The following is a 57,002-nucleotide window of genomic DNA, read 5'->3' as shown; positions in this document are numbered from 1 at the left end:
AAAACAAATTAGACGCATTATAAAGCTTATTAAGCCAAGCTCAAGCATGGTGGCAAAATTATCTATTTGCTTTATAAAAAATTATCAAAAAAAAACACTCTAACGTTTTCACCTTAGAGTGTGATTTTTTTATTGTTTTTGGTGATACACCAAAGCAAAATATTTTAGCGAAAATTCTTTACACCGATGGACGATCTTCAGAATGAATATCTAAAACAGTTTTTTCATGTCGCGTATGGGCAGCAGCATCTGCAGCTGCAGCTTGAGCCACTTGAATTTGTTCTTTGCGTAGATGTTCAATGTCTTTACGTAATCGTTTAATTTCCCAATTATTTTGGAATACACGAAATACTTGTACACCGATAAGCAAGCCTAAAGTGATGCCCAATCCTAAGGTGATTAGGAGCAACAAACCTAAGCGCATTGCTGGAACTTGAGTAAAGAGTAAATCTACTGATAGCTCTGTACTATTTTGCAATACCAATGCTAAGGAATAACCAAAAACAACCAGCAATAAAACGACTAAAACGTAACGCATAGACACCCCTACGGAATTTTATTGATTGGCAGATTCATTCACAGCATCACGTAATGCCTTACCAGGTTTGAAATGTGGCACTGCTTTAGCTGCCACCTCTACCGATTTACCTGTTTTCGGGTTACGACCTACACGCGGCTCACGGTGGTGCAAAGCAAAACTACCAAAACCACGAATTTCGATACGATTGTCCGATGATAAAGCTGCAATCATTTGGTCAATCATAATTTTCACCGCTTCTTCCACAAGGGGTTCAGCTAAGTGTGGGTTTTTGAGAGAGATTCGCTCTATTAAGTCAGACTTATTAAGTGCTTCTGTAGTCATCATCGACCTCTTTAATTATCAAGCTACTTTTAACTTAAAAAGATAATAACCTGTTTAAATACAAAACGGTAGCGCAATAAGTGAATACTACGCTACCGTTTATAGTATTTGTGTAAAAAGTATTGCTTAAATTACATTAACAATACAATTTACCCATACACATTAGTGGTTCATTTGAGCTTTGATCAAATCACCGATCGTCTTAGGACCGTTGTCTTGAGCAGTTGTTGCAGTTTTTAAGTTGGCAACAGCTTCTTTCTCTTCAGCTTCGTCTTTCGCTTTGATAGACAAGTTGATAGAGCGAGATTTACGATCTACGTTGATGATTTTCGCTTCAACTTCTTGACCAACTTCAAGGAACTTAGTTGCATCTTCAACGCGGTCGCGGTTGATTTCAGATGCTTTTAAAGTTGCTTCAACTTCGTCAGCTAACTTAACAGTTGCGCCACGAGCGTCAACAGCAGTTACAGTACCTTTAACAAGCGCACCGCGTTCGTTAGCAGCTAAGAAGTCGTTGAACGGATCGCTGTTCATTTGCTTGATGCCAAGGCTGATACGGTTGCCTTCAGCGTCTACAGACAAGATAACCGCTTCAACTGTGTCACCTTTCTTGTAACGACGAATTGCTTCTTCGCCTTGTTCGTTCCAAGAAATATCAGACAAGTGAACTAGACCATCGATACCGCCTGGTAAACCGATGAAGATACCGAAGTCAGTGATAGACTTGATTGTACCTGATACTTTCTCGCCTTTGTCATGATTTTTAGCAAACTCTTCCCATGGGTTAGCACGAGTTTGTTTGATACCAAGAGAAATACGACGACGTTCTTCGTCTACTTCAAGAACCATAACATCAACTTCGTCACCAATCTGAACTACTTTAGATGGGTGGATGTTTTTGTTTGTGTGGTCCATTTCAGAAACGTGTACTAGACCTTCAACGCCTTCAGCGATTTCTGCGAAACAGCCGTAGTCAGTTAAGTTAGTAACACGTGCTTTAACGATAGAACCTTTAGGGTAACGGCTCATGATCGCTAACCATGGATCTTCGCCTAATTGCTTAAGGCCTAAAGATACGCGGTTACGTTCGCGGTCGAATTTAAGTACTTTAACAGTAACTTCTTGACCCACTTCCACAACTTCTGAAGGGTGCTTGATGCGTTTCCAAGCCATATCAGTAATGTGAAGAAGACCGTCGATACCGCCAAGGTCAACGAACGCGCCGTAGTCAGTAAGGTTTTTGATTGTACCAGTAACTGTTTGGCCTTCTTCAAGCTGAGCAAGAAGCGCTTCACGGTCAGCTGAAGATTCAGCTTCCATAACAGCACGACGTGAAACAACAACGTTGTTACGTTTAGCGTCAAGTTTGATTACTTTAAATTCTAACTCTTTGCCTTCTAAGTGAGTCGTATCACGAATAGGACGAGTATCAACTAAAGAACCTGGAAGGAACGCACGTACTGGACCGATGTCAACAGTGAAACCGCCTTTAACTTTACCAGAGATAACACCAGTAACGATTTCGCCGTCTTCAAAGATTTTTTCAAGTTTAGTCCAAGTCTCAGCGCGTTTAGCTTTTTCGCGAGAAAGAACAGTTTGACCCATACCGTTGTCAAGTGCTTCAACAACAACATCAACTGTGTCGCCAACAGCAACTTCAAGCTCACGTTGGTCGTTTAAGAATTCAGCGCGGTCAACGATGCCTTCAGATTTAAGGCCAGTGTCAACTGTTACCCAGTCAGAGTCGATGCTTACTACAACGCCTTGGATGACTGCACCCTTTTCAACGTTGAGGTTTAATTCGCTTTCTTCAAAGAGGGCTGCAAAAGATTCGGTCATGATATTTCCGATAAAGTCAGCGGTCTTGGATCAGACAAGGCCGGTTTAATAAAACGTCTACATAGTCCATATAAACTGATCAAGCTATGCTTCTGCTGTAACAAATAGGTTAATTGGCTAAGCGCTGATCCACATAAGTGGTCATCAGTGCAAATACCTCATCAATGCTTAAATCAGAGCTATCGATGATGTATGCATCATCCGCGGGTCTAAGTGGAGCCACGAGGCGCTCCATATCTCTTTTATCGCGGGCGACGATATTAGCTAAAATGTCGTTTATTTTAACATCCAGCCCCATTGCCTGCAACTGTTTTACACGGCGTGATGCACGAGATTCAGCCGATGCAGTCAAATAAATTTTGGCTTGGGCCTGTGGGAAAATGGCTGTTGCCATATCACGTCCGTCTGCCACTAAGCCTGGGGCTTGGGCAAAAGCATGTTGACGTGTCAAAAGGGCTGTTCTAAGTTCAGGAATCGCTGCAACTTTTGAAGCAAATTCCCCCACACGTTCTGTGCGAATAGTGTGTGACACATCTTCAGCGTTTAGGAGTACCTGAATTCCTTGAGCACTCGTCTTAAATTCAATATCTAAAGCTGTTGCAATTTCAATACATTGTTGCAAGTGTGTATCTAAAGATTCTAAAAGCTGCTTTTGCTGTAGAGCTAAACCTAACAGACGGTACAAAGCACCTGAGTCCAATAAATGGAATTGATAATGGGCAGCGAGTTTGGCAGCCAGTGTGCCTTTACCAGAGCCACTTGGACCATCAATAGTAATAATTTTAACGCTCATGGTGTTTCCATTTTGCTGGTTAACTAGAATGACATTGCCAAGTTTAATGGGACAAAAATCAAAATGATGCGACACGATCAGTATACGGCTAAATTAAATCTGAGGCTTGTTGTTGCTGACGTTTTTGTTCACGTTTTTGTTCACGGCGCATTTTAAAAAAGGCACTTAATTGTGTTGAACACTGTTCAGCTAGACAGCCTGCATCGACTTGAAAGACATGATTGTAATAGCCTGTGGCAAATAAATCCCGCGCACTGCCTAAAGCGCCAGCTTTAGGTTCTGTTGCTCCAAAGACCACGCGTTGAACACGGGCATGAATTAATGCCCCTACACACATAGTGCATGGCTCTAAGGTCACATATAAAACCGCATCTTCGGGTAACCGATAGTTCTGTATATTTTGACAGGCCATGCGAATGGCTTGAATTTCGGCATGTGCGGTTGGGTCATTGGCTGCAATTGGGGTGTTAAAGCCTGTGCCAATAATTTGATTTTGACTGACCAACACCGCACCTACGGGAATTTCACCCAAACTTGCAGCATATGCAGCCTGCTCGTAAGCAAGCTGCATCCATTGTTCATCTGTTTTGATTACATCGCTCATGGCTTAGGCAATCACACCATAATGTTGAAGCAAATCATTCCAGCTTTGAATATCAGTAACAGGTGGATGAGCACTTAAAATGCCTTTTAAGGATAAATCCGTGCCTTTTTGCCATTCAGGTGCTAAGTCTTTATCAACTAAACGCGCACGCACGCCTTCAACAAAGTCAGGATGGCGGATCTTCCAAGCTGAAATTTGACGTTCTAACTCAAAGACTTCAGTCCAAGAATGATCTTGTTTACCCCATTGCCATAGCAACCAAGTTAAAGCCGCTGTTGCTGGTGAGCCTTTTTGTAGATTTTCACTGGCCTGACGTAACCAATCGCTACGCGCATCGCTTAAACCAATAATCGATTCATAATCGTGCTCAAAATTCAGCCCGCGACAGACACTTTGAATCACATCTAAAGAATTTTGTAATGGCCCAGGGCCTACTGGACGATGCATACTATTTAAAGTGTCATCAATGGCGCGGAAATCACCTGCTGGATAATGATCCCAGTCGATATTCACCATTTTATCTAAGACTTTGTCACGATGTGCATCACAAATATGGGTGGCCCAGCCAATCCCATAAGCACCCGCTGAGGTCATGATTGAACCCGTTAAACCGGTAAATAGACCAATAGCGCCACGATCCGCTAAGAAACGCGTTGCACCTACATCAGGATACAAACCAATATTAATCTCTGGCATAGCTAGACGTGAATATGGCGTTACTAAACGAAACGGTGCCGCCATAAATAGGCCTAAACCGCCGCCCATCACATAACCTTCGCCCCAAACCAATACAGGCTTGGCGTAATTATGTAATAAAGCATCCAGTGCGTACTCTTGCTCAAAGAATTTATTGGCTACATCCACTTCGTCATTAATGACCAATTGACGTAATTTACGTACGTCACCACCGGCGCAAAAGGCTTTAGGGGTGGTGGAATCTAACCAAATGGCTTTGACGTTATCGTCATGGTGAAAATCTTGGAATACAGCCAGTAAAGCTGAAACAATGCTTTCATCCAAAGCATGTAAAGATTTAGGACGATTTAAACGTACAATACGCCAGCCATTGGCAGCTTGTTCTACAATTAAATCGGGATGATAATCTTTTGTTAAGGGAGAATATGTCATGCGTCCAGCTGCCAATTGATCGGCTCAATGCCATGTTGTGTTAAATAATTATTTGTTTTTGAAAACGCTTTGCATCCAAAAAAACCACCACGATTGGCTGCCAATGGCGACGGATGTGCCGCTTTTAACACCAAATGCTTATCTGAATGAATACGTTGTCCCTTACGCTGTGCATATGCGCCCCAAAGAATAAACACAATATGCTCGCGCTGCTGATTCAAGACATCAATCACGTGGTCAGTAAAATCTTCCCAACCACGTTTTTGATGTGATGTCGGCTGTCCTGCCTCGACGGTAAGTACTGCATTTAACAACAATACCCCTTGCTCAGCCCATTGGGTTAAATTGCCATGTTTAGGAATATCTACGCCTAAATCAGCGTGTAACTCATGGAAAATATTACGCAAAGATGGCGGTATTGCAACCCCTCTTTGTACAGAAAAACTTAAACCATGGGCTTGATTGGGCCCATGGTACGGATCTTGACCTAAAATCACCACTTTCACTTGATCTAGTGGTGTAGTGTTAAGCGCATTAAAAATCAGTGAGCTGGGTGGATAAATGATTTTATCCGCCTGCTTTTCCTGCACTAAAAATTGTTTGAGTTCATCCATTTTAGGACTGAGTAAAAATTCACTCAGCGCCACCTTCCAGCTGTGATCTAACTGAACTTTGTCCAATTTTGCTTGTTGTTGCTCAGTCAAAGACATGATGATATCCATAAAGATGCAGGAAAATTAAAGTTTAACTTGAAGTTCAACCGGTGGGTTTTGGAAAGCTTGACCCGCTTTAAGTTTTTCATACATCTCAGGATCAGTCCATTCGCTTTGAATTTGTGCAGAAAACACAACATCTTCTAAACGTAATTCACCCATTTGTGCATTATTAATGTCTTCTAAAAAGCTTTGTGCATAGCCAGTGTCGGTTTCGTGCACAATCACTGAATAGACCTCTACATCGCCTTCGCCATTTTGAGTAATGGTTGAAGCCAAGACCTGTTGCGCAAGATAAAAGAAAATACGGGAGAATTGTTCAGCTGAGGGTGATACAGGTAAAGCCACCCAACGCGCACTAAAGGTTTTGCAGGCTTGAATATACTCAGCATCATCATGCTGCCAAAAACAAATGGCATGATCAAATGCATCATATAAATCTTTAATCACGCCTTTGAGTAAACCAAAGTCATAGACCATTTGCCCATGATCAAGTTTTGAGGCTTTGAGCAGTAATTCCACTTTATAGCTATGTCCATGAATTGAACGTTTGCAACGATCCGAGGTGCAATTACGGACAATATGGGCATTTTCGAACTTAAATAATTTACGAATTAACATATGTCGTAATAGGATCCAAAATTTGTGAATTTATTTAGATTATAAAGCAAAACACTCAGACTGGGCATTTATTTTCCTGTTTGCCTGCATCGGGAAAGGCTATTAAAACGGTGCTAGACTACGAGATAACACCCGAATATTCTGCCCATCGCGTTGCAATTGACTTTGCATATAACGTTTATAGCCTGAAAACTCAATCTCAACCAAGCCTAAGAAACTATTGGATTGTACAGCAAGCAAGCTATTCATCTGACTTTGTATTGCAGGATCAACTTGATCAAAAGGCGGCGTTTGCCAAAATTCATTTAAGTTTTGCCAATGTTTGAGTTGACCACGGCGCTGGGTTAATAGGTTTTCTACCTCACTCAGTTTAAGTTTAGGGTCAATAGTGCTAAGTAACCAAGCAGATGCGGTGTTGACATTGACCTTTTGCTCACGCGGATAGGCCGCCACATAGGGTTTTAATACCTGATAATGCTGCTGATCAAAACCACGGATTTGTTTTAGCTCAGCCACATCTGTTAAAGCCTGATTGGGTGCGAGATAGCCTTGGCCTAAACTTTGATAATAACCACTTTCAGCACCCATGGTTCCAGTTAGCTCATCATTTTGATCTTGCCAATCAATGAGCGCTTCAACCAACTCTGGTGCCAAATTAGCATGCTGCAAAACACGTATACACCAGGCTTGCGCAGCAGGGTTAATTTTTTCACCATCTGCTTGCACCAAACTATTGAGATTAAACTTGGCATTTTGATCTTCTAAGCGCCCCGTCACCAATCCACCATCGACTGGAAATGGCGGCATGGGCTGTGCCCAAGTTTCTTGTAAATGATCCAGCTCCGCAGCATTTTTTGCATCATCAATTAATAATTCAGAAAAAAAAGCTTCCGCACTTTTGGCATAGAGTAATGCCTGATTTTGCTGCATCAGGCTTTGGGTACCCTGTGCAGTAGCCCCTTGCTGTTTGGCAATACCTGCCGCCAAAATAGTGGCCAAAGCCACCATCATTAAGATGGTAATTAAAGCAATTCCACGCTGCCTTTGCATTAGCTGCTTCCTTGATGTGGCATTAAGCTAAAACGCCATAAATATTCAGTGCCTTGCACTTTCAGTTGAACCTCTAAGCCGCGCGGTAAAGCTGTGGTTTGCTGCGGATTTTGTGGCCATGTGTTAATCATCTCTGGATTCAGCAACAGCACTTTAAAATCCTCAACTTGAGTGAGCAGTTCACTCGAAATCGGCTGTAATTGTCCATCTTTATGCACATGCTGATACTTTAAACGATATAATTTTTGCGCTGTGGCATCATAACGATATTCAATACGTTCCTGCGCAAGCAGACCTTGCTGCAAGGGATCAGTGACTCCTGTTTTGGTGAAGCTCAAACGGCCATCTTGCAACTGCAGTGCGGGCTGAATTTCACCTTGGATCTGGGGAGCAATCGGTATCATTTGAGTAGTATCTTTTAATAGCTGTTGATAGCTGGCTTGCAATTGTTCTAAAGCAGCTTCATGTACTACATTACGTGTTTTGACTTTATTTAAATAATCAAAAACCTGCCAACCCAAAGCTGAGAGAACCGCAAAAATTGCAATGGCTACTAACAGCTCAACCAAAGTAAAACCGTTACGAGCTGCCATTTTGCGCTTGCCTATAATTAAAAAAACTCAATTGGGTGATTTGCCCTGTCACTTTGCTGGCCTCTTGATCATATAAGCTGACCTTGACTTCAATACGTTGTACATTGGGGCTGAGGGTGGTTTGACTGGTTTTATCAATCTGCCATGTTTCGCCTTGTTCCTCAATTTGATTGGATGCCGTACCTGTGAGCCATTCTTGTTGAATTTCCATACGGGCCACTTCGTTCATGGCCACAAATTGGGCTTTGCTACGTAACACCGCATGACTGGTGGCTTGGGTATATTGCATAGCCACTTTGGTCAGTGCCATCGCAGCAAGCGCAAAGATCGCCAATGCTACCATCACCTCAAGTAGGGTAAAGCCCTTAACGTTCATGCACTTTCCCTAAGTAATCAATTTCAATTTCTTGACCTAAAGCTTGCTCTTCAAAATACAATTGAATACGGGCAGGTTTCGCTTCACCATTGCCTAACCACATTAATTTAGGAGCTTGGTCAGCCAATAAGTCTAGATTACGAGCATTTGGATAAGACTGCTCAATCGGTGTAATTTCAACCCGTATTCCTGGCGTTAAAGTTTTTGCTTTAAACACATTAAGCTGTTGCCATTTCGCTTCATTTGAGTTTTGTTCAGCTCGATAATGTAACACTTGGTAGTTGGTGGCATCCTGCTGCGGCTGAAACTCTAGGGTCAACACTTGAGCTTGCTGATTCGCCAGATGATTAATATGCTTTAAGTCAAACAGTAGTAGCTCTCGTGCCTGCATAGCTTTACGCCGCTCTACACCTGACAAATTCATGATCACTAAAGATGCCACAATCCCCATCACCACAATGACAACCATGACTTCGACTAAGGTAAAACCACGCTCTGACATTAATGCAGTACACCTGTGTTTTGCTGTGGTAAATGCAACGCCTGCTCAATCGTGGCAATCCTTAAACTATCTCGCGAGCCTAAATAACGCTGATAAAAACTGGAGTTTAAAATCGCTGCTGTACCATGGGTAATTGCCCAAATCGCGGCTAGATAATCACGCCCAGACATACGACTGCCGATCTCTAATAAATATTGTTCGGTCATGGGAATAATGATGCGTAAGCGTTGGCGACGGATTTTATACAGTTCACTAAATAAGTGTTGAATACCTTGTCCTGTCATCGACAAACGCTCTTCAATTTGATGAAACAACACGGTGCGTTCAGGGTGGTGAAGATGGTGCAGCATAAAATAACCTAGATGCTCAGGAAATTGCCGATTGGGGCTACGAATCATGTCAAATAACATACGTTCATTGCGGATAATCAGCAGCATATATAGCTCATCTTTACTTTGAAAATGCTTATATAAGGTACCTTTAGCCAGATCGAGTTCGGCTGCCAATGCGTCTAAGGTCATCCCTGCTTCGCCATTTTCGAGCAGTAATTGCTCTGCAATCTGAAAAATAAGCGCTTCACGTGCTCGAAATTGTGCCTGACGATCCATCTTCACCGCGGTTCTCTCTTCCGTTAATTTTTATTTACTTTTGCGCGAGGAGATTATTGAAGTTCTGCATGGTAATTTCTGCCATCTCCTCTAGCGACTTATCATATACATCGCTTAGCGCTTTGGCTACAAAAGGCACATATTTTGGCTCATTTGTTTTACCGCGATAAGGTACAGGGGCTAAATAGGGACTATCGGTTTCAATTAAAACACGATCGAGTGGCACCTGCTTGGCAACATCGCGTAAATCTTGCGCATTTTTAAACGATACAATACCCGAGAAGGACACATAGTAGCCACAATCTAGCACTGCTTTGGCAGTTTCCCAATCTTCGGTAAAGCAATGTAAAATCCCATGCGTTGATTTTTCAGCACGAATAATATCCACCGTATCATGTTTCGCTGAACGGGTATGAACCACAACTGGTTTTTTTAGTGCTTGAGACGCATGGATATGACGCGCAAAACATTGTTTTTGCTCAGTAATAAAATCGGTACTATGGAAATAATCTAGACCTGTTTCCCCCAAAGCCCACACCTTGTCTTTAGAGGCCAGTTCAATTAAGTGTTCTGTGGTGGCACGCGCCATAACAGCGGGATCTTCACATGGATGTACCCCAACGGTATAACCAACATCAACATGGCGCGCAGCGATATCCGCTAAAGCAATATGATCATCAAGATCTACTGAGATACTCATAAATTTAGACACGCCCGCAGCACGTGCTTGGGCCAATGCTGCATCTAAATCACCTTGGTAGGGGGTTAAATCTAAGAGCGTTAAATGACAGTGAGTATCGACAAACACAATCTCATCCTATGTAATGATCAACAATTACATAGTGTAACTAGTCCTGCCTTCAGACTTAATACCCGCAAGCAATTTTTCTGCCTCTGATTTGTAATAAAGTCCCTTTTCACCACTGAGTTGAATACCAAAGCCCGGTACGCTAATGCCGTTTTGACGCTGCGAAATCCAAACTACTTTACCGGTCAGTGGTACTTTTTGTGGGTTATCCGGCAAGGTAGCAATCACAAAAACTTCTTCACCTAATTTTACAGGTAACTTAGAGGGAATAAATAAACCGCCACCTGCCACAAAAGGCATGTAGCTGGCGTAGAGTGTTTCTTTATCTAAAATATTGGCTTGAATAATCCCGCCCATACGTGATTGCATGATTGTCCCCTTTAAACATGCATGAGTTTGATACACAGCTGATCGACAAGCAAATTGCTTTGTACATTTTGTTTGAGCAATTGTTTGGCTTGTTGTAGATCGCTATATAAATGAAATAGATACTCTAAATCATAATGTGCAGCAAGTGCTGTAAAGTCCAAATCAATATTTTTAACTGCTTGACCCAATTTAGAAGCAGTTAGATCTGCCAGTAAATATTCAAACATCATTAAAAAGTCTGTAAATGCCAAGGCCTTGTTCCATTTATTGGCCATGTGCATCGGCATGTTTTTTTGGCTGACCAGCTTTAACCAGTCTTGTAAAAACTCAGCACGGCGCCCCAACCATTCACTGCCCGCCAATTCTAAAGCGTGTAGCGGCATTTGATTGGCCAGATTCATGAGTAAATCATATTGGCTTTGCCCAGCATTGGGTAAATGTTGCCTTAAATAATCTTGGGCTTGTTCAGGGCTGATCCGATCTAAGGCAAAATGCTGTAAACGGCTACGAATCGTGGCCGGTAATTTAAGATAATGTTGTGCCAATAAAATAATTAATACCTGCTCACCCGGTTCTTCTAAGGTTTTTAACAGGGCATTACTTGCGGCCGTATTTAACGCTTCAGCCGGCTGAATAACAATAACCCGCCAACCTTCGCCGGTTTGTTGTACAAATGGTAATAGGTCGCGGATCTTTTCAATCTTAATTTGCGCGTTTTGTTTCTTATTTTCTTCATCAGTACTCACATAAACATAGTTGGGGTGGGTATGGGCAGACAGCCATTGACAGCTACTACACTGCCCGCAGGCTGCGTGCGGCTGTCGCGCTTGGCAAAGTACCCAAGCCACAAATTGTTTGGCAAACGCATCTTTACCTGAACCTGTTTTACCATAAAACAGTAAGCCATGCCCCAAATTGGGAAAACGGCTGGTGAGGCTTTGCCAAAGGTTTTGTTGCCAAGGATAGACCTGCGGCGCAACGTCTTGCATAAATTCCTCTTTACTCAAATGCTGTGACAGGCATCGCGTTTAAACGGTCTAAGTCAGCTTGGGTATCAACACCGGGCGGTAAATTGGCTTCAGCAACACTAATCGCAATACGGTGCCCATTTTCGAGTACCCGTAATTGCTCCAGTGATTCAAGTTTTTCCAATACACCCATCTCCCAAGTCACATATTCTTGTAGTAATTGGACACGGTATGCATATAAACCTAAATGACGATATGCTGCATCATGCAGTTTTGGCGCAGCTTCTTTTACACCATCACGGTCATAAGGAATCGTCGCGCGGCTAAAATATAAAGCCTGATTGAATTTTGACATCACCACTTTCACAATGCTATCACGCTGAAATTCATCTAAGGCTTGAATCGGTTCGCATAAGGTTGACATCGAACAATCTGGCTTGGCTTCTAACAAATCAGCCACTTGTTGTACCAATTGAGCTGGCAACAGCGGTTCATCACCTTGCACATTAACAATGATATCTTGGCTGTCCCAACCCTTAATACGCGCCACTTCACTTAAACGGTCGGTACCTGATGGATGATTGGGTGAGGTCATCACCACATCAATGCCTTCCGCCTGACACACTTCGGCAATGCGGGCATCATCGGTCGCCACGCAGACATCGTCAAAACCTTGTACTTTTTTGGCTTGATCGACCACACGTAAAATCATGGCACGACCATGAATGTCAAGCAGTGGTTTACCCGGTAAACGTGAACTGGCAAAACGCGCGGGAATCACAATATGTTTCATGTCTTAACCTTTTGAACAAACACCCAGCAACTTGAGTTGTTGCATGAGGGTGGAATAACACAGCTCCGATAAAACTGCTTCCACAGGCACCACCCAAATATTATTTTTAAAATCAGGATATTGCTTGAGTAATGGCAACAGTTTTACCGCATCTTTTTCAGTGGTAATAATAGGTTGATGATCATCAAAGACTAAGTCTGAGAGTTCATAGTCATAATGATCTGGAAATTCATGGCATTGAAAATGCACAATACCCATCGCCTCTAAAGTTTGATAAAAGCGCTGTGGAAAACCAATTCCCACTACAGCATAAAAATTTTGCTTGGCATCAAACAATTCAGGCGTTGCTGCATGCAATAAATACGGTGCTGCAGGTTGCAAATGCATATGCATGCCACGCCTAGGCTGGCGGCTATGTTCAATCACAGTGGCGCTCTCTAAGCGACTTTTAGGCTCGCGCAAATAGCCTTCAGGTAAAATTTTCTCATTACCTAAACCACGATTTTGATCAAGCACAATCCATTCAATATCACGTGCTAAGGCCAAATGCTGTAAACCATCATCACTAATAATTAAATCGAGTTCATAACGGCTTAATAAGAGCTCAATACTTTCACGGCGATTAGGTCCCACAGCCATCGGTGCTTCAGTGGATTGCACAATTAAACATGGCTCATCACCAACTTGCTCTGGGGTGGCATCTAAATCCACCCAAGCTGGAAATGGGCCACGTCCGCCATAACCACGACTAATTACTCCAACGCGGATGCCTTGGCTGTGTAAATAATTGACCAATTGAATTAAAAGTGGGGTTTTGCCGCTACCGCCCACGGTAATATTGCCAATCACCATCACAGGTACAGGTGCACGATAAGCGCGTTTTAAGCCTTTTTGATACAAGGTTTGATTGAGTAAAAATCCTGCACGATACAGCCATGACAAAGGTCGCAGCAGCACCAGCCATTTTGCTTGTCTATGCCAAGCCTGTTGGATCAACTGTGCCAATGCCATGAATCAATGCTCCTCAAAATTGCGTTGATGCAATTGATAATAAGCGCCTTGCTTGGCCAGAAGTTCGGCATGTGTGCCTTGCTCAACGATCTGCCCTTGATCCATCACCACAATAATATCAGCATTTTCAATAGTCGATAAACGATGCGCAATGACAATCGTGGTACGATCTTGCATTGCAGCATCAAAGGCCTGCTGAATAAAATATTCTGATTCGTTATCTAAGGCACTGGTGGCTTCATCTAAAATTAAAATTGGCGCATTTTTTAAGATGGCACGCGCAATGGCAATACGCTGACGTTGACCACCTGATAAATTTAAACCTTGCGCACCAAGCACAGTGTCATAACCCTCCGGCAGTTGCATAATAAAATCATGCGCATAAGCGGCTTTCGCGGCTGCGATAATCTCATCATCCGTTGCGCCTTCCAATTGACCATAAGCAATATTTTCACGCACTGTGCGGTTAAAGAGCACCACTTGTTGATTAACCATTGCAATTTGCGTACGCAAACTATTCATTTCAATGTCTTGGATTGGATATTGATCGAATAAAATTTGCCCACTGCTGAGTTCTTGGTAGCGCACCAATAAATTCACTAACGAGGTTTTACCCGCACCACTGCGCCCGACTAAGGCCACGGTTTGTCCTGCTTTGACTTCTAGATTAAAGTCACGAATCGCATGATGACCATCGCTATAGACTAGGTTGACATTTTGCAGGCTTAAATGACCTTTTAAGGTTGGTGTTTGTGTACCCGTATTTTGCTCTTCGGGTAAATCTAACAATTCAAATACCGAATGCGCTGCTGCCATACCACGTTGTAATTTTTCGTTGACATCGGTTAAGGCTTTGATTGGCTTGGCCAACATACCTGCGGCGGTAATATACGCCACGAACTCACCTGCTGTAGTTTCACGCAAAATTTCGGGACGTAGTGCAATCCAAATAATGATACTCATGGCCAGTGACATAATAAACTGTACCACAGGGCTATTGAGCTGCTGCACCGCCACCATTTTTAAACCACGGCGCAAGTTCTCAAGTGAACTTTCACGAAAACGTGTTTGTTCATAAGCATGTCCGCCAAAACCTTTGACCACCATATGGCCATTGACGGTTTCTTGTACCACATGGTTGACATCACCCATGGTATTTTGCACTTGCTTAGACAGCTTACGCATCCGTTTAGAGGCTTGACGGATAATGACACCAATTAAAGGGCCAAAAATTAAAATACAGATGGTTAAACGCCAGTTGCTGTAAATTAAATAGCCCATCAAACCCAAAGCAATTAAACCTTGTTGCAAAATGGTTTTTAAAGATTCCGTCGAAGCGGCAGTGAGCTGCTCCACGTTATACATAATTTTGGCCGTAATATGCCCACTGGTATTGTCTAAATAATATTGCGACGGTAGACGCAGCAATTTAGCAAACACTTCTTGTCGCACATTAAAAATCAGGTTGCGTGAAATCACCGCGGTGAAATAGCCTCCCATAAAGCTTCCTAAACCACGAAAGAACATCAGCAAGACCACCAACATTGGAAATAAAGTGGTAAAGCCTTGGTCTTTGCCTTGGATAGCCGTAATAATGTATTCAAGCAGTTTTGCAACAGACACTTCGGTTGCGGCATTGATGGTAAAACCCAACACCACTAAGATCGCTATGCCCCAATACTGTTTTAAATAACTCAGCAGACGCATATAGATCTTTAAATCTTGATTCACTCATCACCTCGAGCAGGCACTTTGGTACTGATATTGATATTAACAAAACCCAGCTGACCGGCGACATCCATGACACGGATCACATCTTGATGGGAAGCTTTGGCATCTGCCGCAATAATCAGCGTTAAGTCACGGCGTTGCTTGGCAATCTGTTGCATTGCATGACTTAAATCTTGGCTATGCTGACTATTTAAGCTTTGGCCATTTAAAGTGTACTGCCCTTTGGCATCCACCACCACTTCAATTTTATGCTCATATGCTTTACTTGCGACACCTTGTGCATCAGGTAGGGTCAAGTTCATACGACTATATTGATTAAAGCTGGTCGAGAGCAGTAGAAAAATTAAGATAAATAATAAACAATCAATCATCGGTGTGAGATTGATCTGAATATCATCTGCAATCTGGCGACGCTTAAACTTCATCGCTGACCTTGTTGATAGAAGTAAGCGGCATGAAATAAGGTGGCTTGCTGTTCTAGCACTGCGACATAATCTTGCACCAAATGCTGAAAATAACGATAAGCAAATAAAGCAGGAATCGCAATCAGCATGCCCACTGCTGTGGTAATTAATGCTTTCGAAATGCCAGGAATCATTAAAGTTGGCTGACTGTTATGGGTTAAATCTAAAATTAAAAATGATTCAATAATACCCAGTACTGTGCCCAATAAACCTAACAAAGGCGCAACTGCACTTAAGGTGCCTAAAAAATTAATATTTTTTTCTAAATAGCCAATTTCTTCTGAAGCCACCGCTTCCATTTGTGCCCGTGCATAGTCAGGGCTTTGCATACGACTACGCTCACCGGCCATAAAAATTCGACCTAAGCTTGACTCTTTCAAATGGGGCTGCTGATGGAGGGCATCTAATACGGCTTGGGTATTTTCATCCCCACGTAACAGTAATGCACTTGGGAGAATGGTCTGACGTTTTAAGCGAATCAAGCGTTCTAAACTAATGGCCAGCATAAAAATAGAACACAGCATTAACGGCAGCATGAGCCAGCCACCTGCTTTTAGCAACTCCCACATGCACCAGTCCCCTAATCCGCTAAGCAGATATCTAAAATGCCATCTAATTCATCCAATGAATGATAATGGATGACCAATTTACCTTTGCCATGTTTGTTATAATCAATTTTCACATCGGCACTAAAGCGTTCTGATAAACGCTGGGTTAATTGCTGAATATCTGCTGCAAGCTCAGGCTTAACACGATCTTGTTTTGGGGTGTTTAAATCGCGTACCAGTTGTTCAGTTTGGCGTACAGACAAACTTTTCTCAATCACTAATTCAGCAATCTTGACTTGCTCTTTCGGCTTGAGCGTCAAAATGGCGCGTGCATGGCCCATATCCAATAAATCTTGCTGCATAAAATCTTTGATAGGCTCTGCTAAGGTCAATAAGCGCAATAAATTACTCACCGTGGTACGTGCTTTACCTACAGTTTCTGCAATTTCTTGATGGCTTAAACCAAATTCATCATGAAAACGCTGTAGCGCCATAGCTTGATCAATTGGATTTAAGTCTTGACGTTGGATGTTTTCAATTAACGCTAAAGCAATCGCCACTTGATCAGGTAAATCACGCACAATCGCAGGAATTTCAGTTAAACCTGCCAATTGCGCTGCACGCCAACGACGTTCACCCGCAATAATCTCGTAGGGGCGCTGCTCATCACCATCTACAGGGCGCACCACAATCGGTTGCATGACGCCATGTTTTTCAATCGATGCTGCTAGCTCTTGTAAATCTTGTTCATTAATCGAACGACGCGGCTGATATTCACCACGTTTGAGTAAATGCACGTTGAGCTGTTTGAGTTGACCGTGGTCTAAGCTTTGTGCTTCAAGTTGTAGTTTTTCTTTTTGAATTGAGCCAAGTAAGGCATCTAAACCACGACCTTTAGCTAGTCCGCGTTTTTTAATGGTCATGCTTTAGCTCCTGTTTTAATTTTTTTAATCACTTCAGCAGCAAAAGTTAAGTATGCCACTGCACCTTTTGAACTTTTTTCAAAATAAATGACCGGTAAACCATGTGCAGGTGCTTCAGCTAAGCGCACATTACGTGGAATCACAGTGTCATAGAGTTTTTTGCCAAAGTATTGTTGTAATTCTTCAGCCACATCACGGGTTAAGGCATTACGTGCATCGTACATGGTACGTAACACGCCAATAATTTCTAGATTTGGATTTACCGCTTGTTGAATACGATCAATGGTCTGAGTAAGATCTGCTAAACCTTCTAAGGCATAATATTCACATTGCATCGGAATAATCACCCCTTCGACCGCAGCCAAGGCATTAATAGTAATGAGGCTTAAACTAGGTGCACAATCAATGATAATAAAATCATAGCTTTGCTCTACTTGTTTTAAGGCTTCACGCAAAATAAACTCACGCCCATCTTGCTCAGCAATCGCCAGTTCTACCCCTGCTAAATCACGGTTAGAACCCAAGACTTTGTAGCCTACTTCAGCTTTGGTAATTGCGGTTTCAATCGGCACTTCACCCAGTAGCACATCAGTTACAGAGTAAAGCAGATCGTTTTTTTGTACCCCAGAACCCATGGTGGCGTTGCCCTGAGAGTCCATATCAACCAATAACACGCGTTTTTTTAATACTGCAAGCGAGGCAGCCAAATTTACTGCGGTTGTGGTTTTACCTACGCCACCTTTTTGGTTCGCAATCGCAATAATGTGTGCCATGGTAAATCCTAATCCTTAGAAAAAATTAAAGTTGTTTCATTAAAATGAGATGACGTTGCTCATCAAGACGTGGCACTTTTAAGGCCACAATATCAATCTTAAACTGGGCTTTGAATGCTTCGACTTCTTCTTCAGGAATCAAGCCTTTCATTGATGCAATAATACTGTCTTGATGCATATACGGTTTTGAGGCATTGACAAAATCTGTTAATGACGCAAAAGCACGACTGGTAATGACATCAAATTGACCCAATTCATTAATGCTGTCAGTGTTTTCGACACGGGTTTGTACAGCAATCACATTTTGTAATTTTAGATCGGCAATAAATTGTTTTAAGAAACGAATTTTTTTACCGTTGGCATCCAGTAACACACATTGGCGTGTCGGTTGGCACAGCGCAATGATCATACCTGGCATACCACCGCCTGTACCAATATCGAGTAAACGACCTTCTGGTAAATCATTTAAGATACTTAAGCTGTCAAGTAGATGTTTGACCAGCATTTCTTTAGGTTCACGAATTGCCGTTAAATTATAGGCTTTGTTCCAAAGCACCAGTGCATCTTGATATTTGAGCAATAAGTTTAACGCCTCTTCGCTTAAGTTTAAGCCTAATGCTTGTGCGCCTTGTTGCAGGTCTTTAAAAAACGGATGCATAACGTTATCCCAAAAAAATTAGTGGCAGTATACCGATTTATCGCTCAACTCACAGCTCAATACTGTTTAGCAAACACGCAATTAAGCGTAGTGCCCTGCGCGAATTTGTTGATCTAATTGCATTAAACGTTCAGGTGTTCCCACATCTACCCAAGTCCCGTGTAGTTTTGATGCTGCAACTTTGCCATCTAACATCGCAGCTTTAAGTAAAGGTGCTAAAGGACGCTTACCCGCCTCTAGTCCTAAAAACATTTTCGGGTGAATCACGGAAACGCCGCTAAAGGTAAGATTCTCACCTTGAACGCCTTGTTCAAAGGTATAAGCACGCCCCTTACTTAAAGTGAAATCACCATTTGGATGTTGAGCAGGATTTTCCACCAAGACCAAATGCGCTAAATTTTCGTTTAATTGCACCTCTAACAGTGGCGCGAAGTCCATGGTGGTCCAGACATCACCATTGACTAAAATAAACGGCTCATCGCCCAGTAATGGCAAAGCGTTGATAATGCCACCTGCGGTCTCTAAACCCTCACCTTCGTGTGACCACAGAATTTTCACACCCAGTGCAGCACCATCGCCTAAAGCGTCTACCAATTTATCGGCCAACCATGCGGTATTAATCACAATTTCTGTGATTCCAATGTGTTTTAGCTTTTCGATGTGCCAGACAATTAAAGGCTTATCAGCAACGCTCAGCAAAGGCTTAGGCGTATGCAGCGTCAAAGGACGCATCCGGTTACCTAAACCTGCTGCTAAAATCATGGCTTTCATTTAAGCAACCACCTCATAAGTGCCATATTTTTCGGCAAATTTTGGGATCACTACATCTTGGATAAACTGTATAAATGGCGCAAGTTCAGGATAAGGTTTACTTTCTTCTCGTAAATACCACATCACACGCGGTAAATCTTTTAAGTAACCTGATTTGCCATCACGTTCAAATAAGCGCACAAAAATCCCTAAGATTTTGATATGACGTTGAATCGCCATCATATCGGCATCTTTTTTAAATTGGGCAAAATCACGATCTTGTTTTTGTGCCTCTGGCAATAAGTCATAGAACACTTTAAACCATGTATAGACGCGCTCAGGGTTCCATTGCACATAAGCATCACGGGTAATCGAAATTAAGTCGTAAGTATCAGCACCAATCACCGCATCTTGGAAATCAATCACACCTAAATCTGTTTCGCCTGTAATTTGCATTAAATTACGGCTATGAAAATCACGATGCACAATCACTTGTGGCTGTGCCAACGCTGCATTGGCTAAAATCGCAAAGCTGCGTTTAATTAAGGCGCTTTGTTCTTGAGTTGGCTGAATATTGAGTGATGGCAACATCCAATCAGTGAGTAACTCCATCTCAGAAATCAGTTTTTCATAACTGTATTCAGGAAACTCATCTGTGCCATCAATGCTTTGTAGTTGTACTAATTGTTTAAAGCTTTGTGCATAGTATGCATCGACGGTGTCATCATTTAATAAAGTCGAAAGCAGTACATCACCAAAGTCTTCTAAGAGTAATAAACCGTGTTCAAGGTCTTTGGCGACAATCTGTGGCACACGCACGCCATTTTCGGCAAAAAATTCGTCAATTTTAATAAATGGTGCACAATCTTCTTTCTCAGGCGGTGCATCCATCAACATAAATGTTTTATGATCAAAGCCAATTCGTGCATAACGCCGAAAGCTCGCATCGCCTGCCAGAAAATTAATTTCAAATTGATCTGAACCGAGTACGGATTGAATCCATGTTTGTATCAATTGTTCACGTTGTGTATTCATTTGCGATAAATTCTAAAACAGGCTGAGTTTTTAAAGTGCTAAGTGTAGCTACTTATCAACTTTTTCTCTATGATGCAACCATAATTAATTGCGATTAAGCACTCTTGGTTAATGAGACAAATGAAGCATCAGTTTAAATTTAATCCTTTAGCGACTGCGATTTTTACCCTTTTATGTGGTAGCTCAATTTCCAGTTATGCTGATTCTATGGATGGGCCATCAGCGCTTGATAATCAACAACTAAAACAAAGTTTAAATGATACCTACCCAGGGCAGGCATTTTTTGAGCAGTATTATGTTGATAAATCCAGTCCAGAGGCACAGCAACGTCACGGTCAAGCCTTAACTGCTGCGTATTGCCAAGGTGCATGGGTGACTCCAATTGGCGCGGATGTCAAAGCCGTTGACCCGAACGATGCCGCTTCAACCTTAACTGCAGATTATGGGCATTATAATCCAACGGGTGATTCTGTTTTAGAAGGCAACGTGGTGATTAGCCAACCGGGGCGTGAAATCCGTGCCGATAAAATTACCATTGACCAAACCCAGACCTATGCCAATGCCGAAGGTCGAGTGCAAATGTCTCAAGCAGGTTTATTGTCGCAAAGTGACCAAATTAATTACAATTTAAAAACCCAACAAGGCGATTTAAATAACAGCTATTACATTGCCGAACAGCAGCATGCTTATGGCTACGCTGAAAAAATTGCCAAAACCTCTGAAAATGTGGTGGTGCTTAATAATGCCACTTACAGCACTTGTCCACCACAGCAGAAACCAACGTGGAAAATTCAGGCGGATGAAATTGAGCTGAATCGTGAAACAGGACGTGGTGAAACACGCGGCACTAAGCTGTATATTAAAGACACACCTGTCTTAGCAGTACCCTATTTTAACTTCCCGATTGATGATCGTCGTACCACAGGTTTACTCACGCCAAGCTTTGGTTATACCAGTGATGGTGGGCCTGAAATTTCGCTGCCGATTTATTTAAATTTAGCCCCTAATTTTGATGCCACGGTTACGCCACGTTATTTAGGCAGCCGTGGTGCCATGCTTGAAGGTGAATTCCGTTACTTAACCGAAAATTTTGGTCAAGGTGAAGTCTTTGGTGGTTATTTACCATCTGATGATGACTATGCTGGTGAAGATCGTAAACACTTACGTTTTCATCATGATTGGCAAATCAATGATCAATTCAATACCCGTTTAGACTATAACTATGCATCGGATAAAGATGTCTTTACTGATTTAGACAACAACCCGAACTCAAAAACTGATTTGAATTTACGTCGTGCTTGGGAACTTAATTACCGTAATGGTGTACCTGGGTTAAAAGCACAGCTCAAAGTTGAAGATTTCCAAACGCTAGATAAAACAATTCCTGACGTAGACCGTCCTTATGCGCGTTTACCGCAGTTCTTGCTTAACTACAAAGGCGGTAATCCACAAGGTTTACAATACGAATATAACAACGACACAGCTTACTTTAAAAAAGACGTCAACTTGCTGAGCAATAACAATCCTGATTCACTCCAGCCAAGCGGTACACGTTTTTATAATGATTTTGCCGTACGTTATAACTACCGTACCCCATGGTCATATATCTTGCCTGAAGTATCGGTACGCAACGTCAATACCTTCTTTGATCAAGATACCCGTGATGCACAAAACCAAACCAATTCATCGAGTAAAAATAAATCGGTGACTGTACCGCAGTTGAGTGTAGATGCAGGTTTAACCTTTGAAAAAGAAGGTCATTTCTTACAAACCTTAACACCACGCGTATTCTATGCCTATGCACCATACGAAGAACAACAAGGTTATCCAAACTTTGACTCCGTCAATGCATCCATCAGTTATGATCAATTGTTTAGTCCGCGTCGTTTTTATGGTAATGATCGTCTTGAAGACAATAACTTTGCCTCACTTGGCTTAAGCTATAGTTTATTTGATGATGTTGGTTTAGAGCGTTTAAAAGCTAGCGTTGGTCAAAGTTTCTTCTTTGAAGATCGCCGCGTCACTTTAAACAACCAAAGTGATGAATTTGACCGTGAAGACCGTACGGGTCCTGTGGTCAGCCTTGCAAGCCAATTATCAGAAAACGTGTTGGTGAGTGCCAATAGCGCATGGATGTCCAATGGTGACAATGCTCAGCGTGACTTACAAATGTTCTACAGCAATGACCGTGGTCAGTTGTATAACGTTGGCTATTTCTATCGTCAAAACCTAGCTAACCGTCAAGAGAGTTACGATCAAGTGGTCGCTTCTTTTATTCAACCGATCTCTGAGCAGTGGCGTATTTTGGGTCATGCCCAATATGACATTGACAACAATGTCGGTCGTGAGTACTTATTGGGTATTAACTATGAATCATGCTGTTGGGGCGTTTCAGTCTATGGTCGTTCTTACTATAACGATTTAGATGATGTCAATGCACCAGACAGCAAAGCCAAACGTGCTGTGATGGCAGAATTTAGCTTAAAAGGCTTAGGCGGTTTCAATAATAAACTTGTATCTTTAATGCAAAACCGTATTTTAGGTTTTGATAAAACTCAGCAATCTTGGACACAGCGTTAATGAAGACGAAACAGTTAAAACATTTAATGAAAGCAACTGCATTGGCTGTGCTGATGTCAACCAGCATCGCAACCTTTGCTCAAAGCAATAATCAAATTGTGGCTGTAGTTGACAATAGCGTGATCTTAGCCAGTGATGTGATGCAAGCCATGGCACAAATGCAACAACAATTTGCTGCACAAAAACGTGAAGTGCCACCACAGCCGTATTTCGCCCAGATGGCACTTGAGCAATTGATTGATCGTCAAGCACAGCTTGAGCAAGTTAAACGCTATAATATCCCTCTAGATGAAAAAACCTTAAATGAAGCAACTTTGGCCGTTGCCAAACAAAATGGCTTTCAAGATTTAGCGAGCTTCCAAAAAAGCATCGACACTAAACAAGCAGGTAGCTATGCCAATTTACGTCGCACTATTGCTGCAGATTTAAGCTTAGAACGTGTGCGCCAACAACAAGTCAACTCACGTATTAAAATTACTGACCAAGACGTGGCCAACTTCTTAAAAACACCCCAAGGACAAGCAGCACTAGGTACACAAGCACATGTACTACACTTACGCGTAGCGGGTGAAAATGCACAAGCAGTGGCACAGCAGGTTAAAGCGGCTTTACAAGACAGCAATGATGTCGATGCCATTGCCAAACGCTTTAGCCAAAATGGCAGCGATGTACAAGGTGCTGACATGGGTTTTCGTGCCTTGTCTGAGATTCCAGCCGAACTTGCAGCACGTATTGCGCCATTGAATCATGGACAAGTGTCTGAGCTGATTCCATCAAGCGATGGTATTCATGTCATGAAATTACTAGAACGCAAATCGACTGAGAAAAAAGTCATTGTGCCGCAGTATCAAACCCGCCATATTTTGATTAAAACCTCAGAAGTGGTCAGCCCAGAAGCAGCTAAGCAAATGATTGACAACTTACATAGCCGTTTAAAAAATGGTGAAGATTTTGCTACTTTAGCTGCCACTTTCTCCAATGACCCAGGTTCAGCACGTGACGGTGGTAGCTTAGGTTGGGTTAATTTAGGCATGATGGTGCCTGAATTTGAAAGCCAAATGAAAGCCAATGAAGTGGGACAAATCAGTCAGCCGTTTGAAAGTCAATTTGGTTGGCACATTCTGCAAGTCACTGATACCCGTCAACACGATATGACTGAAGAATATCAACAACGTGTCGCGCGTCAAATTTTGGCAGAACGTCAGTTTGAAACTGAACTGGATCATTGGCTACGCGAGGTACGTAACAATGCCTATGTAGAAATTAAAGATCCACGTTTAGACAGTAAGAAAAATCCTTCTTAATGGATTTGATTAAAAAGCCAGTCTATGTACTGGCTTTTTAATGGCTAACTTTTACCATACCTCATCCTACAAGCCCTAGATAAGTTCAGTTCAAGCTTTGACCTTAAAGCAGTGCTGCATACGTATCTATCAGCATACGGCTTAGATTGTTTTATAAGGGTTACTGTTATAGTCATAAAAAAAGCCTCGCAATCGCGAGGCCTTCTTTTATGCTGAATTAACGATTGTTGTCGTCTTCTTGTGCATCGTCAAATTTTGTATCGTTGTCAAAACCACCTTGACCACCGAAGCCACCAGCAGGTTGACCGCCAAAGCCGCCTTGACCACCGAAGCCACCAGCAGGTTGACCGCCGAAGCCGCCTTGACCACCGAAGCCACCTTGACCACCGAAGCCACCTTGACCACCGAAGCCGCCTTGACCACCGAAGCCGCCTTGACCACCGAAGCCACCAGGTTGACCGCCAAAGCCGCCTGTCGGTTGACCACCAAAGCCACCAGCTGCTTGACCACCAGCAGGCGCGCCAGCAGGACGTGGGTTACGTGCAGGAACAACTGTAGAAATTGCATGTTTGTAAACCATTTGGCTTACTGTATTTTTTAATAGAACAACGTATTGGTCAAAAGATTCGATGTGACCTTGTAATTTAATACCGTTCACAAGGAAAATAGACACTGGAATACGTTCTTTACGGAGAGAATTTAAGAACGGATCTTGTAAAGTTTGACCTTTAGACATGTTATAACTCCAAAAAATAATTTAAAAATCAGCGCAAAAAATCTATCTTTATTTTTCAATTAAAATTTATAAAAAAGATAGCTGTTAAATTTTGCTTTATCTGTAGCGGTTTCGCAAGTCTTCTTGCGCTTGCTTTATTGTTAAATATGTTTGAAATTGATGCGCTTCTTGCAAAGAACGTAACCAAGTATATTGACGTTTGGCGAGTTGTCGTGTTGCAAATAAGGCTTTATCCCGCATTTCTTGTACACTTTCGCGACTTTTATCACCTTTTTGTAGAAAATCTAACACTTGACGATAACCTACACAGCGCATCGACGACATTTCTGGGCTTAAATCGTATTTTCCCATAATTGAAATCACTTCATGTAAAAATCCGATTTCCCACATTATATCGAGTCTTTTGGCAATGCGTTGATGTAATTCTGCACGATCTGGCATTAGAGCAAAGTTATGAAAGTTGTAACGATATGGTAGGTTTTTAGGCTGTTCTGCTTGTAACTGGCTAATCGGCTTACCGGTTAATTGATAGACTTCTAAGGCACGTATGATACGTTGCTTATCACTGGGTTTGAATTTTTGCCCTGCTTGTGGATCGACTGCACAAAGCGCTGCATAGACAGATTCCCAACCTTGAGCCTCCCCTTGGGCTTCAATCGCACGGCGAATATCATAATCGGCATTCGGCAGGTTATCTGCTAAACCTTCAAGCAGTGCTTTAAAATACAGCATGGTACCCCCCACCAAAATTGGGGTTTTACCACGCGAATGGATTTCATCAATTAAACGACTGGCATCACGAACAAACTCAGCCGCAGAATACACCTCTACAGGGCTAATGATATCAATTAAATGATGCGGATATTGCGCCTGCTCGGCTTGAGTAGGTTTGGCTGTCCCAATATCCATATCTTTAAATACCAAGGCGGAATCCACTGAAATCAGTTCAAAGCCACCTTGTTCATACAGTTCACATGCCAAAGCGGTTTTACCACTTGCAGTAGGTCCCATTAAATTGATGACCGGCAATTGTGTTGACATGAAAACTACTCTCCTCGAGCAAAAAGTTTATCGAGCTGTGCCAATGGAAAGGCACGCCAAGTTGGGCGACCGTGGTTACATTGGCTGGCAAATTCCGTTTGTTCCATCTGACGCAATAAGGCATTCATTTCAGATAGACTCAACATACGGTGGGCACGCACTGCACCATGACAAGCCATACCTGCTAAAATTTCATCACGTTTTTGCTGTAAGCCTGCAGCTTGATCATTGGGATCTAAATCATTAAGTAATTCAGGCACTAAGGCGGAGAAATCAGCCTTTTGTAAGATGGCAGGTACCCCACGCACAATAACTTGATCTTCACCATATTGATCAATCTCTAGACCTAAACGCATCAGCTGTGGCTTTAACTCATTGACCCGTAGCGCTTGCATACGATTAATGCTCACCACTTTTGGAATCAGAAGCTGTTGTGACATCCAAAATTCTGGTTGATCCCATGCAGCTTTCATTTTTTGCAATACAATGCGTTCATGTGCGGCATGCATATCAACAATAATTAAGCCCTCATGATTTTGCGCCAAAATATAGATACCATGCAATTGCGCAATTGCGGTGCCTAAAGGATACTCATCCACTTGAGCTTGAGGCTGATGTGGAGTTACAGCTACAGGCGCAGTAAGGCTGCTGTGTGCCTCTTCTTCGCGCAAAGGGGCTAAATAGCTCTGAATAGCGTTATTGACCTGTTGTGAAGGCTGATATTGACTGCGTGCCTGATACGCCACACTTGGTCCTGACCTATCTTGATGATAGTCGTTATATGGCGGTACAACATCGGCAACAGAAGCTACTGTTGGACGATGCAGTGGCAATTGTTCTTGCTGACTGGGCTGCGGAGCTATCAAGGCAGGCGTAGGCTTCATTGCCTCTGATAAATCAGCTGTGGCGGTTTGAAATTGCGCGAGTGTCGCTTTAGCATGATGGCGTACAAACTCGTGCACTTCACGTTGATTTAAAAAGCGTATTTCATGTTTGGTGGGATGCACATTGACATCTACATCTTGCGGATCAACTTCTAAAAACAGTAAATAACCCGCATATTGATGGCCATGCAAAATCCCGTCATAAGCCATTTTTAAGGCATGACTGATGGTTTTATCTTTGACAATCCGTCCATTGACATAGACATACTGTAAATCCGCTTGCGCGCGTGCATCCGAGGGATGGCCTAACCAACCAGATAAACTCAAGCTTTGCCCTTGGGCATCAATCCAATAGGCATTTTGACTAAACTGTTTACCCAAAAGCTGCTGTACGCGCTGCATACGTAATTCACCGCTGTGGGCGATGGGCAAATTAAGGCGAATTTGGTCGTTATGTTCCAAAACAAAACGAATATCAAAATGAATCAGGGCTAAACGGCGCACCACTTCTTCAATGTGCCCAAACTCTGTACCAGGTTTTTTTAAAAATTTACGTCTTGCTGGTACATTAAAAAATAAGTCTTGTACCCGAATATGGGTACCTTTTGGCGCCGCCACCGCTTGGGCAGTCTCGCCATTAAAAGCAGTACCATTGACTTCAACCATATAACCGATGCCATCCTCATTTTGGCTACTGGTTAGACTCAAACGCGATACTGCAGCAATGGATGCTAAGGCTTCACCACGAAAACCCAAACTAACAATCGCGTGTAATTCATCAGCATGATAAATTTTACTGGTGGCATGACGCATCACCGCCAGGGGCAAATCATCTGGATGAATGCCGCGACCATTGTCCATGATTTCTATCAGTGTAGTACCACCTTGTGCCACACGAATGGTAATTTGTGTCGCACCCGCATCAATGGCATTTTCAAGTAGCTCCTTGACCACAGACGCAGGGCGTTCAATTACTTCACCGGCAGCAATTTGGTTGGCAAGTGCCGCATCTAAGGTTTGAATACGGCGTACACTCACAGCATTATTCATGGTTAAAACGTGTCTCCAAAGCCTGTTGTAAGGCACTATGCTGGCTGGTTAAGGTGGCAATACGCGTCAATTCATCTTCTGATTTTGCAATATCAATGATTAATTCCGCAGCTGGAATTTCATCTCCACCTTTAGATGGCCATTCAAATAAAAATAGTGCATTTGGGGTATCTAAATAGTCACGAATCCCCATCAATTCAAGCTCATAAGGGTCATTTAAACGATATAAATCAAAATGAAAAATATCTTGACCTTGGATCTGATACGGCTCAACTAAGGTATAAGTTGGACTTTTAACCGCACCTTGATGGCCTAAACTCTGTAAAAAATAACGACTTAAGGTGGTTTTACCTGCACCCAAATCACCAATCAAATACACAATCCCTTGCTTAAAATTGGCGGCCAATACTTGGGCTAATGCTTGGGTATCGTTTTCGTTATTCAATTGAAGCTGGAAGGAATACTGCATAATACTCACGACAGGAGGGTAAAGATCGAATATCATAACATTGCCCTGTTGCAATGCCCATGTTCAGCAGTGGAATTGTATATTTTTTAGCAAGGCCAAGCATGATTGACACTGCATTTGTTCCTCCCATGATTGATGGCGTCACTGCCAGTAAAGTGTTTTTACCTCCACTTAAGACCACACCTGCCACTCTCTTTACTTACTTAAGTCAAAATTTTCCGCATATTCAAGCGAGTGAATGGCAACAACGTTTGGATGCTGGCTTAGTCTATAGCCAGAGTGGGGATAAGCTGAGTATGAACAGCGCCTATACGCCCAATCAACATGTATTTTATTATCGCTTTTTAGCCCATGAAACTCATGTGCCCTTTCAAGAACAGATTTTATTTGAGAATGAACATCTGTTGGTGGTAGACAAACCACATTTTTTAACCATGAGCCCAAGTGGTCAGTATGTCCAAGAAACCTTGTTGGTTCGCTTAAAAAAACGCACCCAAAACCCAGATTTAACCCCAATTCATCGCTTAGATCGTGAAACTGCTGGCGTGGTGCTAATGTCTAAGCAAGTTGCTTCTCGCGGTGCCTATCAACAGATGTTTGCCGAACGTTTGGTACAAAAAACCTATCATGCGATTGCCCCATGTTGTCACACAGTTACGCTGCCACATACCTTAAAACTACATATGCAAAAGGGCGAGCCGTTTTATACCATGCAGGTGCTTGAGGGTCCCCCTAACAGCGAAACTCATATTGACGTGCTAGCGCATAATCATCAATTTGCCAAATATGAACTTCGACCTAAGACTGGAAAACAGCATCAATTACGAGTGCATCTGAATTATTTAGGCATTGCGATTTTAAATGATCCGCTCTATCCCACTGTCTGCCATAAAGCCGATGATGATTTTAGCGCGCCTTTACAGTTGCTGGCAAAACAGATTGCCTTTACAGATCCACTGACAGGGCAAGCAATGCAATTTAGCTCCAAGCTTGACTTGCAATTACCTTGTAATGACAATGTCATTTAAAACTTAGCCCTCACAACGGTAATATCCTGATGCGTAAAACAGAAGTCTATCAAATTCGAATTGGCAGCGAAGAGAAGCAGCAAGCCTTTGCCGTATTTGAACAGCTTGGTATGAGTCCCGCACAAGCGGTTCGCCTTTTTTTTAAACAGGTGGTAAAAACTCAATCTATTCCTTTTCAGATTGAACATCATGCCGTTCAAAAATCGTTACAAAATTCTGCTGCGTCTGACAAAGCTATAGAAAACTTGCCCCTTACCGGCTTAGAGCAGCAAGATGCAGAGCTTTTTGCCACTTTAAATGCGCTGTTACAACAGGACAAAAAACCTTAAGTCACAAAAAATCAACGCGCGTGCTGTTAATCTTTTGTATGCTAAAACGCGATAAAAACAATAAGGAACAGCACATGATTGTCCGACGTGCCACCCAAGATGATTTACAACAATTGGCGATTCTGTTTGATGAATATCGTCAATTTTATGGTGCCTCTTCGCAGCTGAAGTTATCTTATGGTTTTCTCAAACAACGTTTTGAAAACCAAGAAAGCGTGATTTTTATTCATGTCAAAGATGATGTGATTACCGGTTTTATTTTATTGTATTTGGGTTTTTCATCAGTGGCGTGTTCCACCTATTATATTTTAGATGATGTTTACGTCACACCACTTTATCGTCGCCAAGGTTCAGCACGACAATTGATTGATACCGCAATTTTATTTGCACGGCATGAAAATGCTCTACGTTTAAGTTTAGAAACTCAAAAAAGCAATTACCAATCACATAAACTCTATGAAAGTATGGGATTTGTCAAAGATGATGAGTTTCAAACTTATCATTGTTTCTTAAAGTGAATCTGCCCGAGTTCTGGCATGTTCAATTTGCGCGGCATTTAAATACATCCACTCACCTACCTCAAGATCTTGTGGCAAGCTAAATGCTCCAATTTGTTGACGATGCAGCTGCTCAACTTTATTGCCCACGGCGGCCAACATGCGTTTAACTTGATGATAAACCCCTTGATGCACCGTCATTTGTAAATGGTGTGTGTCTAAACGCATAACATCCGTAGCAGCAAAAATACCCGTTTCATTACGTAGCGCTACCCCTTGGCTCAGCTTTGCAATTTGTTCATCGGTGACAGGGTCGGCGGTATGCATGATATAAACTTTGGGTACATGCTTTTTAGGATGAGTCAGCGCTTGTAAAAATTGCCCATCATCGGTCAGCAACAGTAAACCCGTGGTGTCTTGATCTAAACGTCCCACACATTGAATACCGCGGTTTACCAACACTGAATCAAACAAATCAAAGACACTAAAATGATGCGTGGCTTGATGCGAGCATTCATAGCCTTGTGGTTTATGTAAGGCAATGTAAACCTTGTCGCGATATTGATATTGCTCATCATACACAGAAAAATTTAACTCATTTATCTCCAATTTATATTTTGGATCAGTCACGACTTGGCCATGAATCGCAATAGCACCATTTTTGATCAGCTGCTGACAAGCTTTACGTGAGCCAAAACCTTGTGATTGCAACATTTTTTCTAACAACATTGAGCTTAAACTTCTGGTCTGGTAAAACGCCATTTTATACTGAAATTGTAGAAATTGCCTGATGGGCTTACAATGCCACTGCCCTTTTGACGTTACTGCGCGTATGCTCTCCCATCTTGATTTAAATTTAATTGTGCTGTTGCTATTATTGGCTGTTGGTATTTTCAGTCATAACAGTGCTGTAACCATTGCTGCTGCGGTGTTAATTGTATTTAAGATCACACCACTGGCTGAGTTTTTTCCTTTGCTGCAACAACATGGCTTAAATCTGGGTATTATTATTTTAACCATTGGCGTACTTACCCCAATTGCCAGTGGCAAGATTCCAGGTGACGCCATTTTAAAATCTTTTTTACATTGGAAATCATTAATGGCCATCGCTGTCGGCATGTTTGTAGCATGGTTAGGTGCGCGCGGTGTAAGTCTAATGAGCCATCAACCCAATATTGTCGCAGGTTTACTCATTGGCACCGTGGCTGGTGTAGCAGTCTTACGTGGTGTACCAGTCGGACCACTCATTGCCGCAGGTATTTTATCACTATTGATTGGTCAGTCTTGAACGCTGTAATTGAAATAAGACCTGCACCAAGATCAAGGCAAGCAAGGATAAAAGCAGCATGGCGACGCCTAGCCATCCCCATGTGCCTGTCCACGCCACCAAGCTTGCTGCCAAAGGTGGCAATAAAAATTGTAAGCATGCTGAACATTGCAGCGTTAGACCAATGGTGGCGGGAATACAATGGGCGTGCGGTGCAACGTGCATGGCTTGAGAAAATACGCTCGCTGGTACTAATCCGCCAAATAAAGAAAATGCAATGACACACGTATATTGCACAAAAAATGGCAAGTAGGCTGAGAAAATATAGAAAGTTAGCGCAGTCAGGAGCATCACCACAAAGCCAATACGCATCAACCTAGAGGCAGGTATGCCATGCTGTAATAAGCGTCCGCATAATGCTGTACCACATGCATTACTGATTGCGACAACGGCAGTCAATGCCCCAGCCAAGCTCAATGAAATATGATTGTGCTCATAAATCGTGGGTAAAAATCCTACCAACACCAACCATTGGCCTGCATATAAGGCAAAAATCAGCGCCAACCACCATGCAGGTCGATGCTTCAACACTAGACGCAATACTTTTAACACATTAAGACTATGTGGATTGGCAGGTGGTACGGGTAACTGTAAGGTTAATATTAAGGCCAAAGTAAAACTCAGCACACCATAGCCTAACCAGACCTGCTGCCAAGTACAAAAACTCAGTAATAGCGGCGTAAACAATAATGCAAGGCCCATGCCACCGCCCATATAGGCACTCCATAAGCCTAATTTTTTTTGTAATTGTTGAGTTGTAACCAGTTGGCGTAAATAAGCTGCCCCAGTTAAGGTAATGCATAAAAAGCCTAATCCTTCTATGGCACGTAACAACAGTAGGATTTTAAAGTCTGGAGAGATTGCCGCTACACTACTGGCACTGCCCAAAAGCAATAAACCCAAGACCATGCAGCGTTTTAAACCGATTTTCTCGCTATAACTGCCTAGGAGTAAAGCCAAGAGCATACCTGCGCCTTGTACCAAAGACAGCAGAAGTCCCGCTTCCACCAACGAAATATTTAAATCACGTTGTAACACTGGCACAGCGGGCGGTAACTTTCCTACATGAATTGCAGCCATAAAACCTGCCACAATAATCCATCCATCACGGCGCATGCTTCCCTCCTTTGCATGGTGAACTAAGTGAATTAACAGCAGGCTTTTTAGATGAAATCCTTTATAGGATCAAGCTGTTTAAGGATAATAATACTGACGTTTTTTTGAAAATTTCTCGAGCTGCTTTAAAAAGCCCTCGAAATAACTTTTGTCTTTATCATCAGTACGGTAGCCTGCATATAAGGTACGTCTTAAACCGTGTTCTGACACACATTGTAAACGTCTTGAAGTGACCCAGCCTTTTTGCTCATATTCATTTACCACCCAATCCGGTAAAGCCGCCACACCACGCCCACTGGCCACCAATTGAATCAACATTTGGGTTAAATCGGTGGTACGAATACTTTTGGGTTGAATATTGGCCGGAATAAATAGCTTGGCCATAATATCTAAACGGTGCTTGTCGACAGGATAGGTAATTAAGGTTTCTTCTGCTAAATCGTGTATGCTAATAGTTGCAGCACGAACTAAAGGATGAGTGATTCCCAGTACTAAGCGCGATTCGTATTCAAAAATTGGGAAATATTCAATCCCTTTTAATGCAATTGGATCTGCGGTAATCAGTAAGTCAAATTCTGAGTTTTGCAATAATTCATGTGGATTGGCTTCAAAGCCCGAGGCAAAATCAAGGTCAACATCTGGATATTGCTGTCGGTATTGATTGAGCAGTGGCATTAACCAATCAAAGCAGCTGTGACATTCAGATGAAAAGATAATTCGTCCAGTTTGTCCGTACACAATGCGCGTGATATCGGTTTGGGCAATTTGAATCTGCGGAATCACATCATCGGCTAATTTGAGTAAGCGCTGCCCTACATTTGAAAAACTGACCGGTCGACTACGACGATTGACCACCTCCACTCCATACCAATGATCGAGCTCTTTAAGTTGATGGGAAATCGCTGAAGGAGTTAAACATAGATCATTGGCAGCTGCTACCAAAGAACCATGTTCGCGTAATGCCAATAAGGTTTTTAAATGCCGAATTTCTAACATAGCAGCGCATTAAACAGTGAATTTAATTCAATTTACCATAAAAATCTTTGATTAAAATTCAGCAATATTTAATTGTTTGATTTTCAGACAAAAATCGTGCTTATATTTATGCTTAGGCTATTTTTCAAGAACAGCTCTGCCTGACTGAGGTGGAGCAGCTTTGGTTTTAGCTGAGCCCCACGATTTAAAGCACAGTTATTTGATAAAAAGTAAGGCCAAACGTACTTGATCATAGCCAATACGTGGACTGCTGGCCTCCACAATCGGACGCAATTTAATGGCACCATCTTCACCAAAATGTTCAGGATTTTGGCGTTTGATTAAACGTTTATAAATTTTACGCACTTGCTCGACCACATCCTCGCCCGGATGCGCTTCAGAGATATCTAGACCATCTTTTTGTAATTTGGCTAAATGGTTAATGATCGTGGCAGGGGTTAAACCGCGTTCATTGGCAATATCTTGAACATGATAACCTTCTTCAAACAAAATACGTGTCTCTTCAATGGTTTGTGCACCCATGTTTTGCTTGCTCGAATGTTTAGCCATTTTTTTCTCATTGCGCTGAATTTCAGCTTCATTGAGTGTGCCGCCACAATGACGAATAAAGGCTTTATGTTGTAAGCTTAGATCGACATCCATAAAGTTGGTTTCTGCTTCACTAGACAGTTCTTGGAAACGTCGATCGGCTTTTAAGGCCAAACTGTCTAATTCTAAGGCTTGTAAATTAAAACCCAGTAACCTTAAGCCATCTAAACTTTTTAAACGTGATAGCGCCACATAACCCTGCCCTTTTTCGAAAGTATGGCTGAGATTAATCTCCGCAGCCGCTAAGGTCATGCCTTGTGATTTATGAATGGTAATCGCCCATGCTAAACGCAGTGGAATTTGCTGAAAACTGGCAATAGTTTTACCGGCATCGTTATCCACCGACCAAGTTTCAGGCTCCACCACTAAAGTGGTGCCATCGGTCAGTTTCACTTTAGGTAAGATGCCGTATTCTTCATCTTCGCTAAAACCCACCACTTCGCCTAAGCTGCCATTGATATAGCCCATTTCAAAGTTGTTTTTAACAAACATTACTTTGGCATTTTTCTTTAAAATCAAGCTCTCTGGCGCACGTACCGAGGATTTGAGTGTTTCAACCAACTTGGCATTACCATCACATTTAGCATCAAATTGACGCGCATCAGCTTCTAAGGCATTTAAATGCTGAAAGTTGATTTGATCAACATCGGCATTATGGGTATATAAACGGGTAAAAGTATCGCCGATCTCTTGCTGCTGAGTATTACGCAAGGCTTGAATATGCTGTTGGTCAATGCTTTGGCGACGAATCGCATTTAAGATATCGTTTAAATAGTCATTGCCTTGACGATGTTGTTCGGTCAAATAACAGACCCGAAACTTGGCTTCGACCCATGCCTCAGACATAAAGCAAAATTTATCACGATTGCGTTCTTCAGGTTTACCCACGGGTGGCAACTGGAAAAAATCCCCTGCCACAATCACTTGAATGCCGCCAAAAGCAGCATCGCTTTCTTTAAAATATTTTAACACTTGATTAACGAGATTGAGCTGCTTGGCATGTAGCATCGAGATTTCATCAATAATCAAGACTTGGGCATTTTCTAAATGCTCTTTTAAATATTTACGTTCCTTCATGTTTTTTAAATCATGATCGCTCAGCACGTCTTTAATGCCAATCCCCGCCCAAGTATGAATGGTCATACCATTCATATGCGTGGCTGCAATGCCAGTGGATGCAGTAATCGCAACAGGGACTTTACGTGCCTTTAAGTATTGAATGTACTGATTTAAGGTATAGGTTTTCCCTGCACCGGCCGAACCAGTCAAAAAGACATTTTCTCCTGCTTTTAAAAGTTTCAGTGCAGTTTCTTGTTTCATAAGCCCATACCATCAAAGAACCGCTGTAGCCTAGCATTTTTTCGCAAACTTTTCAGCTAGCAAAAGACATGCCTTGTCGCCTATAACTTCCTGAATTGAACGATAACATCACTATGAAAAAATCTCATGGTAGGTATTTGGTAGGTTTTCATTTTCTGCTTTAGTTTAGATACTCTAAGCAACGGTGAGGGTCACCGATAATAATCAAAAGAATGGTAGAAGGAATCAGACCATGGCGTTTAAACATCTTGCAGATCAAACCAACGGCTTTTACATCCCGTGTGTATCTTTATTTGGCCCCGGCTGTGCCAAAGAAATTGGCAATAAAGCCAAAAATTTAGGCGCAAAAAAAGCACTCATTGTGACGGATGCCGGTTTATATAAATTTGGCGTAGCCGATGTGATTGCTGGCTATTTAACAGAATCTGGCGTAGAAAGTCATATTTTTGCGGGTGCAGAACCTAACCCAACCGACATTAACGTCCACAATGGCGTAGATGCCTATAACCAACACGGCTGTGACTTTATTGTCTCTTTAGGTGGTGGCTCATCGCATGACTGTGCCAAAGGTATTGGCTTAGTGACCGCAGGTGGCGGCCATATTCGTGACTATGAAGGCATTGACAAAAGCTCAGTCCCTATGACACCGCTGATTGCTGTAAACACCACCGCAGGTACTGCCTCAGAAATGACACGTTTTTGTATCATCACCAATACCGACACCCATGTCAAAATGGCAATTGTGGACTGGCGTTGTACCCCTCTTATTGCCATTGATGATCCAAAATTAATGTTGGCCAAACCCGCAGCTCTAACTGCAGCGACAGGGATGGATGCCTTAACGCATGCTGTTGAAGCCTATGTTTCTACTGCAGCCAACCCAATTACCGATGCTTGTGCAGAAAAAGCCATTAGCATGATTAGTCAGTGGTTAAGTCCAGCGGTTGCCAATGGCGATAACTTAGAAGCCCGTGATGCCATGAGTTATGCACAGTATTTAGCAGGTATGGCCTTTAACAATGCATCACTGGGTTATGTACATGCCATGGCGCATCAATTAGGTGGCTTCTATAACCTTCCACACGGCGTATGTAATGCAGTGCTCTTACCGCATGTCTGTGAATTTAACCTGATTGCCTGCCCTGAGCGCTATGCCCGTATTGCAGAACTCATGGGTGTGAATACGCAAGGTTTAACCACCACTCAAGCGGCCCATGCTGCCATTGCTACCATTCGCACCCTCTCTCAATCGATTGGTATTCCAGCAGGCTTAGCGGAACTTGGTGTCAAAGAGGAAGATCTAGATGTAATGTCAGAAAATGCACAAAAAGACGCCTGCATGCTGACCAATCCACGTAAGGCTAGCCATGCCGATGTCGTTAGTATCTTTAAATCAGCCATGAAGGCCTCTCATGCTGATGTGGTGAGTTTTAAAGCGGCAATGTAAGTTTTCCCAGTCTTTGTACTTACATGCTTTATGGTCAACCCGTACTCAATGGGTTGACTTTTTTTATTTGACAACGCAGACAACTTATTCAAAGATGTTCTTTTACAAGAATAAAATTTAACGCTATATGGCCAGTCCTTTTCAATTTCCAGTTCAGTATCAAGATGATCCTTTAGGTGCAGGTTTTGCCTGCGCCACCTTAGACTTACCCAATGACTATGAAGGGCAAGTAGTGGCAAAACTGATTCGCAAAAAAGCCAATCTGCCCACCAAAAAGGCTGTGCTGTATATTCATGGTTTTATTGATTACTTTTTTCAAGCCGAGATGGCATTACAATTTAATCAGCATGATTATGATTTTTATGCCTTAGATTTACGCAAATATGGTCGCGCGCTTCTCGCCCATCAAAAAGCCTATAACGTGCATGATTTACGTGAATACGATGCCGAAATTAGCCAAGCCTTGGACATTATTTGGCGTGAGGGTCATCAAAGCTTAATTTTAGCCGGACATTCGACTGGTGGACTGATTTGTACCTCATATGCTGCGCGTAACAGTAAGCATCCTTTACTTAAAGCCCTATGGCTGAATAGTCCTTTTTTTGATTTTAATTTAAGCTCTAAAATGAGTCAGTTTGCTTTAAGCCAACTGATTAAACTGGGTCAAGTTTTTCCTAATTTATATCTACCAAGTAGTTTAAACCCACTTTATGTACCAAGTCTGCATAAAGAGCTTAAAGGCGAGTGGGAATTTAATTTAAAGCTTAAACCACAACACTATCCTTTTGTGCGTTTAAGCTTTTTACGCGCGGTGTATGTGGTACAGCAAGAATTGCAACGCGGTATTCGACTGAATTTGCCCACCTTAGTCATGCACAGCCATCAAAGCAGTCGCCCGCGAACATGGTCAGCACAGGTGCAAAAAAGCGATATTATCTTAAATGTGGGTGATATTGACCGTTGCACACGGCATATTGCAGGCGACGTACAAATTATTGCCTTGCAACAGGCCATGCATGATGTAGTGTTGTCTCAAAAACCCGTGCGCGAGCTGGCGTATCAAACTTTGTTTACTTGGCTTAAAGCACGCGGGCTTTAAGGTTCTTTATATTTGAGTAAGGTTTGATGCACCGGATGTGCTTTGGGCATTAATTCAATCAGGCGCTCAACGGCATCAATGGCTTCTGGGCAGCGTGCTACATGTTTAAGCAGTACATCAGTTTCATTGGCTTTAAAAATCGCATCACTTAAGCGCGATTCTAAGCAATCGCGCCATGCCGTTAAAAATGGACTTTCGGTTTTGGCCAAAAACACGCCTGCGCACAGTTTAAGTGCTGCCTCAGTTGCACCGCGATCTAAAGCAGTCTCCGCTTGCAAAAAGTCTGCATCAACATCTGCTAGCAATCGATAAGGTCTAGAGCCTAGCATCCCGCCCAGCAATTCACGCAATTGCGACATTTCTGCCTTTAAGGTACCCATACTGACTTTACGCTCACCATATAAGGCTTGATGCAATGAGTCTAAGGTCAGGCCTTGCGGACATAATGCCAAAATGGTCAAAATTTCAATTTGCCTTGGGGTAATCACCAACACTTTGCCATTAAATAAGACTTGAGGTACAGCAAAGGCACGAATATAAAGCTGTTGACGTTGATGCTCAAGCAGCGCGCTTTGAATAATAGATGCGCAGCGTTCGGCGGCCAGTAAACCTAAACTGTTGTGTTTATCCCATACTGTAGATAAATCTACCACCCCTAAAATATTTTTAGAATATGGATCTATAATAGGCGCCGCATAACACACCCAGTTTTGTACCGAATGCATATAGTGTTCGTTAGAAAATACACAAGAAGATTGCTCAGTTTTTAAGGTCAGCGCCAAAGCATTGGTCCCGACCAATTCTTCACGCCACTGTCCGCCCTGAATAAAATGAACATTTTCTGCTTCACGGCGCATCTGTCCATGCGCTGCACTCCAAATAATGGTACTGCCCACATCGCCTACGGCCAATGCCATGTGAGATTGCTCAGCAATATGTTGCAACTCATCTGCACAATAATTCAAAGCATGCTGCAAGGGGCTGCTGCTGTCATTGAGCTCAGTTAAAGGCGCTGCCACACGCTCTTTAGGAATCGCAGCATTTTCTGAACGCTGCCATGAACTAATAATACTTTGACCGAGTAAATTCGCTTGTGTGCTTGAGCGAGAAATTCCATTTCTTAGCTGCTCAATTTGTTGTCTTTTTTCTATTAAATTATGTTTGGTCATCATTTGGTCTTCTCACAACAACGTAATGATTGACGCGCTTCCTAGGCGTCATTGATGTAAACAATTGTCGTGGTGTTGTAATTCGACTTTTGCCTACCTTTTTCCAACCTTATGCTAGTTATGCTTGAGACATAATGTAGCGGATTGAGTTATTCAGTTCCAATTTTTTTATGCTCTTTGGGCTACATATTACACGACGCAAAGGAAAATAAATATGCGCTATATCGATCCGAATCAACCAGGTTCAAAAGTAGAATTTAAAGCTCAGTACGAAAACTTTATTGGTGGTGAATGGGTTAAACCCTTAAATGGTGAATACTTTGAGAATATTTCACCTGTGGATGGCAAAGTGTTTACCAAAGTACCACGTTCATCGGCAGAAGATATTGAATTGGCCTTAGATGCGGCTCACAAAGCCAAAGATGCTTGGGGTAAAACGTCACCTACAGAACGTGCCAATATCTTGCTTAAAATTGCGGATCGTCTAGAAGAAAATCTAGAAAAGCTTGCGGTTGCAGAAACATGGGACAATGGTAAACCTATTCGTGAAACTTTAGCGGCGGATATTCCCCTTACAATTGATCATTTCCGCTATTTTGCCAGCTGTATTCGTACGCAAGAAGGTGGTATTTCTGAAATTGACCACGATACAGTGGCCTATCACTTCCATGAGCCATTAGGCGTTGTAGGTCAAATTATTCCATGGAACTTCCCTATTTTAATGGCTGCATGGAAATTAGCGCCAGCGCTTGCTGCAGGCAACTGTATTGTATTAAAGCCTGCTGAACAAACACCCGCGAGTATTTTGGTATTGGTTGAATTAATCCAAGATCTATTACCGGCAGGTGTACTCAATGTTGTCAATGGCTATGGTGTTGAAGTCGGTCGTCCTCTGGCAACCAACCCACGTATCTCAAAAATTGCCTTTACCGGTTCAACTGCCGTTGGTCAATTGATCATGCAGTATGCCACTGAAAATATTATTCCAGTAACCTTAGAGCTCGGTGGAAAATCACCAAACATCTTCTTTGCAGATATTTTAGACCAAGAAGATGAGTTCTTAGACAAAGCTTTAGAAGGCTTTGCAATGTTTGCTTTAAACCAAGGTGAAATCTGTACCTGTCCATCACGTGCTTTGGTACAAGAAAGTATTGCTGATCGTTTCTTAGAAATGGCTGTAGAACGCGTTAAACGTATTAAAACCGGTCACCCTTTAGACACCACCACCATGATTGGTGCACAAGCTTCTCAAGAGCAGCAAGATAAAATCTTAGGCTGCATTGCCACAGGTCGTGAAGAAGGTGCACAAGTCTTGACAGGTGGTGCTGCGCGTCACGAAGTGGGCGAAGGTTTCTATATTGAACCGACCATCTTTAAAGGGCATAACAGCATGAAAACCTTCCAAGAAGAAATTTTTGGACCTGTGCTGGCAGTCACCACGTTTAAAGACTTTGATGATGCGATTAAAATCGCCAACGACACCATTTATGGTTTAGGTGCAGGTGTTTGGTCACGTTCAACGCATACCTCTTACCGTGCAGGTCGTGCTATTCAAGCCGGTCGTGTATGGACCAACTGCTATCATATTTACCCAGCACATGCGGCATTTGGTGGTTACAAAAAATCAGGTATTGGCCGTGAAAACCATAAGATGATGCTAGATCATTACCAACAAACCAAAAACTTACTTGTCAGCTACTCAACTAAACCGGCTGGCTTCTTCTAAGTTTTTGTCTATAACAACATAAAATAGCGAACCTCGTGTTCGCTATTTTTTATGATTTTTCGTTATTTAAGTATAAAAAAGCAGTCCGTAGACTGCTTGCTTGTCATAGGGTTTAGCTGACCTGTTTAAGCTGCTCTAGTTTGGCAATTTCTTGTTTTTTAAGCAGATTTCGTTGAATTTTTCCACTTGAAGTCTTAGGTAAACTGCTAACAAATTCCACTTCACGTGGATAAACATGTTTAGATAAACGTTGGCGCACATATTGCTGCAGTTTTTCTTCTAGTGCTTGAGTTGCAGCATAACGTGTTTTAAGTACCACAAAGGCTTTGACAATTTCGGTGCGCTCCGGATCTGGTTTACCTACCACAGCTGACTCTAACACTTCTTCACATTCTAATAAGGTACTTTCTATATCAAATGGTCCTACGCGATAGCCTGAGGTAGTAATCACATCGTCGGCACGACCAACAAACTCAATCGCCCCTTGTTCATTTAAACGTACCGTATCGCCTGTGATATAGTAATTGCCAACAAAGGATTGACGATTATTGCCGCCATAGCCTTTAAACCAAAATAACGGCGACTGGGTATAATCCAAAGCCAAGATGCCAATACCACCAGCTGCGAGTTCTTGATGCTCTTGGTTTAACACAGCAAAACGGTGCCCAGGAATAGCAAAGCCTGCCGAACCGACTTTTTTGTCATGGAGTAAACCATGATGATTGGCGATCACCATACCCAATTCGGTTTGACCATATTGATCGAAGATATTGACCCCTAAATCTTGTTTAAACCAGTGAATGACTTCAGGGGTTAGGGGTTCACCCGCACTACTGACTACGCGTAAATGCTCACGCAGCTGCGGCTTAAATTTTTCTTTATAGCCAAAAAACATGCGAAATGCTGTTGGTGAACCAGCCAGATTAGTTACGCGATATTTTTCAATGATCTCAAGCGCATGATCAACAGTAAAATTCCGCTCATCGAAAATAATACTGTGCCCTAACGCCAATGGGCCTGCAATGCCATAGTACAAACCATATGCCCAGCCTGGATCAGCCAAATTCCAAAAACTGTCTTGCTCACGTAAGTCCAGTGCATAGTGCATATAGCCTTTAAACGCCAATAAGGCTTTTAGCGGTACGGCTACTGATTTAGATAGACCGGTAGTACCTGAAGTAAACATCATTAAAAAATCATCAGTAAAGCGCAGCCTAACAGGTTGATGCTCAGTTGACTGCGCATTGATTTCAGCCCAAAAATCAGCATCAATATTTTGAGCATCAGCATGGGCATTTACTGTTAAAATCTGATTGATTTCCAACCGATTTAGTTTTTCACGTTGTTCAATATTGGTCACTACCAATTGGGTGTCTGCGCTTTCAAGGCGATGCTCAATGGCTTTCGATTCAAACGCAGTAAATAGTGGCTGATAGACCGCACCAACGCGCCATGTGGCTAAAATTGTAATGATCAATTCTGGCGTGCGTGGCAATAAACCGGCAATACGTTGCCCTTTTTGAATACCAATACTGTGCAAGTAATTAGCCAATTGGGCTGAGGCTTGGGCCAGTTGATCAAAGGTCCATGTCTGCTGTTCACCGTGTTTACCCTGCCAAATCAGGGCAACTTTATTTTGTCCTAGATAACGACCACAGCACTCGTCATAGGCATTTAAGTCATCTGCATTGCCATATAATTGAGTTTGAATATATTTTTCTAAATCAAATTCTTGATAGGCTTGCTCAAGTGTTTGCATGTACTATTCCTTATTGTTTTTTATGCGACATCCGTCTGCTGATGTGATCAACCTTGATCATTATTTTTGGAGTTAAGCATGTTTATTAGATTAAATACAATTTCAAAACCCCGCACATGCTGTGCGGTGTTTTGAGGCTTAAGCCTGTGTGACTGCGCGGGCAATCACCATACGTTGAATGTCAGAGGTGCCTTCATATATTTGACTGACCCGAACATCACGATATATACGCTCAACGGGAAAATCGCTGACATAACCATAGCCACCATGAATTTGAATGGCATCTGAGCAAACTTTTTCAGCCATGGTTGACGCAAAAAGCTTAGCCATAGACGCTTCTTTTAAACAAGGTAAACCAGCATCTTTTAGTGTTGCTGCATGTAAAATGAGCTGTCGCGCTGCTTCGATTTGGGTGGCCATATCAGCCAAACGAAAACTCACTGCCTGATGCTGAACCAACTCCACCCCAAAGGCTTTACGCGCTTTGGCATAGTCAACGGCAGCTTCTAAAGCCGCGCGTGCCATGCCAACCGATTGAGCTGCGATACCAATACGCCCAGACTCTAAATTAGATAAAGCAATTTTATAGCCCTCACCTTGTTGCCCAATCAAGTGATCGTGTGTAATACGGCAATTGTCGAGCACAATGGTGGCTGTATCAGAACAATGCTGTCCCAATTTATTTTCTAAGCGCGACACTATATAGCCTGGGGTATCGGTGGGCACCAAAAAGCAGGAAATGCCTTTTTTGCCTGCTTGTGGGTCCGTCACAGCCAACACCAAAGCCAGCTGGGCATGTTTGCCTGTGGTAATAAACTGTTTGGTGCCACTTAATACCCATTCATCGCCATCACGTTGTGCGCGGCATTGTAAGGCACTGGCATCAGAGCCGGCCTGTGGCTCAGTTAAGCAAAAGCAACCTAACCATTCGCCAGTCGCTAAACGGGTTAAATACTGCTGTTTTTGCGCCTCACTGCCATAGCGCTCTAAGATGCCACACGGTAAGGAGTTTTGTACGCTTACAATAGTTGAGATGGCGCCATCCCCTGCGGCAATTTCTTCCAAGGCCAACACTAAGGAAATATAATCTAAACCTGCGCCGCCCCATGCAGGATCAACGGTCATGCCTAAAGCGCCCAAAGCACCGAGTTGTTTTAATTCTTCAGCGGGGAAGCGTTTATTTTGATCGCGTTCTGCAGCAGTAGGCTTAAGTTGATTTTGGGCATAATCACGCAGCATATCTTGAATCATGTGCTGCTCTTGGCTATACAACATCCTGTCACTCCAATGCTTAGGCTATTTTGCAGCCATACGAATGGCACCATCAAAACGAATTACTTCACCATTTAAATAGCTATTTTCTACAATATGCCCCGCCAAATGAGCAAACTCTTCTGGACGTGCTAAACGGCTTGGAAATGGTACCATCGCACCTAATGCCTGTTGCACATGCTCAGGCATGGCTGCAATCATTGGCGTGTACATAATGCCCGGCGCAATGGTCATGACTCGAATCGCATCACGCGCCAACTCACGTGCTAGAGGCAAAGTCATTGAGACAATGGCACCCTTAGAAGCAGCATAAGCAGTTTGTCCAATTTGTCCTTCATAAGCTGCAACTGATGCCGTATTAATAATCACACCGCGTTCTTCACCATCCAGATTATTTTTTGCCATGATTTGTGCAGCAAAACGCAGCATATTGAAGCTGCCACTGACGTTAATATTTAAGACTTTTTGAAATAAATCTAAGCCATGTAAACCATCACGACCTAATACTTTGGCAGAAGGTGCAATACCAGCACAGTTGACTAAAATATCTACCTGTCCTTCACGATGAGTTAATTCTTGGAAGAACGCCTCGACTTGTGCCTCATGGGTCACGTCAAGTGCGACAAAACGCGCCTTTTCACCCAATTGCGCTTGCAAAGCTTGGCCCTGTTCAGCGTTCATATCCACTAGAATCACTTGGGCACCTTGGCTGACAAAATAGCTTGCTGTTGCTGCGCCTAAACCCGATGCACCGCCTGTGACAATTGCCACTTTCCCTTGAATATTCATTGTAATTTTCTCAACGTTGTTCTACTCGACTTATGGCTCAGAGTAATCAGTCTTTTTTTTAAGTACAATTTCCAAAGCTTGCAGCTTGCATGATGGATTTGGACATTAATAACCACAAGGATTTCAAAGTGATAGCAAAAGATCAGCACAGTATATGCATGAGTTTGGTACACGAGGCACTACGCCATGCCAAATCCCAAGCGCTTCAAATCGAAGTCATCTTGCAGCGTGCCGGTATAGGGATGGAACTTATAGACTCTGCCAAAGCCCGCGTTTCAATTCAACAATATGGCAACCTCTGGGTGGCGATTGCCGATGCCATGAATGATGAGTTTTTTGGGATGGATCGTCGGCCTTTACGACGCGGTAGCTTTCAGTTACTCAGTAAGTGGCTCATTCATTGTGAAAATTTACAGCAAGCCATTCAAGAGGCTCTGCGCTTCTTTAATTTATTTTTAGATGATCTACACGGTGAACTCATTGAAGAAGATGGGATCGCCAAAATCGTCATTCACGATCAAAGTGAGGTAAAACCTATTTTTGCTTATGCATGTTATTGGATGTTGCTGCATAGCTTAATGTGTTGGTTAGCAGGTCAGCGTATCAGTTTAACCTATATGCAACTTAAGCCATCAATTACCATGGCCCATCATGATTATCAAACCCGTTTCTGTAGCGACATTCGCTATCAAAGCCAACAAAACGCTTTAGCTTTTCAGGCGAATTATCTTCAACTCCCCATTAAACAAGATATGGCCTCACGTTATCAATTTTTACAAGGTACACCTTATAATTTGTTGGTGCGCTTTAAAAATCCTTGTGCGCTCAGCCAACAAATTCGTAAACAACTCATGAATTTATCACCGAGTGAATGGCTTGACTTAGGTGAATTGGCACGTCGTCTACATATGTCTGAGGCGACACTACAACGTCGACTCAAAGCTGAAGGCTTCAGCTATCAACAACTCAAAAATAATATTCGACGTGATCGTGCTATTGATTTACTAGTCAACAGCGAGCAAAGCTTACAACAGATTAGCGAGCTTCTAAATTTTCACGATCCGAGCGCCTTTCACCGTGCTTTTAAAAAATGGACAGGACTCAACCCCGGAAATTACCGAGTTAAAAACTGAGTTTAGCTTTTGCCAAGCGGTTTTTATGACTGACCATTCATCTTAAGTGTTTTGCTAAAGCTGTTTATATAGGTTAAATTTCACCCAAATTTAGAGTCCAGTTGGCTCTTATTTGGCTGTAATTCTCCGCTTCAATTACCTGATTAAGGTCTATTCATGCTTAAGATGACTGATGTATTAGAGCAAAGTCTAGTACAGAATTTCACCCACGGTTTTTCATCAACGTCTGTGTCACAGCTTGATGAACAGCTTAACCAAAGCATTTTAAATGCCTCAGATCATGCCCTAAAAAATCTGATCAATGACTTTTTCCAGCGCCCTGATGCCCTGCAAACGGCTCATGATTTAGATATTAGTGCTGAAGGGATTCATGCCTTGCAACAAGGTGTAGCACTTAAGGCTGAGTATTTAACTGAAACTGCTAAGATTGCAGCTTTATGTTTGGCTTTAGAAACCAATGCTTTGCATCAAATTGATATCGCAGACAGTTTACACGATTTTCCAATGTGAAAAAAAGCGACCCTCAGGTCGCTTTTTTTGGCGATTAATGCGGCCACTGCGCTAATGTTACGCGGTCATTGCCACCATAATCTTTAACGGTACGCACTTGCTTATACCCAGCTTGGCGAAATAGATGCTGCACGGCATCAGCTTGATCATAGCCGTGTTCAAGCACCACCCAACCGCCTACAGTTAAATGCTTTTTGGCTTGGACAATAATCTCAGCTAAATCCGCTAAACCTTGTTTGTCTGCCACTAAAGCACGACGTGGTTCAGTCTCGAGTGCCTGCATATGCACATCATTGGCATCAATATAAGGCGGATTAGAGGCAATCACATCAAAGAACTGACGTCCAAACGGTTTTAACCAAGGTCCCAAAAGAAATTCGACATTTTCAATCTCATGCAACTCAGCATTGTACTGCGCAACTTGTAAGGTTGGCTCATAAATATCTGAGGCCACAAGTTTCCACTCAGGACGTTCAGATGCGAGCGATAGTGCAATAGCACCGGTGCCTGTCCCTAAATCTGCTACACGCGCATCTTCAGGCAAATCAAGTTTAAGTACGGTTTCAACAAGCACTTCAGTGTCTGGGCGTGGGACCAGCGTGTCTTTGGTCACTTTTAAATCCAACGTCCAAAATGGCTGTGAACCCGTCACATATGCTAAAGGCTCACCTGCCTCAATACGTGCTAGAGCAGCTGTATATGCCTGTACCTGCTCAGCGCTTAGCACTTGATCTTTTTTCATGACCAAATCAAATGAATCAATTTTAGTAATGTGTTCTAGCAACCATGCATTTTCTTGACGTTCGTAGCTTTCGGGTTCACCACGTAAGGCTAAAGCCTGTGCAATATTCATTAGCCACCATTCTGCTGTGCAAGCATCGCTAACTGATCTGCTTGATATTCACGGTGTAAACTATTTAATAATTCGGTTAAATCACCTTCCATCACCGCATCTAACTTATATAAGGTGAGGTTAATACGGTGATCGGTCATACGACCTTGCGGATAGTTATAGGTACGAATACGCTCAGAACGATCCCCTGAGCCGACCAAATCACGGCGCATTTCTGAGGTCGCGGCATCTGCTGCTGCACGTTTAGCGTTTTCTAAGCGTGAAACCAATAAAGCCATGGCTTTGGCTTTGTTTTTATGCTGTGAACGCTCATCCTGACATTCCACCACTGTACCAGTTGGAATATGGGTAATACGGACTGCCGAATCGGTTTTGTTAATATGCTGACCACCCGCACCTGAGGCACGGTAAGTATCAATACGTAAATCTGCAGGGTTAATTTCTACAGAGGTATCTACATCCACTTCAGGTAAAATCGCCACAGTGCATGCCGAGGTATGGACACGACCTTGTGATTCAGTCGCTGGGACACGTTGCACACGGTGCGCACCACTTTCAAATTTTAAGCGCCCGTAAACTCCCTCACCATTAATTAAACAGATGACTTCTTTGTAGCCACCGTGTTCGCCTTCATTTTCCGATAAAATTTCAATACGCCAACCTTGTGATTCAGCATATTTACTGTACATACGGTAAAGATCGCCTGAGAAAATGGCAGCTTCATCGCCCCCGGTTCCGGCACGAATCTCTAAATAAGCTGAGTTGGCATCATTTGGATCTTTTGGAATCATTAAGATGTTAAGATCAGCTTCAAGTTGTTCAATTAAAGCTTTATTTTCTTTAATTTCTTCTTGCGCCATTTCTTTAAAATCAGGATCAGTGAGCATGGCTTCAGCTGTTTCAATATCCGCTTCTGCTTGGGTATATTGTTGCCATACACGCGTTAACTCACTTAAGTCACTATGTTCACGTGACAATTGACGAAAACGTTTATTGTCAGAAATGACTTCAACATCGGCCAATAAAGCGTTGAGCTCTTCATAACGATCGGAAAGTTGATCCAAACGTAAGCGTAACGATTCTTTCATGGGATAATAGTTCTCAAATAACCTGCAACATTGGCTGCATTAACTTTATATTGCCTATAGTTTACCTACTCCAGCCTTTAAAAGACATCTTTGCCCTACATTACGCTGGTATTTTCGGTTAAAAGCGCTGTGACGACGTCCTTAATTCCTCCATATTTCATATAAATCATCCCGCAATTTACATCTTTGTTCACAATGTTAATAAAAGCTATACAAAGTCATGCTGTTTTGTAGCATCTCTCCCGAGCTTCTCCATATTTATTCAAAGACTGGCTGTTACATTAGCGCCATTGAGATTATTTTACTTTTGAGTCCATTTGGACATGGAGTTAGCCATGAAATTAAATGCCGTATTAATGAGTGCTGTGATTGCTGCAGGTTCAATGTTCACTGTATCAGCTCATGCAGACAGCACTGCACGTGTAGCAGCAGCGAGTGCCCTAGGCAGTGTTGCAGGTACTGCTTTAGGTAAAAATATGGGTGGTACTACGGGTGCAACCATTGGTGCAGCTTTAGGCGGTGCCGGTGGTGCAGCTGTCGCTAGCAACAAAAGAAACCGTACTGAATCTGCGATTGGGGGTGCTTTAGGCGGTGGTACGGGCTATGCAGTAGGTAAAAACATGGGTGGCACCAACGGTGGCTACATTGGTTCAGCTTTAGGTGCAGCGGGTGGCGCTGCATTAGGTAATAAAATTGCCAAAGACAAAGCGGCAGATAAGCGCGTATCAAAACGCTGGAAAAAACGTCGTTAATCAGTAACGCGCTATGAAGCAGCCTGAGGGCTGCTTTTTTAATATCTACTTCATGTAACTATGAACAGATTCAGCAGACTGTTTAACTCAAAATTACAATTTGAAATATTTATAGCACTTGAGCTTGCATCTTCATCCGCAACTTGTCTTTAAGCTTATGGCTATATATAAAGATAGTGATGCAGGAGTTCTGCAATGAAATTTCGTTCAATTTTAGTGGCTGGCGTCCTTGCAACTTCTACCCTTGGTGCCACAACCGTACAAGCAGCCAGCAACACACAAGTGGCTGCTACCTCTGCTTTAGGAAGTGTGTTAGGTGCTGCCGTAGGTCAACGTTTAGGTGGTGATACCGGTGCCATGATTGGTTCAGCTTTAGGTGGGGCTGGCGGTGCAGCGGCTAGTGCCGATCGTCGTGATCGCAATGCTGCTGCTATTGGTGGCGCCCTAGGCAGTGCTGGTGGTTATAGTGTAGGTAACAGCATGGGCGGTAATGGTGGTGGACTAATTGGTGCAGCCTTAGGTGGTGCAGGCGGTTCGATCTTAGGTCAAAAGGTCAATGAAGATCGCCGTTATGATAACGATGACGATCGTCGTTATCAGCAACGTGGCTACCGTTATAAGCATGCTGGCTACAACAATAATGGTCGTTATCACGGCCGCTAACTCAAACAAAGTTGTTCAGCACCCAATTGGGTGCTTTTTTATTTATCGAATATTTTCGATATACAAAAACATTCTTATATCGTATTATTTCGATATATAAAGATGATTGAGATTGTTATGCGTACTTTAGCCAATACTCGCTTTTCCATTTTAGAACTCGCTCCCGTGCGTGAAGGTCATCATATTCGAGATGCCCTCACCCATGCCTTAGCTTTAGCCCAGCATGCAGAAAAATTAGGCTTTGAACGTCTATGGATGGCTGAACATCATAATATGTCTGGTATTGCCAGTTCTGCGACCAGTGTTTTACTCGGCTACATCTTAGCAAATACTCATCACATCAAAGTGGGGTCTGGCGGCGTCATGTTACCCAACCATGCGCCATTAATTGTAGCTGAGCAATTTGGTACTTTAGCGACTTTATATCCAAATCGAGTAGAACTTGGCTTAGGTCGTGCGCCCGGCACAGATCCCACCACCATGCGTGCTTTACGTCGTGGTCGACAAGAAACAGAAGATCAATTTCCGCAAGATGTGCTCGAAATTTTGCACTACTTTAAAGACCCAGAACCCGGTCAGCGTATTGTCGCCACGCCAGGTCAAAGCACGCATGTGCCAGTTTGGTTACTCGGCTCAAGTTTATTTAGTGCTCAGCTTGCTGCGCGTTTAGGTCTACCCTATTCCTTTGCCTCGCACTTTGCCCCGCGTATGCTAGGTCAAGCCATTGAGCTCTACCGTGATAATTTCCAACCCTCTGAATATTTAACTCAGCCTTATGTATCGATTGGTGTACCCACAGTGATTGCTGAGACTGATGAACAAGCCCAGTATTTAGCAACTACGCCATATCAACGTATTTTACATATGTTTCGTGGCACACGCGGTCAATTACCCAAACCCGTGCCGAGTATGGAAGGTCTTTGGTCACCGATGGAAAAACGTTCAGTGGATGACTTTTATGCTTTAGCACAAATTGGTTCACCCGCCACAGTTAAAGCTGGCTTGGAAAACCTATTGGAAAAATATGCGGTTGATGAGTTTATTTTTACTTGTGACATCTACGATACTGAACAACGTTTAGCCAATTTTAGCTACTTAAGTGACATGAAATTGGTCTAATTGGTATTTATTGAAAACGCTGCACCATTTATTTTCGTGATAGTGGTGCTTTTTTTCATATTATTTTCGCTAAATTGATTAAAAACTAGACATTCAATTTAGGTCTTCGGGGCCTCTATAGCCATTATCACGCAACTAAATGACCTCACTATACTCATTTATTTATATTATTTTTCTATTAATCCCAAGTTAAAAGTGAGTATGCAGCCACCACCAAGTGGCTGCACAAAGTTTTATCCAATACGACGTTTTAGACCCGTCATTTGTAAAACACGAGTTGAAATTTCTTCAATCGACATTTCAGAGACATTTAAGTATTTAATCCCTTCTGAAATATAAATGCCTTCAATGGCACGCAATTCCATTTGACACTGACTAAAGCTCGCATAACGACTATTGGCTTTACGTTCACTACGAATCGCGACCAAACGGTCTGCATCAATCATTAAACCAAACAATTTGTGCTTATGTGGGCGCAAAACTGCAGGTAAACGGTTGTCATCTAAGTCTTCTTCCGTCAATGGATAGTTGGCTACACGAATACCAAACTGTAGTGATAAGTAGATTGACGTTGGGGTTTTGCCTGAACGTGACACGCCAATGAGGATTAAATCGGCTTTATCGTAGTGGCGGGTACGCGCACCATCATCATTATCTAAAGCAAAATGCACCGCATCAATACGCGCTTTATACGACTCTGAATCGGTTACAGCATGGGTTTGTCCGACTAAAGTTGTAGGTGAAGTGCCTAATTCTTCTGAAAGCTTGCTAATTAAGCCTTCAAATACGTCCAAATTAATCGCATTCGCTGTGTTGATAATATCGCGCACATAAGGATCAACCAATGTGTCAAATACCAGTGGTTTTTCTCCATCTAAATCAGCACGTTGGTTGATTTCAGCCACCACATTCATCGCTGCTTCTTCAGAGCTAATATACGGGATAATATGGATATCAAAATCCACATGTGGAAACTGCGCCAGTAGCGAGTGACCTAACGTTTCTGCCGTAATTGCAGTGCCATCTGAAATGAAAAACACACTGCGCTTAATCGGTTTCTCGTCTGACATCAAATTTTCTCCTTAAATATTTGTCTAAGTGCGCGATTATCTTTATAGTAAACCCATCTTACATGAGAGTCGCTTAGTAAAAATATAAAAACTAAGCTTTTTCATAAAATCATGCCGAGATACTGATTCATACTGCAAAAAGTGGAGTAACAACTTTGGAAGCGCGCGTAATTGGTCTGGAAAAATTAGGGAAACACGACGTTGAACTCGTGGGTGGTAAAAACTCATCTTTAGGCGAGATGATTAGCCATTTAGCTAACGCTGGTGTATCGGTACCAGGTGGCTTCGCAACAACCGCGCAAGCGTATCGTGAATTCCTCGAGCAAAGTGGCCTAAACGCTAAAATTAACGCTGAGCTGGCTGCATTAGACGTTGATGACGTGAATGCCCTTGCTGAAACAGGCGCTAAGATTCGTCAATGGATTGTAGAAACTCCGCTTACTGCAGGTTTAGAACAAGAAGTTCGCGCTGCATTTGCAGAACTTTCAAACGGCAACCCTGATATCGCGGTTGCCGTTCGTTCATCTGCGACAGCAGAAGACTTACCTGACGCATCATTTGCGGGTCAGCAAGAAACCTTCTTAAACATCCGTGGGATCGACAACGTATTGATCGCGATTAAAGAAGTATTCGCATCTTTATACAACGACCGCGCGATTTCTTACCGTGTACACCAAAACTTTGCCCATGACGTGGTTGCCTTATCTGCAGGCGTACAACGTATGGTTCGTTCTGAAACGGGTGCTGCGGGCGTGATGTTCACCCTAGATACAGAATCAGGCTTCCGTGACGCGGTATTTATTACTGCATCTTATGGTTTGGGTGAAATGGTCGTTCAAGGTGCAGTTAACCCTGACGAATTCTATATCTCTAAACCATTACTTAAAGCAGGTAAACACGCTGTTTTACGTCGTAACTTAGGTTCTAAACATCAAAAGATGATTTACGGCCAAGAAGCATCTGCAGGTAAATCTGTATCAATTGTTGAAGTTGAAAAAGCGGATCGTCAACAATTCGCGCTAAACGATCACGAATTACAAGAGCTTGCAAAACAAGCACTGATCATCGAAGACCATTACGGTGCGCCAATGGACATCGAATGGGCAAAAGACGGTGATGATGGTCAAATCTATATCGTTCAAGCACGTCCTGAAACCGTAAAAAGCCGTGAAAACGTGGGTACGATGGAACGTTACCTATTAAAACAAAAAGGTAATGTCCTGTGCGAAGGTCGTTCAATCGGTCAACGTATTGGTTCAGGTAAAGTTCGCATCGTAACGTCTATTAAAGAAATGGACAAAGTACAAGAAGGCGACGTACTTGTATCTGACATGACTGACCCAGATTGGGAACCAGTCATGAAACGTGCGGCTGCAATTGTGACGAACCGTGGTGGTCGTACTTGTCATGCTGCGATTATTGCGCGTGAACTTGGTGTGCCTGCAATTGTCGGTTGTGGTAATGCAACAGAACTTTTAACTGACGGTCAAGAAGTGACTGTATCATGTGCTGAAGGTGATACTGGTTTCATCTACGAAGGTTCTTTAGATTTCGAAATTCAAAAGAACTCAATCGAATCTATGCCTGCGCTTCCATTCAAAGTGATGATGAACGTGGGTAACCCTGACCGTGCTTTTGACTTTGCGCAAATTCCAAACGCAGGTATTGGTCTAGCACGTTTAGAATTCATCATTAACCGTATGATCGGTGTGCATCCAAAAGCATTACTTAACATTGACAGCCTTCCACGCGAAACACGTGCTGCTGTGATGGCACGTACTGCAGGTTATGCATCGCCTATCGAATTCTATGTTGAAAAACTAGTTGAAGGTATTTCTACTCTTGCGGCTGCATTCGCTGACAAACCAGTGATCGTGCGTATGTCTGACTTTAAGTCAAACGAATATGCAAACTTGATCGGTGGTAAGTTATACGAACCAGAAGAAGAAAACCCAATGCTTGGTTTCCGTGGTGCAAGCCGCTACGTGTCTGACAACTTCCGTGACTGCTTCGAATTAGAATGCCGCGCACTGAAAAAAGCACGTGAAGAAATGGGCTTAACCAACATTCAAATCATGATTCCTTTCGTACGTACTGTTGCTGAAGCGAAACGTGTGATTGAATTGTTAGCGCTTAACGGTCTTAAACGTGGCGAAAATGGTCTTAAAGTGATCATGATGTGTGAACTTCCAACGAACGCGTTGTTAGCTGAACAGTTCCTTGAACACTTCGATGGTTTCTCTATCGGTTCTAACGACTTAACTCAGTTAACGCTTGGTTTAGACCGTGACTCAGGTATCGTATCGCACCTATTTGATGAGCGTGATGCAGCAGTGAAAGTTTTACTTTCTATGGCCATCCAAGCATGTCGTAAAGCAGGTAAATACGTGGGTATCTGTGGTCAAGGCCCATCAGATCACCCTGACCTTGCAAAATGGCTCATGGAACAAGGCATTGACTCTGTTTCTTTAAACCCAGACTCAGTGCTTGAGACTTGGTTCTTCTTAGCTGAAGAAGAAAAAGCTCAACAAGCTTAACAATCTGTGTTAAAAAAAGACCCATTCATGGGTCTTTTTTTTATTTTCCGTTTTTGAGATTAAATCTTTATGCAAATATATTTGGCACGCAATAATCAACAAGCCGGTCCATATAGCTTAGAACAACTCAATCAGATGTTGGCCAGCCAGCAGGTCTTGCTCACCGATTTAGCTTGGCATCAGGGTTTAACTGAATGGAAAGCATTGGGTGATTTGACTCAAGGTCAATTGGTCTATCAACCTACAGGCTATACGGCATCTCCTGCCCAACCAAGTTTTGAGCCTAAAATTGAAGTACAGGCGAAAACCCAAACGCAAACTGAACTGGCATCCATCGGGCAAAGGGCTTTGGCTAAAGGTTTAGATCTACTGCTTTGGCTGCCTGCTGTGGCCATCCCATCATTTTTCTTGCAACCTGAGCAAATACAGCAGCTCAATACACTGCAAGAGAAAATGCAAAATGCCACCACTGCTGCACAAACCAATCAGCTTCAATCTGAGCTATTTGCACTGGTTCCAGATCAAGCTTGGTACATGATGTTGCTCTACATTGTGATTATGCTGATTATTCAAGCTGTGCTGATTAGCAAAACTGGCCAAAGTATTGGTAAACGTTTGGCCAAAATTCAGATTGTCGATCAAAATGATCACAGCCTTGTTAGCTTATGGCGTGGCTTTACCTTACGTAGCTTTGTGTTTATTTTCTTAAATTTATTGCTATTTCCGTTTATTACCTTCCTTGACTATGCCTTTGGCTTTGGTCAAAAACGTCAAACTTTGCACGATAAGTTAGCAAAAACCAAGGTAATTAAGAAGCAAAACCGATAACAAAACAAGAGGCGCATCGCGCCTCTTTTTAAATACAGAACCTTGATATTCCAATAAAATTATATGCCTCGCAATTTAAATCCGAGTAAAAAAATCAGTTTTTAATACAGTCATTTAAAGCACTTTTATGTATAGCTTAGTTTGTTGATATAGGGCATAATGCCTCAAACGTAGCGGTGTCTCATCATTGAGAGGATTTTTCACATCTGAAAAAAGGCTTTTCAATCATGCGACACTTATAATCGCTATCCCCATATTATTAGGGAATGGGACTCTTCACCGAGGTTGTAAAATGAGACAAACGACTTTAGCTGTATTGTCTTTATCCGCAATGGCTGCACTCTTAACAGGGTGTGGCGGTGATATGGTACTTCTAAACTCTAAAGGTCCAGTCGCAGCAGGTCAGTCTGACTTGATGATGAAAGCGATCTATTTAATGCTGTTAGTGGTGATTCCTTCAATCATCATGGCATTATGGTTTGGTTGGAAATATCGCGCGTCGAATAAAGATGCAGACTATAAACCTACATGGGCACACTCAACTACAATTGAGATTGTAGTATGGGGTATCCCTGTAATTATTATTGGTATTCTTGCGTACTTAACGTGGTGGGGTTCACACAAATATGACCCATACCGTCCGCTTGAATCTGATAAAGCACCAGTAACAGTTCAAGTTATTGCTGAACAGTTCAAATGGATCTTTATCTACCCAGAACAAGACATTGCGACAGTAAACGAATTACGCTTCCCGGAAAAAACACCGCTTAGCCTTCGTTTAACTTCTAACTTCACAATGAACTCGTTCTTTATCCCAGCATTATCTGGTCAGATTTATGCAATGGCGGGTATGCAGACGCATTTGAATATGTTAGCTAACGAACCAGGTGTATTCCGCGGTTTCTCTTCTAACTACTCAGGCTATGGCTTCTCACAAATGCGCTTTAAAGCTCATGCTGTGACAGATGCTCAGTTTGCTGAGTGGGTGTCGGCTGTTAAAACAGGTAACGGTACTTCTGTGAATCCTGAAGCAGTACAAAAAACTGTATTAGACCAAGCTGAATTTGCATCGTTACGTGATGGTAACCGTTCAGAGAAACAAATCGCTGCAATGGTTCGTAACGCGAAAACTGACTTAGAGAAGCAGCTTGCTGCAACAGCTGAAGCTGAAGGTGCATACAAAACTCAGCCTCATCCTGTGACTTACTATGCTTCAGTTGAGCCTAAATTGTTCGAATCTGTGATTAACAAGTACATGTCTAACTACCATGGTGCTGACCATTCAGCAGCAGATGTAGATGCTGTACCTGCACATGATGCTGTTGCTGCTGCAGAAATTGCTGCTGCGAATGCTGAACAACCTGCTTCTTCAGTTGTAGGGGAATAAGACATGAGCTTCTTAG

At 42.6% G+C, this 57,002-nt stretch carries 59 protein-coding genes (1 of these 59 only partly in view); 18 read left to right on the top strand and 41 right to left on the bottom strand.

Going from position 1 to position 57,002, the window contains the following annotated elements:
• Positions 1-178 precede the first annotated feature (178 nt).
• The 26 genes from AC5YCD_RS05645 to AC5YCD_RS05520 form a co-directional block, all read right to left on the bottom strand.
• On the bottom strand, positions 179-538 hold the full coding sequence (locus tag AC5YCD_RS05645) for a lipopolysaccharide assembly protein LapA domain-containing protein (RefSeq protein ID WP_496129091.1): 360 nt from the start codon (positions 536-538) through the stop codon (positions 179-181).
• A gap of 18 nt (positions 539-556) precedes the next feature.
• Positions 557-862, bottom strand: coding sequence for an integration host factor subunit beta (locus AC5YCD_RS05640; RefSeq protein WP_496129090.1), 306 nt, complete (start codon positions 860-862; stop codon positions 557-559).
• Positions 863-1,024: 162 nt separating this feature from the next.
• Positions 1,025-2,701, bottom strand: coding sequence for a 30S ribosomal protein S1 (gene rpsA / locus AC5YCD_RS05635; RefSeq protein WP_122897953.1), 1,677 nt, complete (start codon positions 2,699-2,701; stop codon positions 1,025-1,027).
• Between the two features lie 109 nt (positions 2,702-2,810).
• The gene (cmk, locus tag AC5YCD_RS05630) at positions 2,811-3,494 is read right to left on the bottom strand and encodes a (d)CMP kinase (RefSeq protein ID WP_496129089.1); all 684 of its coding nucleotides are present in this window, start codon (positions 3,492-3,494) and stop codon (positions 2,811-2,813) included.
• Positions 3,495-3,582: 88 nt separating this feature from the next.
• Positions 3,583-4,098 (bottom strand): tRNA adenosine(34) deaminase TadA, encoded by a 516-nt coding sequence (gene tadA, locus AC5YCD_RS05625; protein WP_496129088.1) that lies wholly within the window; start codon positions 4,096-4,098, stop codon positions 3,583-3,585.
• Positions 4,099-4,101: 3 nt separating this feature from the next.
• Positions 4,102-5,226, bottom strand: coding sequence for an enoyl-CoA hydratase/isomerase family protein (locus tag AC5YCD_RS05620; protein ID WP_496129087.1), 1,125 nt, complete (start codon positions 5,224-5,226; stop codon positions 4,102-4,104).
• Positions 5,223-5,936: a uracil-DNA glycosylase gene (ung, locus tag AC5YCD_RS05615; RefSeq protein ID WP_496129086.1), complete on the bottom strand. Its 714-nt coding sequence runs from the start codon at positions 5,934-5,936 to the stop codon at positions 5,223-5,225. Before ung ends, AC5YCD_RS05620 begins: the two co-directional genes overlap by 4 nt.
• Positions 5,937-5,963: 27 nt before the next feature.
• Positions 5,964-6,560, bottom strand: a complete 597-nt coding sequence (locus AC5YCD_RS05610) for a 6-pyruvoyl trahydropterin synthase family protein (RefSeq protein WP_496129085.1) — start codon at positions 6,558-6,560, stop codon at positions 5,964-5,966.
• A 102-nt stretch (positions 6,561-6,662) separates the two neighbouring features.
• Positions 6,663-7,610 (bottom strand): type II secretion system minor pseudopilin GspK, encoded by a 948-nt coding sequence (gene gspK / locus AC5YCD_RS05605; protein ID WP_496129084.1) that lies wholly within the window; start codon positions 7,608-7,610, stop codon positions 6,663-6,665.
• The gene (gene gspJ, locus AC5YCD_RS05600) at positions 7,610-8,203 is read right to left on the bottom strand and encodes a type II secretion system minor pseudopilin GspJ (protein WP_496129083.1); all 594 of its coding nucleotides are present in this window, start codon (positions 8,201-8,203) and stop codon (positions 7,610-7,612) included. The genes gspK and gspJ overlap by 1 nt, the downstream gene beginning before the upstream one ends.
• Positions 8,190-8,579, bottom strand: coding sequence for a type II secretion system minor pseudopilin GspI (gspI, locus tag AC5YCD_RS05595; RefSeq protein ID WP_496129082.1), 390 nt, complete (start codon positions 8,577-8,579; stop codon positions 8,190-8,192). The genes gspJ and gspI overlap by 14 nt, the downstream gene beginning before the upstream one ends.
• The gene (locus AC5YCD_RS05590; RefSeq protein ID WP_496129081.1) at positions 8,569-9,081 is read right to left on the bottom strand and encodes a prepilin-type N-terminal cleavage/methylation domain-containing protein; all 513 of its coding nucleotides are present in this window, start codon (positions 9,079-9,081) and stop codon (positions 8,569-8,571) included. Before AC5YCD_RS05590 ends, gspI begins: the two co-directional genes overlap by 11 nt.
• On the bottom strand, positions 9,081-9,689 hold the full coding sequence (locus tag AC5YCD_RS05585; protein ID WP_496129210.1) for a TetR/AcrR family transcriptional regulator: 609 nt from the start codon (positions 9,687-9,689) through the stop codon (positions 9,081-9,083). Before AC5YCD_RS05585 ends, AC5YCD_RS05590 begins: the two co-directional genes overlap by 1 nt.
• A 34-nt stretch (positions 9,690-9,723) precedes the next feature.
• Positions 9,724-10,497: a TatD family hydrolase gene (locus AC5YCD_RS05580; protein WP_496129080.1), complete on the bottom strand. Its 774-nt coding sequence runs from the start codon at positions 10,495-10,497 to the stop codon at positions 9,724-9,726.
• 27 nt (positions 10,498-10,524) lie between these two features.
• Positions 10,525-10,866: a PilZ domain-containing protein gene (locus AC5YCD_RS05575; RefSeq protein WP_496129079.1), complete on the bottom strand. Its 342-nt coding sequence runs from the start codon at positions 10,864-10,866 to the stop codon at positions 10,525-10,527.
• An 11-nt stretch (positions 10,867-10,877) separates the two neighbouring features.
• On the bottom strand, positions 10,878-11,855 hold the full coding sequence (locus AC5YCD_RS05570; protein ID WP_496129078.1) for a DNA polymerase III delta subunit-related protein: 978 nt from the start codon (positions 11,853-11,855) through the stop codon (positions 10,878-10,880).
• Positions 11,856-11,865: 10 nt separating this feature from the next.
• On the bottom strand, positions 11,866-12,627 hold the full coding sequence (kdsB, locus tag AC5YCD_RS05565; protein ID WP_496129077.1) for a 3-deoxy-manno-octulosonate cytidylyltransferase: 762 nt from the start codon (positions 12,625-12,627) through the stop codon (positions 11,866-11,868).
• Between the two features lie 3 nt (positions 12,628-12,630).
• Complete coding sequence (lpxK, locus tag AC5YCD_RS05560) at positions 12,631-13,638, bottom strand: tetraacyldisaccharide 4'-kinase (protein ID WP_496129076.1); 1,008 nt, start codon at positions 13,636-13,638, stop codon at positions 12,631-12,633.
• 3 nt (positions 13,639-13,641) lie between these two features.
• Complete coding sequence (gene msbA / locus AC5YCD_RS05555) at positions 13,642-15,369, bottom strand: lipid A export permease/ATP-binding protein MsbA (RefSeq protein WP_496129075.1); 1,728 nt, start codon at positions 15,367-15,369, stop codon at positions 13,642-13,644.
• Positions 15,366-15,794: an ExbD/TolR family protein gene (locus AC5YCD_RS05550; RefSeq protein WP_496129074.1), complete on the bottom strand. Its 429-nt coding sequence runs from the start codon at positions 15,792-15,794 to the stop codon at positions 15,366-15,368. The genes msbA and AC5YCD_RS05550 overlap by 4 nt, the downstream gene beginning before the upstream one ends.
• Positions 15,791-16,402, bottom strand: a complete 612-nt coding sequence (locus tag AC5YCD_RS05545; protein WP_496129073.1) for a MotA/TolQ/ExbB proton channel family protein — start codon at positions 16,400-16,402, stop codon at positions 15,791-15,793. Before AC5YCD_RS05545 ends, AC5YCD_RS05550 begins: the two co-directional genes overlap by 4 nt.
• Positions 16,403-16,413: 11 nt before the next feature.
• Positions 16,414-17,304, bottom strand: a complete 891-nt coding sequence (locus AC5YCD_RS05540) for a ParB/RepB/Spo0J family partition protein (protein WP_496129072.1) — start codon at positions 17,302-17,304, stop codon at positions 16,414-16,416.
• Positions 17,301-18,077 (bottom strand): ParA family protein, encoded by a 777-nt coding sequence (locus AC5YCD_RS05535; RefSeq protein WP_496129071.1) that lies wholly within the window; start codon positions 18,075-18,077, stop codon positions 17,301-17,303. Before AC5YCD_RS05535 ends, AC5YCD_RS05540 begins: the two co-directional genes overlap by 4 nt.
• A gap of 25 nt (positions 18,078-18,102) precedes the next feature.
• A complete protein-coding gene (gene rsmG, locus AC5YCD_RS05530; protein ID WP_496129070.1) occupies positions 18,103-18,735 on the bottom strand; it encodes a 16S rRNA (guanine(527)-N(7))-methyltransferase RsmG in 633 nt (210 codons plus the stop codon).
• Positions 18,736-18,816: 81 nt separating this feature from the next.
• A complete protein-coding gene (gene murU / locus AC5YCD_RS05525; protein ID WP_496129069.1) occupies positions 18,817-19,506 on the bottom strand; it encodes an N-acetylmuramate alpha-1-phosphate uridylyltransferase MurU in 690 nt (229 codons plus the stop codon).
• Positions 19,507-20,520 carry an aminoglycoside phosphotransferase family protein gene (locus AC5YCD_RS05520; protein ID WP_496129068.1) on the bottom strand — a complete coding sequence of 338 codons (1,014 nt, stop codon included), beginning with the start codon at positions 20,518-20,520 and terminating at the stop codon, positions 19,507-19,509. It abuts the gene before it with no gap.
• Between the two features lie 120 nt (positions 20,521-20,640).
• Between AC5YCD_RS05520 and AC5YCD_RS05515 the strand changes: the two genes are divergently transcribed.
• On the top strand, positions 20,641-23,100 hold the full coding sequence (locus AC5YCD_RS05515) for an LPS-assembly protein LptD (protein WP_496129067.1): 2,460 nt from the start codon (positions 20,641-20,643) through the stop codon (positions 23,098-23,100).
• Positions 23,100-24,404, top strand: a complete 1,305-nt coding sequence (locus AC5YCD_RS05510; protein ID WP_496129066.1) for a peptidylprolyl isomerase — start codon at positions 23,100-23,102, stop codon at positions 24,402-24,404. Before AC5YCD_RS05515 ends, AC5YCD_RS05510 begins: the two co-directional genes overlap by 1 nt.
• A 217-nt stretch (positions 24,405-24,621) precedes the next feature.
• Here the strand turns inward: AC5YCD_RS05510 and hfq are convergent, their stop codons facing one another.
• From hfq to tsaE, 4 genes are all read right to left on the bottom strand, one after another.
• Complete coding sequence (hfq, locus tag AC5YCD_RS05505; RefSeq protein ID WP_496129065.1) at positions 24,622-25,140, bottom strand: RNA chaperone Hfq; 519 nt, start codon at positions 25,138-25,140, stop codon at positions 24,622-24,624.
• Positions 25,141-25,236: 96 nt separating this feature from the next.
• On the bottom strand, positions 25,237-26,181 hold the full coding sequence (miaA, locus tag AC5YCD_RS05500; protein WP_496129064.1) for a tRNA (adenosine(37)-N6)-dimethylallyltransferase MiaA: 945 nt from the start codon (positions 26,179-26,181) through the stop codon (positions 25,237-25,239).
• 5 nt (positions 26,182-26,186) lie between these two features.
• Positions 26,187-28,115: a DNA mismatch repair endonuclease MutL gene (gene mutL / locus AC5YCD_RS05495; protein ID WP_496129063.1), complete on the bottom strand. Its 1,929-nt coding sequence runs from the start codon at positions 28,113-28,115 to the stop codon at positions 26,187-26,189.
• The gene (gene tsaE / locus AC5YCD_RS05490) at positions 28,108-28,584 is read right to left on the bottom strand and encodes a tRNA (adenosine(37)-N6)-threonylcarbamoyltransferase complex ATPase subunit type 1 TsaE (RefSeq protein WP_496129209.1); all 477 of its coding nucleotides are present in this window, start codon (positions 28,582-28,584) and stop codon (positions 28,108-28,110) included. The genes mutL and tsaE overlap by 8 nt, the downstream gene beginning before the upstream one ends.
• Positions 28,585-28,685: 101 nt before the next feature.
• Between tsaE and AC5YCD_RS05485 the strand changes: the two genes are divergently transcribed.
• The 3 genes from AC5YCD_RS05485 (at position 28,686) to AC5YCD_RS05475 (ending at position 30,459) form a co-directional block, all read left to right on the top strand.
• Positions 28,686-29,612, top strand: coding sequence for a pseudouridine synthase (locus tag AC5YCD_RS05485; protein ID WP_496129062.1), 927 nt, complete (start codon positions 28,686-28,688; stop codon positions 29,610-29,612).
• A 29-nt stretch (positions 29,613-29,641) separates the two neighbouring features.
• A complete protein-coding gene (locus AC5YCD_RS05480; RefSeq protein WP_496129061.1) occupies positions 29,642-29,941 on the top strand; it encodes a type II toxin-antitoxin system RelB/DinJ family antitoxin in 300 nt (99 codons plus the stop codon).
• 74 nt (positions 29,942-30,015) lie between these two features.
• Positions 30,016-30,459, top strand: a complete 444-nt coding sequence (locus AC5YCD_RS05475; protein WP_496129060.1) for a GNAT family N-acetyltransferase — start codon at positions 30,016-30,018, stop codon at positions 30,457-30,459.
• On the opposite strand, the gene AC5YCD_RS05470 is transcribed toward AC5YCD_RS05475, so the two are convergent.
• Entirely contained in the window at positions 30,451-31,167 is a 717-nt protein-coding gene (locus AC5YCD_RS05470; protein ID WP_496129059.1) for a pseudouridine synthase, read from the bottom strand. The genes AC5YCD_RS05475 and AC5YCD_RS05470 overlap by 9 nt on opposite strands.
• Positions 31,168-31,270: 103 nt before the next feature.
• Here AC5YCD_RS05470 and AC5YCD_RS05465 point away from each other — a divergent pair, with 103 nt between their 5' ends.
• On the top strand, positions 31,271-31,726 hold the full coding sequence (locus AC5YCD_RS05465; RefSeq protein ID WP_496129208.1) for a DUF441 domain-containing protein: 456 nt from the start codon (positions 31,271-31,273) through the stop codon (positions 31,724-31,726).
• On the opposite strand, the gene AC5YCD_RS05460 is transcribed toward AC5YCD_RS05465, so the two are convergent.
• The 3 genes from AC5YCD_RS05460 to AC5YCD_RS05450 form a co-directional block, all read right to left on the bottom strand.
• Positions 31,706-32,881 (bottom strand): MFS transporter, encoded by a 1,176-nt coding sequence (locus AC5YCD_RS05460; protein ID WP_496129058.1) that lies wholly within the window; start codon positions 32,879-32,881, stop codon positions 31,706-31,708. The two genes, AC5YCD_RS05465 and AC5YCD_RS05460, sit on opposite strands and share 21 nt — an antisense overlap.
• A gap of 78 nt (positions 32,882-32,959) precedes the next feature.
• Positions 32,960-33,877: a LysR family transcriptional regulator gene (locus AC5YCD_RS05455; protein WP_496129057.1), complete on the bottom strand. Its 918-nt coding sequence runs from the start codon at positions 33,875-33,877 to the stop codon at positions 32,960-32,962.
• Between the two features lie 195 nt (positions 33,878-34,072).
• Positions 34,073-35,785, bottom strand: coding sequence for an AAA family ATPase (locus AC5YCD_RS05450; protein ID WP_496129056.1), 1,713 nt, complete (start codon positions 35,783-35,785; stop codon positions 34,073-34,075).
• 232 nt (positions 35,786-36,017) lie between these two features.
• Between AC5YCD_RS05450 and mdh the strand changes: the two genes are divergently transcribed.
• The gene (mdh, locus tag AC5YCD_RS05445; RefSeq protein WP_496129055.1) at positions 36,018-37,232 is read left to right on the top strand and encodes an iron-dependent methanol dehydrogenase; all 1,215 of its coding nucleotides are present in this window, start codon (positions 36,018-36,020) and stop codon (positions 37,230-37,232) included.
• A 127-nt stretch (positions 37,233-37,359) separates the two neighbouring features.
• Positions 37,360-38,331, top strand: a complete 972-nt coding sequence (locus AC5YCD_RS05440; protein WP_496129054.1) for an alpha/beta hydrolase — start codon at positions 37,360-37,362, stop codon at positions 38,329-38,331.
• On the opposite strand, the gene AC5YCD_RS05435 is transcribed toward AC5YCD_RS05440, so the two are convergent.
• Positions 38,328-39,503: a sigma-54-dependent transcriptional regulator family protein gene (locus AC5YCD_RS05435; protein ID WP_496129053.1), complete on the bottom strand. Its 1,176-nt coding sequence runs from the start codon at positions 39,501-39,503 to the stop codon at positions 38,328-38,330. The two genes, AC5YCD_RS05440 and AC5YCD_RS05435, sit on opposite strands and share 4 nt — an antisense overlap.
• Before the next feature lie 211 nt (positions 39,504-39,714).
• Between AC5YCD_RS05435 and exaC the strand changes: the two genes are divergently transcribed.
• Positions 39,715-41,226, top strand: a complete 1,512-nt coding sequence (exaC, locus tag AC5YCD_RS05430) for an acetaldehyde dehydrogenase ExaC (protein ID WP_496129052.1) — start codon at positions 39,715-39,717, stop codon at positions 41,224-41,226.
• Between the two features lie 112 nt (positions 41,227-41,338).
• Here exaC and AC5YCD_RS05425 read toward each other — a convergent pair whose 3' ends face one another.
• The 3 genes from AC5YCD_RS05425 to AC5YCD_RS05415 form a co-directional block, all read right to left on the bottom strand.
• On the bottom strand, positions 41,339-42,985 hold the full coding sequence (locus AC5YCD_RS05425; protein WP_496129051.1) for an AMP-binding protein: 1,647 nt from the start codon (positions 42,983-42,985) through the stop codon (positions 41,339-41,341).
• 138 nt (positions 42,986-43,123) lie between these two features.
• Complete coding sequence (locus AC5YCD_RS05420; protein WP_496129050.1) at positions 43,124-44,260, bottom strand: acyl-CoA dehydrogenase family protein; 1,137 nt, start codon at positions 44,258-44,260, stop codon at positions 43,124-43,126.
• A gap of 21 nt (positions 44,261-44,281) precedes the next feature.
• Positions 44,282-45,046, bottom strand: a complete 765-nt coding sequence (locus AC5YCD_RS05415) for a 3-hydroxyacyl-CoA dehydrogenase (protein ID WP_496129049.1) — start codon at positions 45,044-45,046, stop codon at positions 44,282-44,284.
• Positions 45,047-45,204: 158 nt separating this feature from the next.
• Between AC5YCD_RS05415 and AC5YCD_RS05410 the strand changes: the two genes are divergently transcribed.
• Both AC5YCD_RS05410 and AC5YCD_RS05405 read left to right on the top strand, forming a co-directional pair.
• Positions 45,205-46,179, top strand: a complete 975-nt coding sequence (locus AC5YCD_RS05410) for an AraC family transcriptional regulator (protein WP_496129048.1) — start codon at positions 45,205-45,207, stop codon at positions 46,177-46,179.
• Positions 46,180-46,335: 156 nt separating this feature from the next.
• A complete protein-coding gene (locus AC5YCD_RS05405; RefSeq protein WP_496129047.1) occupies positions 46,336-46,689 on the top strand; it encodes a hypothetical protein in 354 nt (117 codons plus the stop codon).
• A 34-nt stretch (positions 46,690-46,723) separates the two neighbouring features.
• On the opposite strand, the gene prmC is transcribed toward AC5YCD_RS05405, so the two are convergent.
• Both prmC and prfA read right to left on the bottom strand, forming a co-directional pair.
• Positions 46,724-47,542 carry a peptide chain release factor N(5)-glutamine methyltransferase gene (prmC, locus tag AC5YCD_RS05400; RefSeq protein ID WP_496129046.1) on the bottom strand — a complete coding sequence of 273 codons (819 nt, stop codon included), beginning with the start codon at positions 47,540-47,542 and terminating at the stop codon, positions 46,724-46,726.
• Entirely contained in the window at positions 47,542-48,630 is a 1,089-nt protein-coding gene (gene prfA, locus AC5YCD_RS05395) for a peptide chain release factor 1 (protein ID WP_496129045.1), read from the bottom strand. The genes prmC and prfA overlap by 1 nt, the downstream gene beginning before the upstream one ends.
• Positions 48,631-48,965: 335 nt before the next feature.
• Here prfA and AC5YCD_RS05390 point away from each other — a divergent pair, with 335 nt between their 5' ends.
• From AC5YCD_RS05390 to AC5YCD_RS05380, 3 genes are all read left to right on the top strand, one after another.
• The gene (locus AC5YCD_RS05390) at positions 48,966-49,382 is read left to right on the top strand and encodes a glycine zipper domain-containing protein (RefSeq protein WP_496129044.1); all 417 of its coding nucleotides are present in this window, start codon (positions 48,966-48,968) and stop codon (positions 49,380-49,382) included.
• 195 nt (positions 49,383-49,577) lie between these two features.
• Complete coding sequence (locus AC5YCD_RS05385; protein ID WP_496129043.1) at positions 49,578-50,045, top strand: hypothetical protein; 468 nt, start codon at positions 49,578-49,580, stop codon at positions 50,043-50,045.
• A gap of 117 nt (positions 50,046-50,162) precedes the next feature.
• Positions 50,163-51,164: an LLM class flavin-dependent oxidoreductase gene (locus tag AC5YCD_RS05380; protein ID WP_496129207.1), complete on the top strand. Its 1,002-nt coding sequence runs from the start codon at positions 50,163-50,165 to the stop codon at positions 51,162-51,164.
• A 233-nt stretch (positions 51,165-51,397) separates the two neighbouring features.
• Here AC5YCD_RS05380 and ppsR read toward each other — a convergent pair whose 3' ends face one another.
• Complete coding sequence (gene ppsR, locus AC5YCD_RS05375; RefSeq protein WP_496129042.1) at positions 51,398-52,234, bottom strand: posphoenolpyruvate synthetase regulatory kinase/phosphorylase PpsR; 837 nt, start codon at positions 52,232-52,234, stop codon at positions 51,398-51,400.
• A gap of 155 nt (positions 52,235-52,389) precedes the next feature.
• Between ppsR and ppsA the strand changes: the two genes are divergently transcribed.
• From ppsA to cyoB, 4 genes are all read left to right on the top strand, one after another.
• The gene (gene ppsA, locus AC5YCD_RS05370; RefSeq protein WP_496129041.1) at positions 52,390-54,771 is read left to right on the top strand and encodes a phosphoenolpyruvate synthase; all 2,382 of its coding nucleotides are present in this window, start codon (positions 52,390-52,392) and stop codon (positions 54,769-54,771) included.
• 69 nt (positions 54,772-54,840) lie between these two features.
• Positions 54,841-55,599 (top strand): RDD family protein, encoded by a 759-nt coding sequence (locus AC5YCD_RS05365; RefSeq protein WP_496129040.1) that lies wholly within the window; start codon positions 54,841-54,843, stop codon positions 55,597-55,599.
• Positions 55,600-55,891: 292 nt separating this feature from the next.
• Entirely contained in the window at positions 55,892-56,986 is a 1,095-nt protein-coding gene (gene cyoA / locus AC5YCD_RS05360; RefSeq protein ID WP_496129039.1) for a ubiquinol oxidase subunit II, read from the top strand.
• A gap of 3 nt (positions 56,987-56,989) precedes the next feature.
• On the top strand, positions 56,990-57,002 hold the beginning of the coding sequence (cyoB, locus tag AC5YCD_RS05355) for a cytochrome o ubiquinol oxidase subunit I (RefSeq protein ID WP_496129038.1). The gene runs 1,976 nt beyond the window's last position; the window shows 13 of its 1,989 coding nt (coding positions 1-13); its start codon is at positions 56,990-56,992; the stop codon falls past the right edge of the window.

The sequence above is a fragment of the Acinetobacter sp. CY05 genome, from assembly GCF_059515805.1.
Note: the sequence above shows the minus strand (reverse complement) of the source record. Positions and strands in the feature narration are given on the sequence as shown.

Bases quoted from the DNA above. Each gene is read 5' to 3' on its own strand.
- rpsA (WP_122897953.1), bottom strand. From the start codon at position 2,701: ATGACCGAATCTTTTGCAGCCCTCTTTGAAGAAAGCGAATTAAACCTC.
- AC5YCD_RS05535 (WP_496129071.1), bottom strand. From the start codon at position 18,077: ATGGCACACATTATTGCGATTGCGAACCAAAAAGGTGGCGTAGGTAAA.
- prfA (WP_496129045.1), bottom strand. From the start codon at position 48,630: ATGAAAGAATCGTTACGCTTACGTTTGGATCAACTTTCCGATCGTTAT.
- rsmG (WP_496129070.1), bottom strand. From the start codon at position 18,735: ATGCATCCGTTTTTTAAAGACCTGCAACAAGGCGCACAAGCATTAGGC.
- gspI (WP_496129082.1), bottom strand. From the start codon at position 8,579: ATGAACGTTAAGGGCTTTACCCTACTTGAGGTGATGGTAGCATTGGCG.
- AC5YCD_RS05425 (WP_496129051.1), bottom strand. From the start codon at position 42,985: ATGCAAACACTTGAGCAAGCCTATCAAGAATTTGATTTAGAAAAATAT.
- gspK (WP_496129084.1), bottom strand. From the start codon at position 7,610: ATGCAAAGGCAGCGTGGAATTGCTTTAATTACCATCTTAATGATGGTG.
- AC5YCD_RS05510 (WP_496129066.1), top strand. From the start codon at position 23,100: ATGAAGACGAAACAGTTAAAACATTTAATGAAAGCAACTGCATTGGCT.
- ung (WP_496129086.1), bottom strand. From the start codon at position 5,936: ATGTCTTTGACTGAGCAACAACAAGCAAAATTGGACAAAGTTCAGTTA.
- mutL (WP_496129063.1), bottom strand. From the start codon at position 28,115: ATGAATAATGCTGTGAGTGTACGCCGTATTCAAACCTTAGATGCGGCA.
- murU (WP_496129069.1), bottom strand. From the start codon at position 19,506: ATGAAAGCCATGATTTTAGCAGCAGGTTTAGGTAACCGGATGCGTCCT.
- prmC (WP_496129046.1), bottom strand. From the start codon at position 47,542: ATGAATATTGCACAGGCTTTAGCCTTACGTGGTGAACCCGAAAGCTAC.
- AC5YCD_RS05620 (WP_496129087.1), bottom strand. From the start codon at position 5,226: ATGACATATTCTCCCTTAACAAAAGATTATCATCCCGATTTAATTGTA.
- tadA (WP_496129088.1), bottom strand. From the start codon at position 4,098: ATGAGCGATGTAATCAAAACAGATGAACAATGGATGCAGCTTGCTTAC.
- AC5YCD_RS05380 (WP_496129207.1), top strand. From the start codon at position 50,163: ATGCGTACTTTAGCCAATACTCGCTTTTCCATTTTAGAACTCGCTCCC.
- AC5YCD_RS05470 (WP_496129059.1), bottom strand. From the start codon at position 31,167: ATGTTGTTAGAAAAAATGTTGCAATCACAAGGTTTTGGCTCACGTAAA.
- gspJ (WP_496129083.1), bottom strand. From the start codon at position 8,203: ATGGCAGCTCGTAACGGTTTTACTTTGGTTGAGCTGTTAGTAGCCATT.
- cyoA (WP_496129039.1), top strand. From the start codon at position 55,892: ATGAGACAAACGACTTTAGCTGTATTGTCTTTATCCGCAATGGCTGCA.
- AC5YCD_RS05540 (WP_496129072.1), bottom strand. From the start codon at position 17,304: ATGACCATTAAAAAACGCGGACTAGCTAAAGGTCGTGGTTTAGATGCC.
- AC5YCD_RS05640 (WP_496129090.1), bottom strand. From the start codon at position 862: ATGACTACAGAAGCACTTAATAAGTCTGACTTAATAGAGCGAATCTCT.
- AC5YCD_RS05645 (WP_496129091.1), bottom strand. From the start codon at position 538: ATGCGTTACGTTTTAGTCGTTTTATTGCTGGTTGTTTTTGGTTATTCC.
- AC5YCD_RS05545 (WP_496129073.1), bottom strand. From the start codon at position 16,402: ATGTGGGAGTTGCTAAAAGCAGGTGGCTGGCTCATGCTGCCGTTAATG.
- AC5YCD_RS05590 (WP_496129081.1), bottom strand. From the start codon at position 9,081: ATGTCAGAGCGTGGTTTTACCTTAGTCGAAGTCATGGTTGTCATTGTG.
- AC5YCD_RS05550 (WP_496129074.1), bottom strand. From the start codon at position 15,794: ATGAAGTTTAAGCGTCGCCAGATTGCAGATGATATTCAGATCAATCTC.
- AC5YCD_RS05440 (WP_496129054.1), top strand. From the start codon at position 37,360: ATGGCCAGTCCTTTTCAATTTCCAGTTCAGTATCAAGATGATCCTTTA.
- AC5YCD_RS05465 (WP_496129208.1), top strand. From the start codon at position 31,271: ATGCTCTCCCATCTTGATTTAAATTTAATTGTGCTGTTGCTATTATTG.
- exaC (WP_496129052.1), top strand. From the start codon at position 39,715: ATGCGCTATATCGATCCGAATCAACCAGGTTCAAAAGTAGAATTTAAA.
- AC5YCD_RS05520 (WP_496129068.1), bottom strand. From the start codon at position 20,520: ATGAATACACAACGTGAACAATTGATACAAACATGGATTCAATCCGTA.
- lpxK (WP_496129076.1), bottom strand. From the start codon at position 13,638: ATGGCATTGGCACAGTTGATCCAACAGGCTTGGCATAGACAAGCAAAA.
- AC5YCD_RS05485 (WP_496129062.1), top strand. From the start codon at position 28,686: ATGATTGACACTGCATTTGTTCCTCCCATGATTGATGGCGTCACTGCC.
- AC5YCD_RS05410 (WP_496129048.1), top strand. From the start codon at position 45,205: ATGAGTTTGGTACACGAGGCACTACGCCATGCCAAATCCCAAGCGCTT.
- kdsB (WP_496129077.1), bottom strand. From the start codon at position 12,627: ATGAAACATATTGTGATTCCCGCGCGTTTTGCCAGTTCACGTTTACCG.
- ppsR (WP_496129042.1), bottom strand. From the start codon at position 52,234: ATGTCAGACGAGAAACCGATTAAGCGCAGTGTGTTTTTCATTTCAGAT.
- AC5YCD_RS05415 (WP_496129049.1), bottom strand. From the start codon at position 45,046: ATGAATATTCAAGGGAAAGTGGCAATTGTCACAGGCGGTGCATCGGGT.
- AC5YCD_RS05610 (WP_496129085.1), bottom strand. From the start codon at position 6,560: ATGTTAATTCGTAAATTATTTAAGTTCGAAAATGCCCATATTGTCCGT.
- AC5YCD_RS05585 (WP_496129210.1), bottom strand. From the start codon at position 9,689: ATGGATCGTCAGGCACAATTTCGAGCACGTGAAGCGCTTATTTTTCAG.
- AC5YCD_RS05450 (WP_496129056.1), bottom strand. From the start codon at position 35,785: ATGAAACAAGAAACTGCACTGAAACTTTTAAAAGCAGGAGAAAATGTC.
- AC5YCD_RS05475 (WP_496129060.1), top strand. From the start codon at position 30,016: ATGATTGTCCGACGTGCCACCCAAGATGATTTACAACAATTGGCGATT.
- AC5YCD_RS05390 (WP_496129044.1), top strand. From the start codon at position 48,966: ATGAAATTAAATGCCGTATTAATGAGTGCTGTGATTGCTGCAGGTTCA.
- AC5YCD_RS05365 (WP_496129040.1), top strand. From the start codon at position 54,841: ATGCAAATATATTTGGCACGCAATAATCAACAAGCCGGTCCATATAGC.
- AC5YCD_RS05480 (WP_496129061.1), top strand. From the start codon at position 29,642: ATGCGTAAAACAGAAGTCTATCAAATTCGAATTGGCAGCGAAGAGAAG.
- AC5YCD_RS05460 (WP_496129058.1), bottom strand. From the start codon at position 32,881: ATGCGCCGTGATGGATGGATTATTGTGGCAGGTTTTATGGCTGCAATT.
- AC5YCD_RS05570 (WP_496129078.1), bottom strand. From the start codon at position 11,855: ATGCAAGACGTTGCGCCGCAGGTCTATCCTTGGCAACAAAACCTTTGG.
- AC5YCD_RS05405 (WP_496129047.1), top strand. From the start codon at position 46,336: ATGCTTAAGATGACTGATGTATTAGAGCAAAGTCTAGTACAGAATTTC.
- mdh (WP_496129055.1), top strand. From the start codon at position 36,018: ATGGCGTTTAAACATCTTGCAGATCAAACCAACGGCTTTTACATCCCG.
- AC5YCD_RS05575 (WP_496129079.1), bottom strand. From the start codon at position 10,866: ATGCAATCACGTATGGGCGGGATTATTCAAGCCAATATTTTAGATAAA.
- AC5YCD_RS05420 (WP_496129050.1), bottom strand. From the start codon at position 44,260: ATGTTGTATAGCCAAGAGCAGCACATGATTCAAGATATGCTGCGTGAT.
- AC5YCD_RS05515 (WP_496129067.1), top strand. From the start codon at position 20,641: ATGAAGCATCAGTTTAAATTTAATCCTTTAGCGACTGCGATTTTTACC.
- AC5YCD_RS05455 (WP_496129057.1), bottom strand. From the start codon at position 33,877: ATGTTAGAAATTCGGCATTTAAAAACCTTATTGGCATTACGCGAACAT.
- AC5YCD_RS05435 (WP_496129053.1), bottom strand. From the start codon at position 39,503: ATGATGACCAAACATAATTTAATAGAAAAAAGACAACAAATTGAGCAG.
- miaA (WP_496129064.1), bottom strand. From the start codon at position 26,181: ATGTCAACACAATTGCCGGTCATCAATTTAATGGGACCTACTGCAAGT.
- hfq (WP_496129065.1), bottom strand. From the start codon at position 25,140: ATGTCTAAAGGTCAAACTTTACAAGATCCGTTCTTAAATTCTCTCCGT.
- cmk (WP_496129089.1), bottom strand. From the start codon at position 3,494: ATGAGCGTTAAAATTATTACTATTGATGGTCCAAGTGGCTCTGGTAAA.
- tsaE (WP_496129209.1), bottom strand. From the start codon at position 28,584: ATGCAGTATTCCTTCCAGCTTCAATTGAATAACGAAAACGATACCCAA.
- AC5YCD_RS05385 (WP_496129043.1), top strand. From the start codon at position 49,578: ATGAAATTTCGTTCAATTTTAGTGGCTGGCGTCCTTGCAACTTCTACC.